58 protein-coding genes and 1 riboswitch (2 of these 59 only partly in view) are annotated in these 57,671 nt (G+C 39.0%); of the genes, 42 read left to right on the top strand and 16 right to left on the bottom strand.

Going from position 1 to position 57,671, the window contains the following annotated elements; genetic code table 11:
• On the bottom strand, window positions 1–1,040 hold the 5' end (the start) of the coding sequence (locus tag PQ478_RS04410) for an ATP-dependent Clp protease ATP-binding subunit (RefSeq protein ID WP_289235940.1). The gene continues 1,138 nt to the left of window position 1, outside the view; 1,040 of the gene's 2,178 nt are visible here — the first part of the coding sequence; the start codon lies at window positions 1,038–1,040; its stop codon lies off the left edge, out of view.
• Between the two features lie 309 nt (window positions 1,041–1,349).
• Here PQ478_RS04410 and PQ478_RS04415 point away from each other — a divergent pair, with 309 nt between their 5' ends.
• The 7 genes from PQ478_RS04415 (at window position 1,350) to PQ478_RS04445 (ending at window position 10,883) form a co-directional block, all read left to right on the top strand.
• Window positions 1,350–4,010: an NlpC/P60 family protein gene (locus PQ478_RS04415; protein WP_289235941.1), complete on the top strand. Its 2,661-nt coding sequence runs from the start codon at window positions 1,350–1,352 to the stop codon at window positions 4,008–4,010.
• A gap of 126 nt (window positions 4,011–4,136) precedes the next feature.
• On the top strand, window positions 4,137–5,183 hold the full coding sequence (locus PQ478_RS04420; RefSeq protein WP_289235942.1) for a DUF2332 domain-containing protein: 1,047 nt from the start codon (window positions 4,137–4,139) through the stop codon (window positions 5,181–5,183).
• Between the two features lie 91 nt (window positions 5,184–5,274).
• Window positions 5,275–5,359, top strand: a riboswitch (cyclic di-GMP riboswitch).
• Window positions 5,360–5,369: 10 nt separating this feature from the next.
• Window positions 5,370–6,689, top strand: coding sequence for a globin-coupled sensor protein (locus PQ478_RS04425; RefSeq protein ID WP_289235943.1), 1,320 nt, complete (start codon window positions 5,370–5,372; stop codon window positions 6,687–6,689).
• A 358-nt stretch (window positions 6,690–7,047) separates the two neighbouring features.
• Entirely contained in the window at window positions 7,048–8,148 is a 1,101-nt protein-coding gene (locus PQ478_RS04430) for a nicotinate phosphoribosyltransferase (protein ID WP_289235944.1), read from the top strand.
• A gap of 230 nt (window positions 8,149–8,378) precedes the next feature.
• Entirely contained in the window at window positions 8,379–8,696 is a 318-nt protein-coding gene (locus PQ478_RS04435; protein WP_012957830.1) for a DUF3870 domain-containing protein, read from the top strand.
• A gap of 89 nt (window positions 8,697–8,785) precedes the next feature.
• Entirely contained in the window at window positions 8,786–9,853 is a 1,068-nt protein-coding gene (locus tag PQ478_RS04440) for a dipeptide epimerase (protein ID WP_289235945.1), read from the top strand.
• Between the two features lie 25 nt (window positions 9,854–9,878).
• Window positions 9,879–10,883: a C40 family peptidase gene (locus PQ478_RS04445; RefSeq protein ID WP_289235946.1), complete on the top strand. Its 1,005-nt coding sequence runs from the start codon at window positions 9,879–9,881 to the stop codon at window positions 10,881–10,883.
• 115 nt (window positions 10,884–10,998) lie between these two features.
• Here PQ478_RS04445 and PQ478_RS04450 read toward each other — a convergent pair whose 3' ends face one another.
• A complete protein-coding gene (locus tag PQ478_RS04450; protein WP_012957833.1) occupies window positions 10,999–12,138 on the bottom strand; it encodes a S8 family peptidase in 1,140 nt (379 codons plus the stop codon).
• Window positions 12,139–12,368: 230 nt separating this feature from the next.
• Between PQ478_RS04450 and PQ478_RS04455 the strand changes: the two genes are divergently transcribed.
• Window positions 12,369–12,890 carry a GrpB family protein gene (locus PQ478_RS04455; RefSeq protein ID WP_075683871.1) on the top strand — a complete coding sequence of 174 codons (522 nt, stop codon included), beginning with the start codon at window positions 12,369–12,371 and terminating at the stop codon, window positions 12,888–12,890.
• Window positions 12,891–12,940: 50 nt separating this feature from the next.
• On the opposite strand, the gene PQ478_RS04460 is transcribed toward PQ478_RS04455, so the two are convergent.
• The 3 genes from PQ478_RS04460 to PQ478_RS04470 all read right to left on the bottom strand — a co-directional run bounded on the left by PQ478_RS04460 (window position 12,941) and on the right by PQ478_RS04470 (window position 14,838).
• On the bottom strand, window positions 12,941–13,522 hold the full coding sequence (locus PQ478_RS04460) for a LytS/YhcK type 5TM receptor domain-containing protein (protein ID WP_012957835.1): 582 nt from the start codon (window positions 13,520–13,522) through the stop codon (window positions 12,941–12,943).
• A 224-nt stretch (window positions 13,523–13,746) separates the two neighbouring features.
• Window positions 13,747–14,127 carry an SET domain-containing protein gene (locus PQ478_RS04465; RefSeq protein WP_022626568.1) on the bottom strand — a complete coding sequence of 127 codons (381 nt, stop codon included), beginning with the start codon at window positions 14,125–14,127 and terminating at the stop codon, window positions 13,747–13,749.
• A 138-nt stretch (window positions 14,128–14,265) separates the two neighbouring features.
• Window positions 14,266–14,838, bottom strand: coding sequence for a DUF2087 domain-containing protein (locus PQ478_RS04470; RefSeq protein ID WP_075683872.1), 573 nt, complete (start codon window positions 14,836–14,838; stop codon window positions 14,266–14,268).
• Between the two features lie 153 nt (window positions 14,839–14,991).
• Between PQ478_RS04470 and PQ478_RS04475 the strand changes: the two genes are divergently transcribed.
• From PQ478_RS04475 to PQ478_RS04495, 5 genes are all read left to right on the top strand, one after another.
• Window positions 14,992–15,669 (top strand): hypothetical protein, encoded by a 678-nt coding sequence (locus tag PQ478_RS04475; protein WP_289235947.1) that lies wholly within the window; start codon window positions 14,992–14,994, stop codon window positions 15,667–15,669.
• Window positions 15,670–15,794: 125 nt separating this feature from the next.
• A complete protein-coding gene (locus tag PQ478_RS04480) occupies window positions 15,795–16,007 on the top strand; it encodes a PLD nuclease N-terminal domain-containing protein (protein ID WP_012957840.1) in 213 nt (70 codons plus the stop codon).
• Entirely contained in the window at window positions 16,007–16,915 is a 909-nt protein-coding gene (locus PQ478_RS04485) for an ABC transporter ATP-binding protein (RefSeq protein WP_289235948.1), read from the top strand. The genes PQ478_RS04480 and PQ478_RS04485 overlap by 1 nt, the downstream gene beginning before the upstream one ends.
• Entirely contained in the window at window positions 16,912–17,691 is a 780-nt protein-coding gene (locus tag PQ478_RS04490) for an ABC transporter permease (protein WP_289235949.1), read from the top strand. The genes PQ478_RS04485 and PQ478_RS04490 overlap by 4 nt, the downstream gene beginning before the upstream one ends.
• A gap of 63 nt (window positions 17,692–17,754) precedes the next feature.
• Window positions 17,755–17,871 (top strand): DUF6254 family protein, encoded by a 117-nt coding sequence (locus PQ478_RS04495; protein ID WP_012957843.1) that lies wholly within the window; start codon window positions 17,755–17,757, stop codon window positions 17,869–17,871.
• A 78-nt stretch (window positions 17,872–17,949) separates the two neighbouring features.
• Here the strand turns inward: PQ478_RS04495 and PQ478_RS04500 are convergent, their stop codons facing one another.
• The gene (locus PQ478_RS04500; RefSeq protein WP_289235950.1) at window positions 17,950–19,002 is read right to left on the bottom strand and encodes a glycoside hydrolase domain-containing protein; all 1,053 of its coding nucleotides are present in this window, start codon (window positions 19,000–19,002) and stop codon (window positions 17,950–17,952) included.
• A gap of 159 nt (window positions 19,003–19,161) precedes the next feature.
• On the opposite strand from PQ478_RS04500, the gene PQ478_RS04505 reads away from it, so the two are divergent.
• From PQ478_RS04505 to PQ478_RS04530, 6 genes are all read left to right on the top strand, one after another.
• Window positions 19,162–20,520, top strand: a complete 1,359-nt coding sequence (locus PQ478_RS04505; protein ID WP_289235951.1) for an FAD-binding oxidoreductase — start codon at window positions 19,162–19,164, stop codon at window positions 20,518–20,520.
• A gap of 868 nt (window positions 20,521–21,388) precedes the next feature.
• Window positions 21,389–22,351 (top strand): helix-turn-helix transcriptional regulator, encoded by a 963-nt coding sequence (locus tag PQ478_RS04510; protein WP_289235952.1) that lies wholly within the window; start codon window positions 21,389–21,391, stop codon window positions 22,349–22,351.
• A 146-nt stretch (window positions 22,352–22,497) separates the two neighbouring features.
• Complete coding sequence (locus tag PQ478_RS04515; protein WP_289235953.1) at window positions 22,498–23,004, top strand: RNA polymerase sigma factor; 507 nt, start codon at window positions 22,498–22,500, stop codon at window positions 23,002–23,004.
• Complete coding sequence (locus PQ478_RS04520; protein ID WP_289235954.1) at window positions 22,994–23,983, top strand: anti sigma factor C-terminal domain-containing protein; 990 nt, start codon at window positions 22,994–22,996, stop codon at window positions 23,981–23,983. Before PQ478_RS04515 ends, PQ478_RS04520 begins: the two co-directional genes overlap by 11 nt.
• A 107-nt stretch (window positions 23,984–24,090) precedes the next feature.
• The gene (locus tag PQ478_RS04525) at window positions 24,091–25,410 is read left to right on the top strand and encodes a short-chain fatty acid transporter (RefSeq protein WP_289235955.1); all 1,320 of its coding nucleotides are present in this window, start codon (window positions 24,091–24,093) and stop codon (window positions 25,408–25,410) included.
• A 165-nt stretch (window positions 25,411–25,575) separates the two neighbouring features.
• Window positions 25,576–26,217: a DUF4352 domain-containing protein gene (locus tag PQ478_RS04530; RefSeq protein ID WP_289235956.1), complete on the top strand. Its 642-nt coding sequence runs from the start codon at window positions 25,576–25,578 to the stop codon at window positions 26,215–26,217.
• Window positions 26,218–26,257: 40 nt separating this feature from the next.
• On the opposite strand, the gene PQ478_RS04535 is transcribed toward PQ478_RS04530, so the two are convergent.
• Window positions 26,258–26,848 (bottom strand): TetR/AcrR family transcriptional regulator, encoded by a 591-nt coding sequence (locus tag PQ478_RS04535; protein WP_012957851.1) that lies wholly within the window; start codon window positions 26,846–26,848, stop codon window positions 26,258–26,260.
• A 164-nt stretch (window positions 26,849–27,012) separates the two neighbouring features.
• Between PQ478_RS04535 and PQ478_RS04540 the strand changes: the two genes are divergently transcribed.
• The 6 genes from PQ478_RS04540 (at window position 27,013) to PQ478_RS04565 (ending at window position 32,448) form a co-directional block, all read left to right on the top strand.
• Window positions 27,013–27,912, top strand: a complete 900-nt coding sequence (locus tag PQ478_RS04540) for an ABC transporter ATP-binding protein (RefSeq protein ID WP_289235957.1) — start codon at window positions 27,013–27,015, stop codon at window positions 27,910–27,912.
• A 1-nt stretch (window position 27,913) separates the two neighbouring features.
• Complete coding sequence (locus tag PQ478_RS04545; protein ID WP_289235958.1) at window positions 27,914–29,518, top strand: ABC transporter permease; 1,605 nt, start codon at window positions 27,914–27,916, stop codon at window positions 29,516–29,518.
• A gap of 161 nt (window positions 29,519–29,679) precedes the next feature.
• Window positions 29,680–30,228, top strand: a complete 549-nt coding sequence (locus tag PQ478_RS04550) for a sigma-70 family RNA polymerase sigma factor (protein ID WP_289235959.1) — start codon at window positions 29,680–29,682, stop codon at window positions 30,226–30,228.
• Window positions 30,229–30,639 (top strand): PadR family transcriptional regulator, encoded by a 411-nt coding sequence (locus PQ478_RS04555; RefSeq protein ID WP_289235960.1) that lies wholly within the window; start codon window positions 30,229–30,231, stop codon window positions 30,637–30,639.
• Window positions 30,636–31,937: an FtsW/RodA/SpoVE family cell cycle protein gene (locus PQ478_RS04560; RefSeq protein ID WP_289235961.1), complete on the top strand. Its 1,302-nt coding sequence runs from the start codon at window positions 30,636–30,638 to the stop codon at window positions 31,935–31,937. Before PQ478_RS04555 ends, PQ478_RS04560 begins: the two co-directional genes overlap by 4 nt.
• Before the next feature lie 82 nt (window positions 31,938–32,019).
• On the top strand, window positions 32,020–32,448 hold the full coding sequence (locus PQ478_RS04565) for a hypothetical protein (protein WP_289235962.1): 429 nt from the start codon (window positions 32,020–32,022) through the stop codon (window positions 32,446–32,448).
• Window positions 32,449–32,493: 45 nt separating this feature from the next.
• On the opposite strand, the gene PQ478_RS04570 is transcribed toward PQ478_RS04565, so the two are convergent.
• Window positions 32,494–33,288, bottom strand: coding sequence for a carbon-nitrogen family hydrolase (locus PQ478_RS04570; protein WP_289235963.1), 795 nt, complete (start codon window positions 33,286–33,288; stop codon window positions 32,494–32,496).
• Window positions 33,289–33,469: 181 nt separating this feature from the next.
• Here PQ478_RS04570 and PQ478_RS04575 point away from each other — a divergent pair, with 181 nt between their 5' ends.
• From PQ478_RS04575 to PQ478_RS04610, 8 genes are all read left to right on the top strand, one after another.
• Complete coding sequence (locus tag PQ478_RS04575; RefSeq protein WP_289235964.1) at window positions 33,470–33,697, top strand: hypothetical protein; 228 nt, start codon at window positions 33,470–33,472, stop codon at window positions 33,695–33,697.
• On the top strand, window positions 33,694–34,830 hold the full coding sequence (locus tag PQ478_RS04580) for a GerAB/ArcD/ProY family transporter (RefSeq protein WP_289235965.1): 1,137 nt from the start codon (window positions 33,694–33,696) through the stop codon (window positions 34,828–34,830). Before PQ478_RS04575 ends, PQ478_RS04580 begins: the two co-directional genes overlap by 4 nt.
• The gene (locus PQ478_RS04585; RefSeq protein WP_289235966.1) at window positions 34,827–35,990 is read left to right on the top strand and encodes a Ger(x)C family spore germination protein; all 1,164 of its coding nucleotides are present in this window, start codon (window positions 34,827–34,829) and stop codon (window positions 35,988–35,990) included. The genes PQ478_RS04580 and PQ478_RS04585 overlap by 4 nt, the downstream gene beginning before the upstream one ends.
• 22 nt (window positions 35,991–36,012) lie before the next feature.
• The gene (locus tag PQ478_RS04590; RefSeq protein ID WP_289235967.1) at window positions 36,013–37,536 is read left to right on the top strand and encodes a spore germination protein; all 1,524 of its coding nucleotides are present in this window, start codon (window positions 36,013–36,015) and stop codon (window positions 37,534–37,536) included.
• 184 nt (window positions 37,537–37,720) lie between these two features.
• Entirely contained in the window at window positions 37,721–38,209 is a 489-nt protein-coding gene (locus PQ478_RS04595) for a hypothetical protein (protein ID WP_289235968.1), read from the top strand.
• 80 nt (window positions 38,210–38,289) lie between these two features.
• Complete coding sequence (locus tag PQ478_RS04600; protein WP_289235969.1) at window positions 38,290–38,661, top strand: hypothetical protein; 372 nt, start codon at window positions 38,290–38,292, stop codon at window positions 38,659–38,661.
• Window positions 38,662–38,969: 308 nt separating this feature from the next.
• Window positions 38,970–39,581, top strand: coding sequence for a DUF421 domain-containing protein (locus tag PQ478_RS04605; protein ID WP_289235970.1), 612 nt, complete (start codon window positions 38,970–38,972; stop codon window positions 39,579–39,581).
• A gap of 9 nt (window positions 39,582–39,590) precedes the next feature.
• Window positions 39,591–40,877, top strand: a complete 1,287-nt coding sequence (locus PQ478_RS04610) for a voltage-gated chloride channel family protein (protein ID WP_289235971.1) — start codon at window positions 39,591–39,593, stop codon at window positions 40,875–40,877.
• A 118-nt stretch (window positions 40,878–40,995) separates the two neighbouring features.
• On the opposite strand, the gene PQ478_RS04615 is transcribed toward PQ478_RS04610, so the two are convergent.
• Window positions 40,996–42,732, bottom strand: coding sequence for an ABC transporter ATP-binding protein (locus tag PQ478_RS04615; RefSeq protein ID WP_289235972.1), 1,737 nt, complete (start codon window positions 42,730–42,732; stop codon window positions 40,996–40,998).
• A gap of 210 nt (window positions 42,733–42,942) precedes the next feature.
• Here PQ478_RS04615 and PQ478_RS04620 point away from each other — a divergent pair, with 210 nt between their 5' ends.
• The 5 genes from PQ478_RS04620 to PQ478_RS04640 all read left to right on the top strand — a co-directional run bounded on the left by PQ478_RS04620 (window position 42,943) and on the right by PQ478_RS04640 (window position 47,202).
• Entirely contained in the window at window positions 42,943–44,934 is a 1,992-nt protein-coding gene (locus tag PQ478_RS04620) for a S9 family peptidase (protein ID WP_289235973.1), read from the top strand.
• Window positions 44,935–44,994: 60 nt separating this feature from the next.
• Window positions 44,995–45,927, top strand: a complete 933-nt coding sequence (locus PQ478_RS04625) for an aminoglycoside phosphotransferase family protein (protein WP_289235974.1) — start codon at window positions 44,995–44,997, stop codon at window positions 45,925–45,927.
• A gap of 81 nt (window positions 45,928–46,008) precedes the next feature.
• Window positions 46,009–46,338, top strand: a complete 330-nt coding sequence (locus PQ478_RS04630) for a hypothetical protein (RefSeq protein ID WP_289235975.1) — start codon at window positions 46,009–46,011, stop codon at window positions 46,336–46,338.
• A 119-nt stretch (window positions 46,339–46,457) separates the two neighbouring features.
• The gene (locus PQ478_RS04635) at window positions 46,458–46,835 is read left to right on the top strand and encodes a hypothetical protein (RefSeq protein ID WP_012957869.1); all 378 of its coding nucleotides are present in this window, start codon (window positions 46,458–46,460) and stop codon (window positions 46,833–46,835) included.
• A gap of 145 nt (window positions 46,836–46,980) precedes the next feature.
• On the top strand, window positions 46,981–47,202 hold the full coding sequence (locus PQ478_RS04640) for a hypothetical protein (RefSeq protein WP_075683899.1): 222 nt from the start codon (window positions 46,981–46,983) through the stop codon (window positions 47,200–47,202).
• 98 nt (window positions 47,203–47,300) lie between these two features.
• On the opposite strand, the gene PQ478_RS04645 is transcribed toward PQ478_RS04640, so the two are convergent.
• The 5 genes from PQ478_RS04645 to PQ478_RS04665 form a co-directional block, all read right to left on the bottom strand.
• Window positions 47,301–48,368, bottom strand: coding sequence for a M14 family zinc carboxypeptidase (locus tag PQ478_RS04645; protein WP_289235976.1), 1,068 nt, complete (start codon window positions 48,366–48,368; stop codon window positions 47,301–47,303).
• A gap of 232 nt (window positions 48,369–48,600) precedes the next feature.
• Window positions 48,601–49,704 carry an amidohydrolase gene (locus PQ478_RS04650; RefSeq protein WP_289235977.1) on the bottom strand — a complete coding sequence of 368 codons (1,104 nt, stop codon included), beginning with the start codon at window positions 49,702–49,704 and terminating at the stop codon, window positions 48,601–48,603.
• The gene (locus PQ478_RS04655; protein WP_289235978.1) at window positions 49,705–51,099 is read right to left on the bottom strand and encodes a YfcC family protein; all 1,395 of its coding nucleotides are present in this window, start codon (window positions 51,097–51,099) and stop codon (window positions 49,705–49,707) included.
• On the bottom strand, window positions 51,099–52,211 hold the full coding sequence (locus PQ478_RS04660) for a mandelate racemase/muconate lactonizing enzyme family protein (protein ID WP_289235979.1): 1,113 nt from the start codon (window positions 52,209–52,211) through the stop codon (window positions 51,099–51,101). Before PQ478_RS04660 ends, PQ478_RS04655 begins: the two co-directional genes overlap by 1 nt.
• Before the next feature lie 120 nt (window positions 52,212–52,331).
• Entirely contained in the window at window positions 52,332–53,669 is a 1,338-nt protein-coding gene (locus tag PQ478_RS04665; RefSeq protein WP_289235980.1) for a hypothetical protein, read from the bottom strand.
• A 174-nt stretch (window positions 53,670–53,843) separates the two neighbouring features.
• Between PQ478_RS04665 and PQ478_RS04670 the strand changes: the two genes are divergently transcribed.
• The 4 genes from PQ478_RS04670 (at window position 53,844) to PQ478_RS04685 (ending at window position 57,249) form a co-directional block, all read left to right on the top strand.
• On the top strand, window positions 53,844–54,203 hold the full coding sequence (locus PQ478_RS04670) for a hypothetical protein (RefSeq protein ID WP_075683904.1): 360 nt from the start codon (window positions 53,844–53,846) through the stop codon (window positions 54,201–54,203).
• Between the two features lie 81 nt (window positions 54,204–54,284).
• The gene (gene yunB / locus PQ478_RS04675; RefSeq protein ID WP_289235981.1) at window positions 54,285–55,034 is read left to right on the top strand and encodes a sporulation protein YunB; all 750 of its coding nucleotides are present in this window, start codon (window positions 54,285–54,287) and stop codon (window positions 55,032–55,034) included.
• Between the two features lie 140 nt (window positions 55,035–55,174).
• Window positions 55,175–55,735, top strand: coding sequence for a tyrosine-type recombinase/integrase (locus PQ478_RS04680; protein WP_012957876.1), 561 nt, complete (start codon window positions 55,175–55,177; stop codon window positions 55,733–55,735).
• Window positions 55,736–55,764: 29 nt separating this feature from the next.
• A complete protein-coding gene (locus PQ478_RS04685) occupies window positions 55,765–57,249 on the top strand; it encodes a potassium/proton antiporter (RefSeq protein WP_012957877.1) in 1,485 nt (494 codons plus the stop codon).
• Between the two features lie 60 nt (window positions 57,250–57,309).
• On the opposite strand, the gene PQ478_RS04690 is transcribed toward PQ478_RS04685, so the two are convergent.
• On the bottom strand, window positions 57,310–57,522 hold the full coding sequence (locus PQ478_RS04690; protein ID WP_012957878.1) for a hypothetical protein: 213 nt from the start codon (window positions 57,520–57,522) through the stop codon (window positions 57,310–57,312).
• A gap of 61 nt (window positions 57,523–57,583) precedes the next feature.
• On the bottom strand, window positions 57,584–57,671 hold the end of the coding sequence (locus tag PQ478_RS04695) for a CBO0543 family protein (RefSeq protein WP_289235982.1). 371 nt of this gene lie beyond the right edge of the window; only the last 88 of its 459 coding nucleotides appear in the window; its start codon lies beyond the right edge, outside the window; the stop codon is at window positions 57,584–57,586.

Below are 57,671 nucleotides of genomic sequence, written 5' to 3' on the forward strand. Positions count from 1 at the left end.
GATTCAATCTCGTCGTGGCTTGCTGCACCTGCTTGCAAGTTTAACTTCGAGCCAGCTTCATCTAATAAGTCAATCGCTTTGTCAGGTAAAAAGCGGTCTTGAATATAGCGGTGTGATAAGTTCACACAAGCTTTGATCGCATCTTCTGTGTAGCTTACTTGATGGTAATCTTCATACTTACTTTGAATACCTTTTAAAATGTTGATGGCATCTTCTATGGACGGCTCATTGACCATCACAGGCTGGAATCGACGTTCAAGGGCCGCATCTTTTTCGATTTCACGGTATTCTTTTAGCGTTGTTGCACCAACAACTTGGAGCTCGCCACGCGCTAGGGCTGGCTTTAAAATATTGCCTGCATCCATAGAACCCTCTGCAGAACCAGCACCTACTAATAAATGAATTTCATCGATAAACAGCATCACATTTTTACGTTCTTTAAGCTCAGCGATAAGCTGATTCATCCGCTCTTCAAATTGGCCGCGGATTCCTGTATTGGCAACAAGTGATGCTACATCTAATAGGATGACTTCCTTATTTAAAAGTTTTGAAGGAACATTACCTTCAACAATTTTTAATGCTAAACCTTCTACAATAGCTGTTTTACCAACGCCAGGCTCCCCAATAAGCACGGGGTTGTTTTTATTGCGTCGGTTTAAAATCTCAATCACACGCTCGATCTCTGTATCACGCCCAATCACGGGATCAATTAATCCAGCCTTGGCAGCCTGCGTCACGTTTTTCCCATATTGATCGAGGAAACCGCCTCCTCCTTTGTGCCCACCATTCATAGATTCGGCATGAGATGGATATGGTTTCGGATCATGAGCGGCTGCATTCATATGGTTGTTTGTTAATTGCTTAAATAGGTCATCGAACGGCATATGAGAAAATCCATGCCCAAAACCTGATGGAATTCCATTTGCAGCACGCATTTCTTGATAGCATGTCTGGCATAACTTAAATTGTTTTTTCTCCTGATTGAATTGCATACTAACATTCACTGTTGCTTGTCGTTGTTCGCAGTTTTGACATTTCATTAACATAACCTCCTCGATTATCATTCATTTTTTTATTCCATCGGCTGTTTATCTTGTTGAAAGGTTCATCTTGATTTTAAAGATCAAAGTTCGACTTTGACTTTCTTTGACCTTAGTTGACTTTATTATACTTTGACCTTTTTTGACTTTCAAGTGTTTTGCCTAATTTTTTTAAATTATTACCTTGCCTATATAAGTAAGCTTCACTTCGCTTTCCTTTATTAGTAGATTAATGTTTGAAATGAATCAGAAAGGACTAAAGACAATAAGAAAAACCATTTAGTAGACTTAGTAAAAGGAGGGATTCTTTTGAAAGAAAAATGTATTTATATCACTATCTTTTTAATGTTAGTGGTCTTTTTTTCATCCAGCACTCTAGCACAAACAACTGGAGAGCCTGCAGCTGATCTTGCCTTAGAAATGGTTGGTCCGAATAATCAAGGATTTATTACCTCTGAATTTGTTCAATACATATATGCAGAGGCAAGAGGAATAGATTTACCTCGGTTAGCAAGGGAGCAGCGCCAAGTAGGAGAGGAAGTTGCCCGTGAAAGCCTGCAAGCAGGAGACATTCTTTTCTTTCAAGGAAGCTCATTAATGTCAGGAATTTATGTAGGGGACGGCCGCTTTGTAGTGGTAACAAGTGGAGGAATCACAGAGATAAATCTTGATGCCAGTACTTATTGGTCAGGAATTTATGTCGGAGCTAACCGCTATTTAGAGGGTGCTGTTCCCGTGGAGGACCCTGCAGCTAGTCTTGCCTTAGAAATGATTGGACCAAATGAACAAGGGTTTTTAACTTCCGAATTTGTTCAACATGTATATGCACAGAGTAAAGGCATAGATTTGCCACGTCTTGCAAGAGACCAACTCTTAATAGGGGCTGAAGTGGAAAAAGATAAACTAGAAGCAGGTGATGTTGTCTTTTTTCAAGGAAGTTCATTAATGTCAGGGATCTATATCCAAAATGGTCAATTTGTTATTGTTACTAGTTCTGGAATTACGCAGGCTAATTTATATTCTAGTAGTTATTGGTCAGGAATTTATGTTGGAGCCAATCGCTATACCGAGGGAAGCAGTATCGAAGATTTTTCAGCAAACTTAGCACTAGAAATGGTGGGTGAAAACCATCAAGGTTTCATTACCTCCGAATTCGTTCAATACATCTATAAAGAAACTAAAGGGTTAGAACTTCCTCGGGCAGCTAGTGATCAGTGGCTGCTAGGAGAGGAAGTAGCTTTAGAAGACTTGCTGCCGGGGGATGTTGTCTTTTTCCAAGGTGCATTTTTAATGTCAGGAATCTATATAGATAATGGTCGTTTTGTCATTATAACTAGTGAGGGAATAACAGAACGGAATATGAACACGAGCGAGTACTGGTCCAATGCGTTCGTTGGAGCTAAGCACTATACGGATGAAAATCTTACTCCGCCTCCTACGTCAAATGAAATTGTCGAAAAAGCCCGTTCATTAATCGGGGCTCCTTATAACAGAAGAGGGGATAATCCTGTAGATGGTTTTAATACAGGTTCTTTTGCTTATTATGTGTACCGGGAAGTAACCGGAAGCTGGCTCTCAAAACTATCTTACGCGCAATTTGAAGCTGGTCTTGAAGTTGAACGCGATGAGCTTCAAGAAGGGGATCTTGTGTTCTTTCAGAATAATGACGAGTGGCTGACCGGAATTTATTCAGGAGATGACCGGTTTATCATAGCTGCATCAGAAGGAGTGCAGGAACGTCATTTAGACTTCCATACCTATTATTCAGATCGATATGTTGGAGCAGTAAGATATACAGACGCGATTCTCAATAAATCTAACCCAAATACGTATCTAAATCATAAAAATCCAGTCATCCAAGAGACAATGAAATATATGGGAACACCTTATCTTATGACTGGAAGTACACTCGAAGCCTTTGATTGTTCTTTCTTGATTCAAACGTCCTTTAGAGAAGGAAAAGGGATATACCTTCCAAGAATTAGTTATAGACAATGGGAAGTAGGAGAAACCATTCTGCCGGAAGGCACCAATATAGAAGAGATCACACTTGATGATCATATCAAACCTGGGGATGCTCTTTATTTTTCAGGCACATGGCAAGAAGGTATTTCACATGTCGCCATTTATTTAGGAGATAACTATATGATTCATGCAACTGGTGAAGAAGGAATGACAACAATCTCTTATATGAATTCATATTGGCGTGAACATTTCACAGGGGTTAAACGCTTTGATGATCTTTCAGTCCAACTAGATCATCCAGCGGTTTACGAGGCTTATCAAGTACTAGGAAGCCCTTATCAATTAGGTGGAGCTGATCCTGAGCAGGGATTTGATACAGGAGGGCTTACACAATATATTTACAAGCAGGCATATCAATATGATCTTCCACGCTACGGCAGCCAGCAATGGCAAGTTGGAATGGAGATACATCCTGATAATGCTGAACCTGGAGATTTGTTATTCTTTGAAGGGACGACATTGATTCCTGCAATTTATTTAGGGAATAACCAAATGGTTGTGGCTACTCAAGCAAACGGGGTGATGATTGTTGACCTCACTGTAAGCTCCTATTGGCCGCCACGACTTTATGGAGCCAGAACGTATGAAATAGAAGATGTTACTCTTGAAGCCGTTGCTGTCCTAACAGAGAATTATGTGGGAGAAGTGTTTCATGGCTCTTCTGTTGAATTTGTACAAAACATGTACCTAGAAGCTGCCAATAAACAGTTATCAGGAAATATTCATACGCTTCGTTCAGGCGGGGACTCCATTCATATTGAAGAATTAGAGCGAGGCGATGTGATGTTCTTCAGTGAAGAAACCGAAAGTAATACCCCAAGTTTTATTGGCATTTATTTAGGGGATGGTTTTTTTGCAACGTTAAGAGATCAAGTGGTAGAAAAGTATGAGATGAATGATGATATTTACTGGATTAATCGATTATTGGAAGCAAGGAGATATTAATCCTTAAGAATAGGAAGCTGTCAGCTTCCTATTTTTCTTTTTGAACAAGGAAATTCCCTCTTTGGAATCGAATTTTGTATATTGAGGGAGGATATCTTCCTTAGACATACATTCTAGGAGGACAACATGGACATTAATCAGCTTTCAAAACGCTTTATTCTTTTTGCCAATGATGAGTGTGCAGACTCTAGCAAGTTATATGAGACATTATCCAAAGAAACAGCGAAAGACGAAGAGCTTCTCATCATTTGTTCGCATGCGAAAGAGGGTCAGCCCATCCCTAATTTATTTTTTGGGGCGGTTCACTATCTTCTATTAAAAGGAGTAAGGCATGAGCTTTCGGATTATTATCTTAGTTTAGTTGAAGAACCGAAAAAATCTACCCATGCATTTGTTCACTTTAAGTCATTCTGCGAGGAGTATAAAGAAGAGATTATTCACCTTTTACAAACGAAACTCGTACAAACGAATGAAGTGCGGCGCTGTGCATATCTATATCCGAGTTTTTCTTGTATATATGAGAAAACAAACAAACCTTTGGCTTTAATTGAGATCGGTACGAGTGCCGGTCTGCAATTGCTATGTGATCAATATCAGTATTCATATGATGGGTTACATCGATATGGGAACCTTAACTCACCTTTATCTCTAAGCTCTGAAATAATAGGAGAGAATGTTCCATCGTTTAAAAAGGAAGCTTATCCTGTGCATTCTCGCTGCGGGATTGATTTGCATATTAATGATTTAAGAGACCAAGAAGACATATGCTGGCTTAAGGCATTGATTTGGCCAGAACATATGGAGAGAAGAAATGAATTTGAAGCAGCAGCCTCTATCTTAAAAGAAAGTGTAGATGAGTTGAATTTGGTAGAAGGGGACGGAATTGAATTACTGCCTCAAATAGTAGAAGGGCTGCCTCAAAATGTAACCGTTTGCGTGTTTCATACGCATGTTGCCAATCAAATGCCGTTGGAGACAAAAAAGCAGCTGCTTCAAACAATAGATGAGCTAGGAAGAGACCGAAATATCTTTCATTTGTATAATAATATTTCAGATCGATTCTTACATTTAGATTCTTATATTGATGGAAGGAAAACAGAAGAAACTCTAGCAGAAACTGCTGGACACGGCGAGTGGTTTAGTTGGAATGTTCAAGAAACAACACATGTTTGATATACATTGCTGATAGGAAAATGTTCGTGTGTTTGTCATTTATTGATTGCGAAAAAAAGGGTTTTTTTACCTCTTTCTAGTATAATATAGGTAAATTGACGGATACGTTGAAAACTTCTCTGTAAATTGGGCGCTTTGAGAAGTTGGAGTAAGTAGCGCAACCGGCCGATAAAGGGGATACTTTACATGAGCCTGTTTTCGTTAATCAAATTTTTCAAAGAAAGTCAAAACGATTGGATGGAGCAAGTAGGTCAGCTGCAAGTGAAGGTAGATGTGGCTGATTCGACGATTCATGACAAAATGAGAATGGTTCAATTGACAGAGCAAGATCTGCAAGTCATTAAAAGCATACAACCTTTAGTCATATCACATGTTAATGAGCTGGTTCGTGGTTTCTATGATACGATCCTTCTAGTGCAGGTATTAAGAGAAAAAATTGAGCAGCATAGTTCGGTAGATCGACTTGAAAGAACGTTAGAGAAGCATCTAATTGACTTATTTGAAGGGAATATTAATGAACAGTTTGTGGAGAATAGAGTGAAAGTCGCAAAGGTTCATTACAAGATTGGTGTAGAGACTTCTTGGTATATGAGTGCCTTTCAAAACCTTCAACAAGCTATGTTTCTTGTTATTTGCCGGGAGTTTGATCAAGGGTCTAATAAAATTGATGAAATTAAGCAAGTCACAACTGCAGTTAATAAATTATTTAGTTTAGAACAGCAAATTGTACTCGAAGCTTATGAAAATGAAACCGTTGCCAAAATGAAAGAACAATTTGAAGTTGGGAAAACAGAAATCCGTACTAAAATTATGGAGATTAGTGAAGGATTAGTAGCTTTGGCCGAAGAAACTCAAGCTTCAGTAGAGATTTTAAGTTCTCACTTCAATGAAGTAAGCGGAAATTCATTAGCAAGTAATGAGCAATCAATTATTGCTGAGAAAAAGGCAAATGACGGTCAAGGCCAATTAAGTGACATGCTTCATAAAATCCATTCAATTGAAGAGTATACCAATAATATGCAAAAAGCTATTAATCATCTTGGACAAGCAACAAGTGAAATTACTCATGTAATTACGATTGTAAAAGATATTGCTGAACAAACAAATTTACTTGCGTTAAATTCAGCAATTGAAGCTGCCAGAGCAGGAGAGCATGGCCGTGGGTTTGCGGTGGTATCACAAGAAGTGAAAAAGCTTGCAGAACAAACGAAGAATTCAATCAGTCAAATTGATAAATTAATCGCTAATTCAGATCACTACAAACAAGAAGTGGCACAATCATTAAGCCAGGTTATTCAAGCTGTGAAGATGGGGCTTGAGGCATCGGGACAAACCGATGTGGTGTTTGGTCAAATGGTGGAATCGATTCAACAAAGCAGCCATACCGTTATGAAAGTAAAAAACCAAATGGACGAGCTTACTCGTGTCGTAAAAGAGATAGAGAAAGCTAGTATGAACGTAGCATTATCAGCCGAGCAATTAAATGAAGCGGTTGCGACTGCTTGATTGTGCAGCATCTTACTTAGTGTAAGGTGCTTTTTTCAAAATCTTTGGTTAGACTGTTGAATGAGATAACTATGTCTTCCTAAAAAGGGGAATCCGTATGCAAAAAGAAAAGCGCAAGGCATACTGGCAAGTGTTGGCCTGGGGGCTGATTGTGGTCATTTTAGTAGGTGTATGGAGAGCGATGCAATGAGGAAATAAGAACATGATACGTTATGTGAATGATCTATTTTATAAATGGGTTCTTTTTCGGAAATAATAATGGGGCGTATAGGTTTAAAGATTTGGAAAAAGAGTAAATAGTAAGTAGGATAATTACTAGGTATAAATAAAAGCAAGCCAACTAATTGGAGGCCGAATAATGAAAAAAGAAATTGAAATGAAGATGGCTGGCGAGCTTTCACGGTTAACAAATCATACATTTAAATTTGACGAGAGAATTAAAGAGGGCTGGTACTCTGCGGTATACTTCCTTAAAACAAAAGAAATCGCGAAAAGATATAAGCCTGATAAAATAGTCACGATGCAGTTTTTTCAAAAAGAAGAGGCTGTTTTATGCGGAATTGATGAAGCGATTGCTCTTTTGCACACGTTCTCAGAAGATCCTGAAGAACTTGAAATCCATGCCTTGCATGATGGTGATAAAATCAACCCTTTTGAAACAGTTCTCACGATTAGAGGGTCCTATCATAAATTCGGCTTTTTAGAAGGAATTATTGATGGTATTTTAGCGAGACGGACAAGTGTTGCAACGAATGTATACAGGGTTGTTTCAGCCGCTAAGCATAAGCGGGTTATCTTTATGGGTGATCGTGATGACCATTTCAGCAATCAAGCAGGAGACGGCTATGCCGCGTTTATCGGAGGGATGTCTGCACAAGCTACTCATGCCATGAATGAATGGTGGGGAGAAAAGGGTCTTGGTACAATGCCCCATGCTCTTATTCAGCTGTTTAATGGGGATGTAGTAGAAGCATCAATTGCCTATCATGAAACCTATCCTGAAGATGAATTAATTGCGTTGGTTGATTACAATAATGATGTAATTACGGACTCTTTAAAAGTAGCTAGGGAATTTGGTGCTACACTAAAAGGGGTTAGAGTTGATACATCAAGAACGATGATTGATCAATACTTTATTCGTAATCAACATATTTTAGGAAGCTTCGACCCTCGTGGTGTGAATATTCCGCTTGTAAAAGCATTAAGGGAAGCCTTAAATGAGGAAGGCTATCATCATGTACAAATTGTCGTGAGCGGGGGATTCTCAGCTGAGAGAATTCGTGAATTTGAGAAGAATGATGCTCCTGTTGACGTCTATGGTGTCGGAGGCAGTTTACTAAAGCTGTCAGTTGGTTTTACCGGGGATGATGTCTTGCTTGATAATCAGCCTGAAGCAAAAGCGGGCAGAAAGTTTAATCCTAACCCGCGAATGGAAAAAGTTGAAATGCCGCACTCCTAATTCGCAGCATATGTATTCTTACAAAAGAGTGCATGTGCTTTTTTATGTGAGTAAAGAGTTGGACTGTAACAAACAAAAAGGTAACTCTGCCCTATTTGAAAAATATGTAATTTGTCTGCTTGTATTAAGAAGTGATATGATATATCATAATTTTCAGATAATCATTTGCTCTGGTCATCATAAGCTAGCCATCCGATGATCAATCAGTAAGTGGTAAGTAGGTGAAGTACATGTTCGATCAAGATTCTATCTATATTGTTGGTGAAGCAAAATCACCATCTAATAATCCGATAACCGAACAATACAAAGTATTCTTCATTGGTTTTGTGGTTGACCGGCTATCTGGAAAAATCATTGATGCTGAAGCAACGTCTATATTATCGATTACAAGCTCATTTATAAGGCACTTATTTGTCGGAAAAAATATCCGAGAGACAGATCAGATAGTGAAGGCCATTGAGGAGAAGTATTACGGCTCTTCTCAAAAAGCTGTCATTGTTGCCTTTCGTCATGCAAGTCAAAAGTTTAATCAACTACATAACGTGTAAGCTGCTTTGTCCCTTACAGGATAAAATCCAGCTAAGTTCTTTACAGAACTTAGCTGGATTTTTTTAATTGATGTCGAAGGAGTTTTTATATGAACATTCAACAAATAGATGTAACAGTGAAGGTTGTTTCTCTTAAGGAACCCTTCATAACGGCTCTTAGGACAGTGACTGAGGTAGAGGTGATTGAGGTAAAGATTACCCTGGATTCAGGGATTACAGGGGTGGGTTCGGCTGTTCCGACCTATGCCATTACCGGCGAATCAAAAGAGAGTATTATAGCTGCAATTGAACATCCAATTACAGATGCTCTTTTACACACACCTGTTTACTCATTTCAAGAAATGATAAGGCTCGTTCAAAAGAGCTGCATTCAAAATTATAGTGCAAAAGCAGCCGTTGACATGGCACTGCATGACGCTTATTCGAAAAGCTTAGGAATCGATCTGCTCGAATTCTTTGGCGGAGGCTCCATTCCTTTGCAAAATGATATGACAATTAGTCTTAGCTCAAAAGAAGAAATGAATCAGCAAATGCAGCGTCATACTAGAGCTGGTTTTACTCAGATGAAAGTAAAGCTTGGAACATCAGGAAAAGAGGACATTGCGCGGATTTTGTATTTAGCAGAGAACGCAAATGAGAACATTGAGTTTCGAATTGATGCAAATCAAGCTTGGTCACCAAAAGAAGCGATCACACTCATTCACGTTCTTGAAGCAAATCAAGTTCCCGTTCAATTTATAGAACAGCCTGTAGCAGCAGATGATTTAGAAGGGTTAAAGTACGTGAGGGAGCACGTACATCTGCCTATTATGGCAGATGAAAGCTGTAGAACTCTAAAGGATGCTCATCACATTATTAAGATGGGTGCTGCTGATATGTTGAATATAAAGTTGATGAAATGTGGGGGGCTGAATGAAGCAAGAGCCATTGCAGACCTCGCGCAAGCAGTAAGAATGCCTTGTATGGTCGGCAGCATGATGGAATCACATCTATCTGTTGCACCGATCGCCGCTTTGGCCAGCGCACATCCGAATATTACCATGGTGGACTTAGATGCACCACTTTGGTTAGAAGATGAGGAAGCAAAAAGCAATCTCTTCTATGAAGGCGGGGTTGTTTCTTGGCGCAAGTCAACAGAGGCAAGGCTTTCAATATAAATTCAAAACAGGAGGAGAATGTCTAATGAAAAAATGGTTGCTTATGCTGTTGATGGTAAGTATGGCTGGAATGATCCTAACACCGGCCGGCCTAGCAAAAGAGGTAGGAAAAGGAGATATTGCCTTTGTTGATGTATCTGTGTTGACGGTGTGGGCTGAGCCGAATTTGGACCGGCCGATTGATGCACCTGCTGTATCGAATCCAGTTGATCACTGGAAGTGGACTACTGACATGACCTATGAGGAAAAGCTATGGCTAGTCGGAAAGCTAGAAACACAAGCTCTATACGGAATGAAAGTTAATGTGTTAGAAGAAGCGGGTGACTGGGTTAAGATTTCAGTAGAAGGCCAGCCTACGCCTCGTGAAGAATCAGGTTATCCAGGCTGGGTTCCTAAAGTTCAGTTAACAAATAATGAACGACTAGAAGACTTATCTAACCGTCCGTTTGCGACAGTCACTGTGCCGACTGCTTCTTTATACGAAGATCGTGCTTTATCAAAAGAATTTATGGAAGTGAGTTTCAATACAAGATTGCCGGTTATGGCCGAGCAGGGAGATAAAGTGCTTGTTGCGACACCAGCTGATGGAAACAAGTGGTTCGACCTAGCAGATATTGAAATATATGAATCAGAGCAAGATATACCAAAACCAACAGCTGATGATTTACTAGCTACTGGTGAATTGTTTTTAGATTTACCATACTTATGGGCTGGTGTATCAGGCTTTGGATTTGATTGTTCAGGATTTACACACACGATTTATAAGGCTCATGGAATAACGATCCCTCGTGATTCAAGCATACAAGCTCAGCATGGTACATTTGTTGAAAGAGAAGATTTGCAAAAAGGAGACCTTGTATTCTTTGCCCGTAACAATGGCACAGGAGCCGTTCACCATGTCGGAATGTATATTGGTGAAGGGAAAATGATTCACTCACCCAATACAGCCAGCACCGTAGAAATTGTGGTGATTGATGAATCGAGTTATGCATCAAGCTATCACAGCGGACGTCGTTATTTAGACAATTAACAATAGCAGGAGGCTGGTCCATGTGTGAATGGACCAGCCTTATTTGTTAAATAGAGGTACACGCGGTTTACTAGCAAAAACAAAAAAAGCGTGGACACTTCCACGCTTTTAACAATTATTGTTGAATAGCAGCCATTGACTGCACCAAACCATTTCCGAACTGATTTGAGCCGCCTAGTGGAAGGGCAGTATCATTTAAGAGATTACGAAGCTCAACATTAGATAAATGGGGCTTCGCTTGCCATACCTGTGCAGCGACACCAGCTACATGTGGAGAGGCCATAGATGTTCCATTAAATGAAGCATAGTTATTATTAGGAGTTGTACTTAAGATACCGGCACCAGGAGCTGAAATCTCAACAGCTGGTCCTGTACTAGAGAACGTTGCACGTTGATTGTTTTGGTCTGTTGCAGCAACAGCGATGACAGATTCATATTTAGCAGGGTAGCCAACTGTGTCGTTATTACCGCCGCGATTGCCGCTATTCCCTGCAGCAGCGACAACTAGTAATCCTTCGGCGTAGGCAAGGTCACTGAACTCTTTTAAAATAGCAGAGCTTTGAGAACCACCTAGACTCATATTAATAATATCCATTCCATTATTAATGGACCACTCAATTCCTTCTGCAATCCCTGCATAGGAGCCGCTTCCAGCATTATTTAGTACTTTGACAGCATAAAGATCTGCTTCACTTGCTACTCCAACGACACCAATGTCGTTATTAACGGCAGCTACGGTACCTGCAACATGTGTTCCATGTCCGTCACCATCAAAAAATGGATCGCGGTTTGCTGAATCTGTAAATACAGAGTGACCACCTTGTACATTCGCTGTAAGATCTGGATGGCTGCGGTCAATTCCTGTATCAAGAATAGCTACTTTTACACCATTGCCAGTGTATCCAGCATTTTGTGCGTCAGTTCCTTGAACACGAGGAATACCCCAAGGTACGTTTTGTGCAAGCTTCGTTACCTCTGCATTTTCCTCAACAAATTTAATATGGGGGTGGTTTTTTAGACCGCGAGCTTTATTTTCAGGTAGTTCTACTTGAACGACCGGGAGCAGATTAAATTCATGGATAATATCTTCTTCCTCCACTCCAAACGCCTTCAACAATCCTTTTTGAGACGGGCCGTCAAATGAAACTAAATACTCTTTCGTTTCGTTTTGAGCAAAATTATTTTGAGCGAAAGCTGCTTGTCCTGGTAATAGCATTGTGAACACTAATAGAAGCGCCAATAAAAGATGTCTCATTTTCATCTTCCTCCAATTATTTATTTAGTTGTAAGTATCTATCTAATATGAGTCTAAATAGATAGATAATTCTAACTATTATAATATTAATGATAGAGTGCAATAGATCAGGAAGCAATCAATAATTATATAAACATACTTATACAAGTAGTGTCAGAAGGGATTTTCCTATTATTGGCTAATACATGTAAGAGGAGTGTATTAGGAACAAAGAGAGGGAGTCACCTATTATGAAACAAATCGTCCATTTTAAAAGGGAAGAGGTCTTTCGGGAGCGTGCAGCTTTAGTGGTAGCTAAGCATACGGAAAGGATCAAAAACGGCCTGCAAAATGCTTGTGTGATTCATGTTGGCAGCACAGCAATTGAAGGGTCTTTAACAAAAGGAGATGTTGACCTTCAAGTTCGTATTCCAATAGAGGAGTTTGACCATGCAAAAAGCTTCTTGTTAAAGCACTACACCATTAATACCGGGAGCACGCAAACGTCATTCTTTTGTGCGTTTGAAGACGAGGAAGACCTTCTGCCTTTAGGATTACAGTTAACAGCTGCAGGTTCAGAGTTAGATCATTTCTGGAAAGTAAAAGCATACTTTGTCGCATATCCGTGTGAGGTCATTCAATATAATGAGTTGAAGTTAATGTTTGAAGGAAAAGATATGGAAACTTACAGACATGCAAAGTCTCTTTATATGAGAAGAATTTTAACATCTAAAGAATACAGAGAATTTGAAAAGAGGTTAGGAGAGAGATAGATATAGGGGGCGGCTTGAAGCACTCATGAATCCAGCATGGGTGCTTCATTTTATCTCGTCTTCTGATGGAACTTAAGTAAGAATATAAGCAAAGCCATTAGGAAGACCATGGTTAAGGTTTGCATTGTGATCATTAGTTTTGCTGCATCGTAAAACTCGTTTGTAAGAGAGGTGAAAAAGAAGCTTAACGAAGATACATAAAAGAACACATGAAAAAGAGCTAAGCCAGAAGCCATAACGATTTTCTTTAAATCGTTAGATGCCAGAAAGCTCGTATGTAGAAAAGGGATCGTAACCACAACAAGGCTTGAAATAAAAAAGGAAGGGACCCATCCTGGCCCGCCAATGATTAACCGGTATATATTAAGTACAGCGTAAATAGGAATGGCAACCGGAAACCCGCCGAATAAAGAACCGATAATAAATGGTATATACCTAAGGTCAAATATAAAACCATGGCTGATATGGATAGGGAACGACATACACAACACCATGACGATACTAGATAAGAGAGCTAGTATGATGACATTTCCATCCGTTGTCTTTTTGTATTCGATGATCATTAAATAAAAAAGCATTCCAAGCAGCAAAAAGAAGACGTTACCTAACAACGTTTCAATTAAATCAAACATGAGGATCGTCCTTTCAGTTCTTTCTAAAATCTTACCATAACACCTATGGAAAAAGATACTCTAGGGTATATCACTGTATGATGTATGATAACGCTTATACTTTTTCGAGCATTCCAAGACATGACATACGTATCTCAACATTTTACCCTGTTTGCCTAGTACACCTCTATTAAGAAAGAAAAAAATATGAAGCCAGATTAAGCTTCATATTTTTAGGTCCTTGCTTATTTATCTTTCATGAACCATAGCGGCGTCTCATCGTCTACTTCTCCGTTATAATTCACGAAGATTTCCTCGCCAGCTTTAATATCGCGATAGGCATAATAACTGAAAATATGCTTATCAAAATTAATATCATAGGTTGCATTTGGAGTAAAAGAATGATTAAAAAGCATTCCATAGCCCAGCACAATCGCGGTATGATTTTTGCCATATTCATATACATAATCAGCTAAGACCGTTTCTTGGATTAAAATGTGCTCGATATTCGGATAAGGTACGACAGGAGCCTCGTGAAACATGGTTCCTTTTGGGATATCTTCTGTTGCAAAGACCCCTCTATTAAATTCTCCTCCACTGACAGGGGAGGTTTTGACTGTAATCATTTGCGTCACCTTCGCGTTCTTAGAAGTAGTTATATTTATCTTCCTAGCTTGACAGTTGTTCGTGTGAAAAGCAACTGTAAAATGCTTACTCTAATCTAGTCATTCTCAATTGAGCTGATAAGGATTATAACACGTCTGCTAGATGAGCCACATTTCCTCAGGATTCAGTTGATACATCCCATTTTCACGGTGCATAAAATGACACATAATAAATTCACGTCTAATTGTTGCAAAGTCCTCGTGGTATTGTTTAATAAATTCATTTAATTCTTTTTCACTGTAGATGACTCCAACGTTTAATTTGCTAGCTAGGTATTCTAAAATGATAAGCTTTTTCTTGCGTTGGGCCGGAATAGTTTTTAATTTACCATCGTCTGTGAAGAAGTTTTGAATAACTTTGTATTTCTCTTGGTCTTCTACTTTAAATGGGTCCATCTCTACTTCACCCCCTACTTTAATAATCGCTGCTGCCATTATTTCAAGTTTCTTCTCATCTAAATGATAGTAAATCGTATTTTTTTCTCTGCGTTGGTAAACAAGATTTATGTCTCTTAATTTAGCGAGATGGTGAGAAATAGTGGGAGGAGTTAAGCCTAACTTTCCAGCAATGGCTTGCCCATGAAGCGGGCCGTTCTTTAATAAAGCAATGATTTGAATACGGGTTTTATCCCCTAGTGTTTTATGGAAGTTAACTAAACGATTTAATTGCATCTTCATATCCCCTTAGATAATCATCTAATTAGATTATAATCTAATTGCTAAGAAATGACAATAGTTATACTAAGAACTTTTCGGGCGGGTTAGACAATTTAGTAAAAAATCGTTATCCTAATGGAACGAAAAGTGATAAAGGTGTGTGTAAATGTGGATGTGAAAGAGGAAACAATTATGAAGAGTGACGACATTTTAAAGACAACCCATGTGTGGTATGCAAGTTATGGTTCAAATATGAATCCAGAGCGATTTTATTGTTATATTCAAGGTGGGAAGCCTGAAGGGTCAACAAAAACGGAAAAAGGCTGTCGAGATCACACCCTGCCTGTTGAGGTTCGGACGTTATCTTTCCCATATGAAGCCTATTTTGCTCACTATGCCGACCGCTGGGGAGGAGCCCCTGTTTTTATCGATCCAAATAAAGGGGATAAGCACTCCTTTTTTGTTTGCTACTTAGTAACAATGGAACAATATTTAGATGTGATGGCTCAAGAAAATGGTCTCTTAGAGGTAGAAAGTGAGTTGTCACGTCTCGTTAATGACCAGACCGCTTTATTAAAAGGGTTATATGGAAAGATGATGAACGTAGGGACAATGGATGGCTTCCCTATTTTTACATTTACGAATCCGAAACGGCCCGAAGTAGAGTCAGAGTTTCCCCCAGCTATCCCTTACTTAAAGACGATTTTAAAAGGGTTGATGAACCAATGCGGGTTATTAGAAGAAGAAGCAGCTGATTACTTACTAAGCCTTGAAGGGGTTAGTCCAGCTTATACTCGCTCAGAGTTGATAGAGCTTGCAGCTGATGCACAGGAGAAAATAAAGTGATAAAAAAATCGAAACGGGGTACGTCCCTGTTTCGATTTTTTTCTATTAAGGAAACTCTTGTATGAGAATCAGCGTATACTTAGGAAGGTAATAAAAAGTATTTATTGTGTGAGAGGAGTAAGCCTATGAATGAGATCCTTACAGAGCTTGACCAGCTTAACTTAGCTGTCATTGCACCTTTTCTAGTTATTCAATTCATTTTAATGCTTGTAGCTTTATTTGATTGGTTTCGAATCGAGAAAACGAATGGCCCTAAATGGTTGTGGCTAATTATTATTGTATTCGTTAATTTAATCGGTCCAATATTGTATTTTGTAATCGGCAGGAGGCAAGATTAATGTCCTTTTTTCAGGTTGAACAGCTAACTAAAGTATATGGTGATAATAAAGTAGTTGATTCCGTTTCTTTTTCACTTGAAGAGGGGCGTTGTGTAGCATTGCTTGGTCCGAATGGTGCTGGAAAAACCACCACTTTAAAAATGCTGACTCATTTGTTGAAGCCTACTAGCGGCACTATTTGCATGTCAGGTTTTAGTTCGGATTCAGATTTACGAGAGCAGATTGGCTATCTTCCTCAATACCCTGTTTTTCATAACTGGATGAGTGGAAGAGAATTTCTAGAATACGTTGGGAAATTAGCGCATTTGCCTAAAGCTGAGGTGAAGGCGCGTACAAGCGAGCTGCTTGAAGTAATGGGTTTAAGTGATGCGGCAAACCGCAAAATTGGAAAGTACTCTGGTGGAATGAAACAGCGGTTAGGGATCGCACAAGCCATTATACACAAACCAAAGCTGCTTTTATTAGATGAGCCGGTTTCAGCCCTTGATCCTTTTGGAAGGCGTGAGGTGCTTGAGTTAATTCGTCAGCTTAAGAAAGATACAACGATCCTTTTTTCCACTCATGTACTAAATGATGCAGAAGAAGTGAGTGATGATGTCATAATCATTCATAATGGTGAAATAAAGGTGGCAGACAAATTGGGCAATCTTCAAGAAAAGCATCAGAAGCCGATTATCTCAATCCAAACAAAAGGGCCGATTCAGACCTACATTCAACATTGGGAGAAATGGGAGGATGTACTTGAGGTTGATTATGAAGAAGACTCTGCAAAGGTCCGTCTCAATGACATTGAGAAGACGAAGAGAGCAATGCTTCAAGATATTGTAGAACAAAATATCCCCCTTACCCGCTTTGAAGTAGAAAAATCATCACTTGAGGATTTATTTGTTAAGGTGGTGAGAGGATGAGGCAATGGGTTGTTTTATTTCAAAAAGAAGTACTAGAAATGACACGTAATTATAAATTAATTTGGGTGCCAATTGTGTTTATCCTTTTAGGCATGACAGATCCTCTTACTACTTATTATATGCCTCAAATCCTTGAGATGTCAGGCGGTCTGCCTGAGGGAGCTGTGTTTGAAATGCCTACACCCGCAGCACAAGAGGTATTAATGATGGTCATTTCTCAACTAAATATGCTAGGAGTATTAATTATTGTCTTGGCATCAATGGGAATTATCTCCGAAGAACGAAGAAGCGGCTTGGCGGGTATGATTTTAGTGAAGCCAGTATCATATGCGTCCTATGTGACAGCAAAGTGGGCGGGCCTTAGTATTGTTGGCCTTTTATCGGTTTTTTTAGGGTATTTGGCAGGCTGGTATTATGTTGTAGTGTTATTTGAAGCCGTATCCTTTGCAGTCTTTTTACAAAGCTACCTGTTATTAGCCTTATGGTTCTTGTTTATATTTACATTAATTATTCTTTTCAACGCCGCGCTTAAGGTGCCTGGATTAGTAGCATTTGTTACTATTACAACCATTATCATTCTTTCAATAATGACTAGCACTTTCGAGAGTTGGATGGAATGGAGTCCCGCACAGCTTACAAGTCATCTGGGTTCTATTCTGGTTGAGGAGATGGTTCCTCAAGGTCTATGGCTGACTGTTAGTGTGACGGTCGTACTGATTATTGTATTTTTGTTAGGGTCTATTAAGATCCTTCAAAACAAAGAGTTATCGGAATAGTATCTTTATGATTATGACAAAATACACCTGTACCATTAATTTAAAAAATAAGGTGGGAATCCTATGTCACAATCAAAATCACAAGAAGAACGTCAATGGAGACAGCGTAAAGAATCACAGCATCCACATGGAAAGATTAAGTCCTTAAAAGATCTTTCTAATGAAACAAAGAAACAATAAAAGAACAGCTGCTGTGTCATCACAGCGGCTATTCTTTTTATACTCTCTTTTGTACTCTCTTTCGAACTATTTACCGGCTTACCACAAAACATCTAATACATTTCCATCAAACCAGTTGGTGTCAATATTGCAAGTTTCTGCATCAATCCCGTATTGCCACCCTCCGATTAGTCCTCCTTCAGGGAAATCTGGATTATAGGCAGGTGCGTTCGCTTCTGTCGTAATTCCTTCATTAGGGGATGCTGTCCAAATGTACATCTCATCGTAAATAGTACTATCTTGTTCAGCCGCTGCAACGTATGCAGTATATAGTTCTTCACTTGGGCTGAAAATACCATAGATACCAGAGTTGTATTCAGATTCCATCATCGTTTCATGCCAGCCTAAAATGAATTGATCATCAATCGGATAGATCGGTTCGACATTTGCAAACAAAGCAACACCTTCAGGAATTCCAAATTCTCGTGCTAGCTCTATGGCAGCAGATGCTTCACTTTGACCTTTGTCAAATCCAACGGGTTCATTAAATTGATTCCAAATGACAAGAATTTGAATGTCATTTGATTGGAGCAATTCAACTTCTTCCTGAGTTAATCCAGACGATACGCCATCTTTGTCCCCTAGATAACGACCCCATACTTCGGGATTACCGAAATTATCCCGTACACAGGCTAACAGTTCATCATCTGTTAAGCTTGCTGAATCCACTCCCCATACGATATCAGGCGTTTCGCTGTCCCCATTTCCATTGCTGTCTCCATTAGCATTGCCATTATTACTGCCATTCCCCCCGCTAGTGCCATTCCCATTTGAACCTTTGCCATCTTTATCTACTTGATTAGAGATGGCATTTTTAACGGTAACATCTACACTAACGGATATATTATTGAGTACATTGTTATCAATTTCATTGGTTTCTCCGTTATTTACCTGGTTATCAATGGAGTTCTCGACAATTGCATTCTCAGAATCAATGTTATTTTGGATATTATTATTAATCGCAGCATCTCCATCAAACACGACCGAACCAGGTGCAGGAGTTTTACTTTGGCTGATAATTGAGACGGTTAAAACAAATAAAATGGAAAGAGTAGCAACCATAAAAAGCATAAGATTTGTCTTCGTATTCATTAATTCACCGCCTTATTTTACTCGAACTATTGTATGAAAGGCAGGCAAATAAGGTGAAGGAATGACCTTGAATCTTACTGCTTGAAATCTAAAAATACGATAGAATAGAGGTGGAGTTATGATAATTCGGAAAATTTTGTTTCTGGAGGGTGTTTACAAATGGACCATGTGAAAGAACTGAGTAAGCTTTTAACAGAAGAACAAGTGACCACAAATCAAACGATGCGTGAGCAGCATAGCCGTGATGAGAGCTATCACATCCCATCTTTGCCTGATATGGTCATCTTTCCAAAAAGGACAGAAGATGTTCAAAAGGTCATAAACTATGCAAATACATACGAAATTCCAGTAGTGCCTTTTGGGCTAGGCTCAAGTTTAGAGGGAAATGCGATTCCTTATAAAGGAGGAATTTCTCTAGATATGTCTCTTATGAATCAAGTGCTTGAAGTAAGACCAAACGATTTCTTAATTAAAGTGCAGCCAGGGATTACTCGACTTCAGTTAAATAAAGAGCTGAAGAAGTACGGATTATTTTTTACAGTAGATCCTGGTGCTGACGCAACGCTTGGTGGAATGGCTGCTACAAATGCAAGCGGAACTACATCTGTTAGATACGGGATTATGCGAGATCAGGTACGTGATTTGGAAGTTGTGTTAGCGAGTGGTGAACTTATTCATACGGGAGGTCTCTCAGCTAAGTCTTCTTCAGGATTGCATTTAAATGGATTAATGGTGGGATCTGAAGGGACACTTGGTGTTATTACGGAGTTAACATTAAAAGTACACGGCATACCAGAATGCATCATGGCAGCGAGAGCTACTTTTCCTGATCCAGGGCGAGCTGTGGAGGCAGTGACAAGTATATTAGCTGCTAATATTCCGGTTGCCCGCATGGAATTTGTGGACGAGCATTCCATTCAGCAAGTGAATATTGCCAATGAAAGAAACTACGAACTGAAGCCGACACTATTTTTAGAGTTTCATGGTAATGAAGCAGGTCTCAAGCAAGATGTAGAGTTTATGAAAGAAATAGTCAGTGACTTAGGTTGTATGGATATTCATTTTGAAATGGATACAAAATCACGCGCTGAACTTTGGGAAGCACGACACAATCTAGCTTATTCATTTATCCACGGGCATCCAGGCAAGAAGCTGATGGTGACAGATGTCAGTCTTCCTATAACTGAGCTTGCAGGAGCCATTCTTCATGCAAGAGCATCCATTGAAAAGACAGGACTTGTGGGCGCAGTGGTAGGCCATGTAGGGGATGGTAATTATCATGCGCTTGTTATGGTTGATTTAGCAGATGAGGCAGAAGTAGAAAAGGCGAAGGAGCTAAATGAACTGATCGTTCTTTATGCACTAGAACGGGGAGGCACATGTACAGGTGAACACGGTGTCGGCGTCGGAAAAGTGAAGTATCAGCAAAAGGAACACGGTACGGCTTATGAAGTGATGAAATCAATAAAGCACACCCTGGATCCTAAAGGAATTATGAATCCGGGAAAAATTTTCTGAAGTGAACAAGCTAGTTGCTGCCTCATAAATGAAATGAGGCAGCTTTTTGTTTTAAATGCAAGTGACGCAATTCTCCTCTGAAAAGTAATAATCCTGCTTAGTATCTACGCATATCGCAGCTGAATGAGAACAATAACCGTAAAGGGACGCAATTCTGCCGGCAAATGACACATTTATCTAATCAACCCACACAATCATTTCACTAATCGACGCATAAATGACCTAAAAGAATACAATTCCACTTTCTCTACTCATATGTCTTTCTATACAAAAATGAAAAAAAGTGAATTAATTAGAATGATGTCGATATAAAGAGAAAGAAGCTGAATGATAAGGGAAAACCGTCTGGAATAACTTATCTGAATATTTACAAAAGTTAAATAATTAGTTATAGTAAGGACAAGCAACACCAAGCAATACTTAGTAACACCTAAGCAACACCCCAACACAACTTCTTAGGAAAGGGGATAGGATATGTAAGATAAGGCAGGAGCATGGCTACACCAATTTGGAACTCTTTGAAGGGACTGATTCCAATGACGTAGCGAAAGCGAAATGTATCGATGATATGAGATGCATGGGGACCTTAGAAGAAATAAATACATGGTAATGGTATTAGAAAGGAATTAACAAGTAATGTTAGAAGAATCGATAGTGTAGCGGCCTTTTATCCGGTTGAGTAATGGGATAAAGGGCCGCTTTGTGTTTGTATATACCTTATTAATTGTTTTAGGTTCTAATTCTTTTGCAGTAATGCCCTTTTTAGCATCTTTTTTCATAAGAATATATCTTCCATTCTACTTCCATCCCTTGTACAATGAAGGCGGAATCCAAATCTTTATGTTTATGTACTAGAAAGGAAGATTAGATGTCTGAACGTTTAATTCGATTACTTCGGATTATCATCCTTATTCAATCAAGTCCGGGGATTACGGCAAAGGAATTAGCGGAGCGCTGTGAAACGACTGCTCGTACGATTTATCGGGATCTAGAGCTCTTAAGCGCAGCGAATGTTCCAATTACCAATGAAGGGTACGGAAAAGGGTATGAATACCTCGGGAACTTTTCGGTATATCCTCTAGATTGGACAGAGAAAGAAGCAATGGCCTTTGGTATGCTTCCAAAGATAATTGATCAAATGACTCATCTATTTCCGCCTGATTTCTATTCGGCTTATGAGAAAGCAATGGCTACTCACCAAAAAGAAAAGAAAGAGTTGCAAGACGTTCTTCAAAAGATGGTTTCTATTATTCAAATGGGAACACCTGCCTTTCAAGAAGAACAAAATAACTATTTATCTCCCGTTATTGACTCTATCCTGCACTCGAAAACGATCGAAGTTGTCTACCATACACAAAGCCGGGATGTAACGACGTCAAGAGAACTTGATCCCTATTATTTAATCCCTCGAGATCACCGTTTTTACTTAATTGCTTACTGTCATAAAAAGAAAAGAGTTCTTACTTTTCGAATGAGTCGTTTCCTTAAAGTAACGCAGACCAGTCAAACCTTTGATAAAAAAGAGTTTAATTTAAAGCAATATTTTAAGAATACATGGTCAATTATTCAGGGGAAAGACAACATTAAGTTTAAAGTGCTGTTTAGTAAAGAGGTTGCACGTTATATTAAAGAAGAAGAGTTATTCGTCAATCCGAAACTGACAGAAAATAAAGATGGAAGCTTATTATTTGAAGTGACATTAAATCATGATCGGGAGTTTTTGCAGTGGTTAATGCAGTACGGGGTGGATGCTGAGATCTTAGAACCTGTGCATTACCGCGATAAGATGCAGGAAATGTTAAAGGGATGGCTGGAAAAATATAAACGATAAGAGCAGGCAGCAACGAGGGTTGCTGCCTGCTTTATGCTGAAAAATGATCATGCATAACTTTCTTGGAAATTTTTGTTCACTTTTTTGTTTGAAACGCGTCTTTACTATGAACAGATGATAAGAGCTTCTTAGATGGGAGGGCGGGAATGAATGATGCACAAGTAGGGGAGCTGCTACAAGAGCCGCTAAACATGATTCGATCATATCTGCTCAAAATGGGTGCGGTAAAAGAAGATGCAGAAGATATTATTCAAGAAACAGCTTATCAATTTCTTCTTTATATGGACTCAGTAACGATTGAAAATGTCGAAGGTTGGCTTTTTCGAGTAGCGGTTAATCGTTATTATGATCTCTCGAGAAAGCAGACAAGACGGCGAAATATACTTCTTACCTTTAACGTTGAAAAACTGATTGAAGAAACAACGCCGGAATCAACCTTTCTGCGGCTTGAAGAAGGTACTGTTGTAAGAGCAGTGCTCGGGAAGTTGAAAGAAAAATACAGTGAACTCCTTTTATTGAAATACAGCACGGGTCTGTCTATCCAAGAGATAGCTATGGTGATGAGTATGAAAGAGGGAACGGTAAAAACGAATCTATACCGGGCGAGACAACAATTTATTAAGGAATACAGGAGGTTAGAAGATGACCGATAAAAAGCTTTTTACAAGTGGAAATGAAGGTCTTGGCCAGCTTGTTAAAAAGGCGAGACGAAAATCACTGATTAAATCACTGATAATATCTATCATCGCTAGTATGGTTGTTTTATTTTCGTTGTATTGGTTGGGAAGCCATGTCCTACAGAGGGCAATCGATCAATCTGGTGATAAGGCATTATGGAGCATGGTTAGTGGGGCAAATGTAGAAGGGACAGGGGCCTCCTATACGTTTTCCTTATTCAGTGCGATTGAGACAAGGGATATGGAAAAATATATCGATGGCGTTTCCTTAAACTGGGGAGCAGAAGAAACTGAGTACACCATGTTTGGAACGAAAAAGCCGCTGTCATCTGTGACATCAACCAGTACAACTCATGAAGAAGGAGAAAGACCCATTTCATATTTTCAAGGAGAGAGAGTTATCGAGTTCTTTCACCCGGAAGTCAACTATAAAGAGGTATACGATGATCGTCCACTGCTTGAAAATATCCCGGAATATATGGTAGCAGAAATGGCTTTTTCGTTTGATCAAGCATACCCTTTAGAAGAAGTGATTGACGTCTTTGGTGATCAATTAGAATGGTATTGGATAGATACGTATACAGACGAGGAAATTACCGATTTTAATGAAATGAATAGTGTACGCGAGGAAGAGGGAGTGGTATTTGATCATCTTCACACACTGATGGGCAGCTGGGTATGTGGTTATCCTTATGCAGGTTTATCGGCAGAAGATTCTGCTCAGTCCTTCATCCATACGATCGAATACCTTCAAGAAGAAACAAATGAATTCGAATATGAAATCAACCAGATGATCAATGGAATTACCAATGATGGTGAAAAAGAATTTGTCCCTGAAAATATTGAGATCATTGGTGTTGTAGTCACTGGCAGAGCAGATGAATTAAGTCAGTTTAATGAGGTGGATTTCATTCGTGGAGCGACGCTTGGTGCAACCGCAAAGAAATTTGATTAAAGAAGGCGAATGCCTTCTTTTTTTATGGTCTCCTCCTAATGACTCATCATAAATAGTTACATGGCTAAATACAATGAGTAGCAAGACAAACAAAAGGGGGGATATGTATGCTTACACGAGTGGCTGATCGTTTTTCTCGTGGGATTCAGAGATATTTACCTGATGCTTTTGTTATTGCTGTTCTTATGACGATTATTGTTATAGCCGTTGCGATTTTCTTTAATCCTAGTGAGCCTGTTCAAGTGGTGGCAGCGTGGGGAGATGGATTTTGGACTTATTTAGCTTTTACAATGCAAATGGTGCTTTTATTATTAACGGGGATGGTGTTAGCGTCTGTTCCATTTATTAAAAAGGGATTAAGAGCGATAGCTCAATTCGCAAACACTCCAACTAAAGCGTATTTAGTCACCTTCCTTGTTGCAGCAGCGGCCTATTATATTAACTGGGGTTTAGCTGTAGTTGTAGGTGCAATTATTGCAAGAGAAATTGGAAAAAGGAATAAGCGAGCACATTTTCCGCTGCTTATTGCGGCAGCTTATGCTCCAACAGTGCTCTATACAGCTGGATTTTCAAGTTCGATTGGTTTAACGATTGCTACAGAAGGACATTTTTTAGAAGAAACGATGGGTGTGATCCCTACATCAGCTACTATTTTTCATCCTTCAACCATCATTATTTTCTTAGTGCTAGCCATTTCAATCCCTCTTTTCATTATTCTGATGGCTCCTAAAAGAGATATAAGCTCTTATGAACCACCATCGGAATCAAACCAAATGACTTTTGACGTTCCTAAAAAAGAGTCACTTACTCCTGCACAAAAGTTAGAGTATACACCTGTATTAGGAATGCTTATCGGGGCAATAGGGGTTGTATATACAGTGGGGGTCTTTCTATCAGGACGTGACCTTGATTTGAATCTTATCAATTTATTTTTCCTATCAATGGGCCTTTTCTTTCATCGTTCTCTCGGCCAATTTGCACAGGCATTCAAGCAGTCAGTAGGATCAATTTCACCCATCGTCCTTCAATTTCCTTTCTATGCTGGGATTATTGCTGTACTTGGAGGCTCGGGTTTAGGAGATGCGATTATTAATGGGATGACTTCTGTTGCCACAGCAGAGACATTTAATGTGTTCACTTACTGGGCTGCAGGATTTATTAACATTCTAGCTCCTTCAGGAGGAGGCCAATGGGCACTGCAAGGACCCCTTCAAATTCCTGCTGCTATTGAGCTTGGTGTAGATCCAGCTATGACAGCGATGGCTGTTGGATGGGGAGATGCATGGACAAATCTCATTCAGCCATTCTGGGCGCTGCCTATTTTAAGTGTCGTTGGGCTTCATATTAGGCATATTATGGGCTATTGTATTTTATTAAGTGTGTGGGTAGGAATTATTACAAGTGTATTGATTTACTTCTTGTATTAAAGATTAGAAGTGGGACCAAGTTTGGTCTCGCTTCTTTTTTTATAGGAAATAAATCTTACTTTTTATTGATGAAACATTTTGTCGCTGACATAATTGTGTCATTTCTCCTTGGTATTCTCTAGGTATAACAAATTAATTAAAACAAACCAATCGGAGGGATTACACATGAAAAAAACAGCGTTAATTGTGTCAGCCGTAACTGCGGCAATGTTAATCACAGGATGCGGCGAGGAAGCTGCCATTGAAAAAGTAGAAGAGTCAACTGAGGTATCAGCGGAGGCAGCTTCAAATGGAGGAACAGAAGGGGAAGATATTGATATTGAGGAAGAGCCTTCTGAAGCAAGTGAGGTTGGAACGAGAAGCGCACCATTACAAATAGGTGAACGTGTGACATTAGACTATAATGATCTATTTTACGGCGATGTCAGTCTTAAGATTGAATTATTAGAAGTAATTAGCGGAGATGAGGCAGCGGAGCTTGTCAGTCTAGGAAATCCCTTTAATGATGAGCCAGGTGAAGATCAAGAATATGTACTTGCTAAATTTAATGTTAAAGCTAATCAAGTAGAAAAAGAACCATTTGATCTAAATCATGCACAGTTTGATGCTGTTAGTGAATCGGGAAACACGTATGATGAATTTATATCTGTAGCAGGACTCGAGCCAGACCTAGGAAATGAGCTGTATACCGGCGCAGAGCGTACTGGGTATACCTATTTCTTAGTCGATAAAGATGATCAGAATCCCCTTGCTGCGTTTAAGAGACGTACAGAGGCTGAACTGTGGTTTGAATTAAAGTCTGAGTAAACAAAAAGAGCCGACTCCTCAATTGGTGGAGCCGGCTTCTTTAGTCTTCATCACGCTTCCCTAATATGCCGTAGAAGAAGATATTTGTAATGTCTTCAGTAAGAGGCAGGATATTTTTATAAACATCTTCACGCTGCACATAGTCCTTCAACATCTGAATGTAGAAGATAATCGCTTGGTCTGAGAGATTAGGATCTACATAGCCTTGCTCTTTTCCCTCTTTAAAAAGGTGTTCAAAATAAGGCAGTGCTTTTTCTGTATAGATCTTCTCAATATAATTCTCTTCTTTTGTATACTCCTTCATTAAGTATTGATAAAATTCTTCATTTATTTGTTTTGCGACTTCTTTTTTATTGAAAATAAGCTTCTTGATTTTCTCTGGGAAAGGGATATCTGAGAAAACAGTCTGCTCAAATTGAGCTGAAGCTTGGTCGACATAATAGATAAAGACTTCATGTATAAGTTTATGTTTACTCTCAAAATAATTGTAGATCGTTACTTGTGATACATTTGCTTTTTTTGCGATTTCAGAAATGGAGACCTTTTGAATACCGTACTCCATAAATAACTCTAGAGCAGCTCCTAAAATTTGTTGTTTCTTTTGTTCGCGTCTGCGCTCAAATCCGTCCATAATGTTCACCTCTATAACATAGTTTAATAAAAAATTTGTAATAAAACAAATGAAATAGTTCATAAACTCTTGTCAAGGATTCCCTTTTTGTATATTATGAACTAAAGAGGTTAATAAATTTCAAAACTTGAATAAGGTGTTATAAACATTGAGGGGGAACATACATGACCATTTTAGAAACGAGGAACTTAACGAAGCGATTCGGGAAGTTCACGGCATTAAATGGGGTAAATGTAGAAGTAAATAAAGGGGAAGTCTTTGGATTTATTGGACCGAATGGCGCAGGGAAATCGACAACCATTCGAATTCTTCTTGGACTATTAAAGGCGTCAGAAGGTTCTGCTGCCATTTTTGGTAAGGATGCTTGGAAGGATGCAGTGGAGATACACAAAAGGCTGGCTTATGTCCCTGGTGATGTCAATCTATGGCCGAATCTGACTGGCGGAGAAGTCATTGATTTATTTATGAAGCTGCGCGGAGGTGTTAATAGAGCCCGTCGCGATCAATTAATTGAAACATTTAAATTAGATCCTGCTAAAAAATGCCGTACGTATTCAAAAGGGAATCGTCAAAAGGTTGCACTTGTCGCAGCTTTTGCATCTGAGGCGGATTTATATATCCTTGATGAACCGACATCAGGGCTAGATCCGCTGATGGAAAAAGTGTTTCAGAACTGTGTAATGGAAGCCAAGGAAGCCGGTAAAAGTGTACTGCTCTCAAGTCATATCTTATCTGAGGTCGAAAGGTTATGTGACCGCGTTGGTATCATACGCGAAGGAGAGATTATTGAAACTGGTACGCTTGATGAGCTTAGACATTTAACACGTACTCAAATGTTTGTCGAAACAAAAACACCCATTACAAATCTCGAAAACATTCCTGGAATTTATGATATTGAACTAAAAGATAGGGGAGTCAGCTTTCAAGTCGATGCCAAGACATTAGATCAAGTAATGAAAGAAATCAGCGAATATGGTCTAGTTAAGTTGGAGAGTTCGCCGCCTACTCTAGAAGATTTATTCATGAGTCATTACGAGGGTTCGTCTGCTCATGGAGGGCAATAAGATGGGTAGACATGCATTTATAAATACAGGCAAGATGACTCGGTTTATCTTAAGGCGAGACCGGGTGCGCCTCCCTATATGGATTCTGTCTATCGTCTTTATCACTATTTTGACAGCGACATCCTTTACTGATCTTTATCAAAATGAAGAGGAAAGACAAGCGATTGCTGAAACAATGAGAAATCCAGCGATGACTGCAATGGTCGGACCTGGTTATGGGCTTGACAATTATACTGAAGGCGCGATGATGTCTCATCAAATGTTATTATTTACGGCCATTGTTGCTGCGATTATGAGTATTCTCTTAGTCACCAGGCATACAAGGGCAGATGAAGAAGACGGAAGGATTGAACTCATTCGTTCATTGCCTGTAGGACAGCTAACGAACCTAAGCTCCGTGATGACGGTGATGGTGGCAGCCAATATTCTGTTAGCTCTTTTAACGGGATTTGGTTTAGCAGCTCTTCAGATTGAAAGCATGGACCTTTCTGCATCCTTGCTTTACGGGTCTGCAATCGGTTCAGCGGGGATCTTTTTTGCTGCTATTACAGCGCTTTTCGCCCAGCTCTCAGAAAATTCAAGAGGTACAATAGGCTACTCGTTTACCATTCTTGGCTTATCTTATTTGATTCGTGCAGTAGGAGATGTTAGTAATGAAACACTTTCACTCTTCTCACCTCTTGGCTGGATTTTAAGTACAGAAGTCTATGTGAATAATTACTGGTGGCCAATTATTTTGACTTTAGGAGCCTCAGTCATTGTCTATGTTCTAGCTATGTATTTGATGACAAAAAGAGATTTAGAGTCGGGGCTTTTACCATCTAAACCTGGGAAGACCTATGCAAGTAAGCTTTTACTTAGTCCTTTTGGATTGGCTGTAAAACTACAGCGAACAGCGATCATTGCCTGGGCAATCGGAATGTTTATCCTCGGGGTCTCATACGGCTCGATCTTTGGCGATTTAGAGTCGTTTTTCACAAGCAATGAAATGCTGGTAGAAATGTTATCTCCCGTTGAGGGAGTCTCGTTAACAGAGCAATTCTCTACGATGCTGATGGCTGTTATGTCAATGATTTCTACGGTCCCAGTTTTATTATTCGTACTGAAACTAAAAGGGGAAGAGAAAAAAGGACGAAGCGAGCATTTGCTGACTCGTGTTGTATCAAGAAATCAATTGCTAGGTAGCTATGTCATTCTTGCATTCTTATTTAGTTTTATTATGCTGTTTCTTGCCATGCTTGGTCTATGGAGTACAGCCAACACAGTGGTAGAAGAAGCGATCCCATTTTCGTCAATGTTCTTTGCTGCGATGGTCTATCTGCCGGCCATCTGGGTAATGATTGCTCTAGCAGTGTTCGCACTTGGCTGGATACCAAAAGCTACAGGCTTATCATGGCTATATCTCGGATACTCTTTTTTAGTTGTGTATTTAGGCGGATTGCTGCAATTTCCTGAATGGATGGCTAAGATTTCACCATTTGGTTATATACCCGAATATCCGGTTGAAGAGATAAATGGATGGACACTTGCTATCTTAACTCTTATTGCTGCAGGACTAATCATGCTTGGATTTATTGGGTATCGAAAGCGAGATATCGAGGGGTAATAATAAGGCCGGCTGCATTTGCAGCTGGCCTAAGTTTTTCCTCTAGTGTAAAACAGGTAAATAACAATAGTTTTGCAGTAATGTTATTTGTTGAAATATATTTTAAAAAGAAAAAACCAAAAATAGTTAGCTATCGTCTAATGATTGAAAGGAGGGAAGGGATGCATACGTATTATGAGAAGACAGAGGAAAAAGAGATGGATAAAGAAGCCTTGCTTACAGAGCTGATGAGTGAATATGGAAATGGTGTTTTGAAGCTCATTTTCTCATATGTTCATCAGCAAGATATAGCAGAAGATTTAGCCCAAGAAGTCTTTGTGAAAGTGTATCAAAAAATTGATCAATTCGAACAGCGTGCCAGCTTGAAAACATGGTTATACCGTATAGCGATTAACAGTAGTAAAGATTATTTAAAGAGCTGGCATACCAAAAATGTACAAACATCCAAAGAGGGTAACATGATAGAACATATGGTTGACTTAAGAACACCGGAAAGTAATTTAATAGAGCGGACAGAAGAAGAGGAATTAGTAACAAAGGTTTTAAGTCTTCCTCTTATGTATAAAGAAGTCATCTATCTTTACTATTATGAAGAGTATTCCATCCAGGAAATTAGTGAACTGCTGCAGATAAATAAAAACACGGTAAAAACAAGATTATTTCAAGCAAGAAAGAAATTGAAACAAAGCTTTGTTGGAGGTGTGAACTAAGTGGAAGATCAATTTAAACACTTTAAAAAAGCTATGGACGAAACTCACTTTAAAGGGTTGGCATTTGATTTTAAGAACCAAGAGAAGGTAAAAGCTCGAATTAAACAAACTATGAACGAAGAACAAACAAAATTATACTTACTGCAGACTTTACAGCATGAAGCGAAAACAGGCTTTGAGGTTTTGCAGCATATAGAGCAGATGGGAATAACACATTTCGAATCACAGGAGGGAATGTTATATCAACTTCTTCACCAACTTGAGAGGGAACAAATCATCCAAGGTAATTGGAGCAGTGAAGAAGAAAAATACTACCAACTAACAAAACAGGGACTGAAGCAATTGAAGAAACTTCAGCAAGAAAGATTTAGTCATCACTCCCATCGTTTAAAGAAGGAGGGCTGGGTATGAATGCGCAGTTCCAAACTTTTTTAAATGCAGTTAAGCAGCAAATGAAATCCAAGGAAGGTCAAAAGCTGGTTGAAAAAGAATTACTTTCTCATTTAAATCATAGTAAGCAAACAGTTATGAAAAGGGGGCATCATGAGGAAGAAGCTGAGAAGATGGCCGTTGAACAGATGGGAAATGCTGTTCTGCTTGGACAAAAGATGAATAAGCTTCATCGTGAAAGAGTAGATTGGTGGCTTGTTTCAATTGTAGGAAGCTTATTACTGCTAAGTTTTGCGCCTTTTCTTTTTTTCGACTACCAAATGAATATCTATGCCCAGTTTATATCAGTAAGTGTATCTCTCCTGATTATTTTCACTTTGATGTTCATTGATTATCGTAAAGTGCTTCACTACTGGAAATGGTTTGGATTAACGGCTGGATTTTATATGGCTGCCTTAAATGTTGAGGGGCTCACTTCAATGGTGAATGGAAGGGTATTTCTCTCCCTCTTAGGAATGAATATCTCTCATTACTTCCTGCTTTTTCTTTTATTTATAACTGTTGTAGGGTTAATGAGTGAGAAAAAATTGACAGACCGTAAACGTATTATATGGAGCTTATTATTACTGATTGTATTTGTAAGATGCTTTATGTTAATACCTGAGACAATGCTTGCCGTCCTATACATCATATTATTTTCAACAATTGTCTTATTCTCAAATCAAAATTATAAGGTAATGTCATGGATTTTATGGGTACTTTCTGGGTGCATATTCTTGTTTGCTTATTTGTTTGTTGCCTTTTTACCCTTTTCCCATAGACTTCAAAATTTCATTTCCTTTTTAAATCCAGAAGCTGATCCGAGTGGTTACGGTTATATTTACATAATGATGAAAGAAGTATTAAGTAAGGCCGGCTTGTTTGGACCTCAATCAGAATTAACGCATAACTTATTTCTTGGACACACAGAATTAATATTAGTGGCTCTAACTTATCACGGTGGGTGGATATTAACTTCTCTAATACTCGTTATTTTTGCTGCTTTGTCTGTGAGATTACTCCTCTCATTTAAGAAAATGCAAACAGAAAAGGAGCGCCTCTTGATGGTTGGCGGGGGAGTCCTGCTATTGTTTCCATTTATGCTTAATACACTAATGACTTTCGGTTATGCACCATTTATAGGTGCGAACCTCCCCTTCATTAGCTATGGAGGTAGTGAGAAACTATACTACTCGTTTATTATTGGACTTATGCTGAGTGTATACCGTAGAAAAGATGTGATAATAAATACTGAGGTAGAAATAGATAAAAAAGTTTAGATCGATCAAAAAGGGTCGATCTTTTTTGTGGAATAAAATGTTAAAATGAAATGAAGCTATAAACATACCTTGAGGTGCGACAATGAAAAAAGTGAATTGGGTGTTGGTTTCATTACTTGCAATGATCTTCGGAACATGGTTTATCATTTCGGTTTTACAGCCGCCTATGTGGGTCGGTCATTCTGCTGATAAAAGTTGGACCACAACATATGAAGTGGAACATAGTTTGAAAGAAACGTGGAAAGGTATGGTTTTTTGGAATGGGGAGCATGAGGTGATTATTACTGAAGTGGAGCTATCAAGGAACGGAAATGCGATTCACGGCTGGGAAAAGAATGAACACATAAGCAGCAAAGGCGAGTATATGTATCTATCATTAGGAGAGGCAGAGAATAATCGAGAAGACGAATTACGTTTAACCATTCATTGGCGTGATGAATCAGGTAATTACGAAGAACAAATAGAGCTTTCACCAAAGACAAGGTATTTAATAGTGCCGAGGCTTAATTAATACAAAGTAAAGCCTCGCCTAGAACATTCTGGGCGAGGCCATCTTCTAATGTGGCAAATAATACTGCGGTGTCCTGCTCTTAAATACAGGTACATTCTCACGCACTTCTTTAACCTTCTCTAAATTAAGAGATGCAACGATGGTTTCTTCTTTGTTTTGTGAAGCGATATGAATAAAGTCTCCCCATGGGTCTACTATCATAGAGTGTCCACAAAACTCAACGCCATCATATTCGCCGACTCGGTTAGAAGAGATGATGTACATTTGATTTTCAATTGCTCTAGCTTGCTGCAGTACTTTCCAGTGATTGCTTCTAGCCTCAGGCCACTCTGCTAAAACAAATACAGCTTGTGCACCTTGAAGAGCTAATCCTCGCATGAGCTCAGGGAAACGAAGGTCATAACAAATAATTAACCCCATTTTTTGCCCGTCCAGTTCAAAAATTCCCGCGCTGCTTTTGCCGCCTTCTAAATAAAGGTGTTCATTAAGCATAGGGACAAGGTGCATCTTGTCATATTGATAAATAAGCTCACCTGCTCTGTTAATCACAACAGCACGATTGTAGATTTTTGCATCCTCTTTTGTGGCAAAAGAACCGCCTACAATATTAATTTGAAACTTTACTGCCAGTTCTTTTAATAAGTGAATAGTCGTCTCTGACTCATCTTCTGCTAAATCCTCCAGGTCATTTAATGTGTAGGCGGTGGTCCACATTTCAGGAAGGACCACCGTATCTGGTCTATCCTCATTACAAACAGATTCCACCCAATTGGCTACTTTCTTTCGGTTTTGTTCAGGCTTTCCCGGTATGATATCCATTTGATAGACTGCTATCTTCAATGAAATCCCTGCTTTCTGTGTATGAGATGCTTCTATATAAATTGATGTTGTTAGTTTTAAGATAAAGTAAATGGAAGATTCGGTCAAATATATTAGAAAAATCTGTCTCTGATAACTTACTCAATACATAAAAATGGCTGAAGCAATAAATAATAATTGTTAACTTATTTAATTCAGGGGTGTGAAAGAATTGAAAGAGTTTGCTGATCGAATAATAGGATTTTCACCAGAAGGAGCAGTTATTTGGTCAGCAATTGGCGCCACTATTTTAGCTGCTCTATTTCAATGGGGCACAACGAGGTATAAAAAGAAAGTTGAACTTCCATGGATGAGAGAAGAAAATCAAAAGAATAAAGAGCAGATGATCAACAATTTTAAAAAATCAACTAGAGAAGAGATTGAAAAATGAAACATACTATTTCCTATTCTATCTCACCAGGAGAGATGTGTTTGACGCTTGTTTCAATGATTATAGGGGTTGGTATTCTTACGTTACCAAGAGTTTTAGCAACAGAATTAGGTTTGGCAGACGGTTGGATCTCCATTCTTTTAGCTAGTGGGATCATTATGAGTTTGGTGGCTTTATATGTGAAACTGCAGCAGCAGTTTCCAGGCGAGACACTTCTGCAATATATAGCAGGTGGTAAAGTGGGTAAGTGGTTTGCTCCCGTTCTTGCCTTACTATTTCTAGTCTATTTTTTATGTTTAATGGGGTATGAGGTGCGAATACTAACCTCCCTGATGAGGATGTACATTTTAGACCAAACACCCTCAGAAGTTATTGCTGCCCTCATGTTGTTCATTACGACCTATGCTGTTTCAAAAGGGGTCCAAGGAATCGTTCATTTAAGTCTCATGTTTTTACCTATTGTTGTATTTGTGCTCTTAGGGCTAATTTCATTTACTTCTATCAACTCTGATATGACGAATCTGCTTCCAGTTATGCCGGAAGGAATATTTCCTATTCTGCTTACTATGAAGGTAACGTTATTTTCATTTTTAGGTCTTGAAATCTTATTTTTCCTGATGGGCTACATGAAGAAAAGTGATTTAAAAGTGTTCCCTTTAATGGCAGGGATTATGTTAATTATGTTTCTTTATTTATTAGTAACGATAATTTCATATGCTAATTTCAGTGTTGACACAACTACGCAAATCACTTTTCCAACAGTTGAACTAGCAAAGCAGATAGAAATACCAGGTGGATTTTTTGAGAGGCTGGAATCCTTATTAATTACGGTTTGGATCATGACCATTTTTAACACGATCTCTATTTCACAATTGATTTTTATTCAGTTACTAGAAAAGCACTTTGTAAAGAAAGAAGCGTTCACAACCTATTTACCTGCCATAAGTATTTTCTTTATTTTCATTGTAGCTTTTATCCCTCACTCCATAACTGAAACGTTTCAGTTTGGAGAATGGATTGGCTGGCTGGGTTTAGCTTTATATCTCGTAAGTTTAGGGTGTGGATACCTTTTTTTCTTTAGCAGAAGACGGAAGACCGGCAAGGTTGGAAAGGGTGTGAGCTATGAATCATGAGGATAATAAGGTGGTTAACGTGTTTATTCTTTCTCTTGTTAAGCTTAACCGGATGCTGGGATCGGGCTGAACTTGAAGAAGTGGGATTTGTTATTGGGGTTGCATTTGATCCAAGCAGAGATAATCCTAAGGTCTTTGATTCGACGTTTCATATTGCCATTCCATCTGCTTTTGGCAATGGGCATGTTGAGGGCGGAACTAGTGGGGTTCAACCCTTTTTTAATATTACATCCAGTGGTTCAACCAATTTTAAGATGATTCGTAACATTAATTCTCGAAGAAGCAGATCCCTTAATTTCGAACATTTAAAAGTAATAGTGATTAATGAAGAGCTTGCTAGACAAGATTTCATTACAGGTGTACTTGATCTTTATACAAGAGACCATGAGATGAGAAGAAAAACGCATGTATTAATTTCTAATGGAGCGGCGAAGGATGTTTACATCGATAAATTACCACTAGAAGATATGCCGGGAATCTCAATGGATATGATAGATGAAAATAATCAAAATGTGCTAGGGATGATCGATACTAGAGAAATTGGAATGATCTCTGAGAAAGTGGCTGCCAACAGCAGCTATCTAATACCCGGAGTATATAAGCCGCAAAGAGGAGACTTAAGGCTTTCAGGTGCAGCCATTATTAATGGATCAACCAATAAAATGATGGGTTGGTTAGATGAAGGAGATGTCAGAGGCTATAACTGGGTAATTGGTGAAGCGATGAATGGCATCTTAGAGGCAGAGGGGAAAAACGGTGACCCCTTTGTTTTTGAAATATTATCACAGGAAACAAAACTTAATTATAAAAGGGAAAATGGTAAAAATGTATTTGATGTTCATATTAAGGCAGAGGGAACTTTTGCGGAAAGTTGGATGTCAGGGCTGCAAATAGATGATCCTAAAGCTTTAATGGAAATTGAAAACATCTTAGAAGCAGAAATAAAAAAGCAATCTCAACAAATTGTTACGAAAATGCAAGAAGAATACTACTGTGACATTTTTTCTTTTCAGAAACTCCTCAAAAGAAAGAATTATCACTATTGGAAAGAAACAAAAGATCGGTGGGAAGGTGAAAATGGTTTGTTTAAAGATGCTGTTATTACGATACATTCAGACGTTTTGATCAGTCACTATATGACTCAGGAGAAAGTAAGCTAACTTCATTGAACTAGGTGATTATGTGTATAGGAAGTTATTAAAGAAAAAAAGAGATACGATTCAACCGTTAAAAACGAATGCTATTGATTCTTCAGATTTAGTTGATTTAACTAAATTAGTGAAAGATTATATTGGAGAAAGCAGTGATATCGTTCAGCACGATATGGTCATTGCAGGCCTAATTAAAGCGACACTCTTTTATGTGAGCGGGTTAAGCGACAGGGATTTGCTTGACAATAGTGTTATTAAGCCAATTATGCAAATTTCTCAACGTGAAGTTGCTAATTTAAGTCATGAAGAACTTATAAAGAAATTATCACAAGAGGTGATAAACCTTTCTTCTGTACAGTCAATTAAATCGCTTGAACAATCAGTCCATCTTCTTATGACTGGAGATTCATTGCTTATAGTAGATGGTGTGGATAAGGTAATTATTTTAGGCACAAAAGGGTATGAAAAAAGAGGAATAGAAGAGCCCAAGAGTGAAGTGGTTATCCGAGGGCCAAGAGATGGATTTATTGAGGATATACAAACGAATATTGTTTTATTGAGAAGACGTATTGCCGATCCTAACTTTATAATACAGACAGGAGAAATCGGACAAAGAGCCAAGATTAAATATTCTATTGGATATATTAAAGGTCTTGTCACTGAGGAGTTAGTCAATGAGGTAAGGTATCGTATCAGCTGCATAAAGACTGACGAAGTATTAGAAACAGGTACATTAGAGCAGCTAATTGAGGATAATGTATTATCTCCTTTTCCTCAGTTAATGCATACTGAAAGGCCTGATAAAACGACAGCTGCTTTAATGAATGGAAAAGTGATCATATTGATTGATGGAACTCCGTACTCACTGATCACGCCAACTACATTTGAGCAGTTATTGAAGTCACCTGAAGATTATTATGATCGCTGGCACATTGGAACGCTGATTCGACTCATCCGCTATTTGGCGGCCTTCTTTGCTCTATTTTTGCCTTCTTTATATATTGCTATGGTGACGTATCATCATGGAATGATTCCTACAACACTTGCTCTCTCCATTGCTGGTACGCGTGAAGGAGTGCCTTTTCCTGCATTTTTAGAAGCTTTTCTAATGGAAATAACAATTGAATTATTGCGTGAAGCTGGAATTCGTCTGCCTCGTGCGATAGGTCAAACAATTGGGATTGTTGGAGGGCTCGTCATTGGAGATGCAGCGGTTAGGGCGGGGTTTGTAAGTCCTGTTATGGTAATTGTTGTTGCCATTACTGCAGTAGCATCGTTTGCTATTCCTTCTTATAGTTTTAGTATAGCTCTTAGAATGCTCCGTTTCTCATTTATGATTGCAGCATCTATGTTTGGATTATATGGCATTGTCATCTCCTATATCACAATAAATGTTCACTTGGTCGGCTTGCGAAGTTTCGGTTCTTATTATACGTCTCCTTTTGCACCGTTTCGTTATAAGGATTGGTTAGACCTCGTGTTTAGAGCTCCCTTGTCTCAACAACGTACGAGAACGAATGAACCAGGAACGCTTGATGATATTAAACAAAACTAAAGATAAAGAGTCCAACCTCCGTTGGGCTTTTTTTTATATATAAATATTGCTATTTCTATTACTACACGTCTTGTTATTAATTTTATAAGAAATTCCTGGAAAACTTCGAACAACCTCGTGCCAAAGAACCAAATAAATAGGCATGAATACAATAAAAGATCATTAGTTCAAGTGGGTGATGCCTATGTTTCGCAAACATAATCGTAAATACAATCGTTCGTTTAAAAAGAACGTTTTAGATGATAATGGACAGATCAGTGAAGAAAGCAAAGTTGAATTAATGCAAAGATTAAATGAGGCAGAGAAAGAGAGGCACCCAGGACTTACTGCTGCTGAAAATAAAGTGTTAGCTGGAACCTGGATTCAAGCAGTAGGGACACTGTTTGAGGCCCAAGGGGTTACAGAAGAATATTTAATCACAGTAGCAGAAGAAGGGGAAGAGGGATTAGAGGCAGAAAGGCAGGCTGTTTTTGGGATATGGCTGCAGGCGATTGGGTCCTTTTTAGGAGCAATCGGGGCTTGGCAGCAGCTCTCATCTGATGAAGAAATTCAGCGTGAAGGATTGAAATTAGGCATTATCGGCAGCTGGTTTGAAGCGTTCGGTGCCGCAACAGAAGCGGTTGCAGAAACACAAGGATTGATTGAAGGTGAGAAAGAAGAAGTTTTGCCTTAGAACCATTTCAAACGAGAATGGTTCTTTTTAGGGAATACCTGTCTTTAGATGGACATACCCTCTAGAAAGGGGGAGATGTTTTGAAGAAAAGAATTATAGCTGTTGGGGCAGGGGCTATTTTGACGACAGCCATCATCGTATCAACAATATTTAGTGACCCGCCTGTCGAGGATGTTGTATTAGAACACACTGAATTCGATAGTCAGCTGGCTCATCAAGAAATGGTTTCCATATCTGAAGCTGTTATGAATGCTTTAGCTGATTATGAGATTATTGGGGATGTTCAAATCAACTACCAAGAATCGATTTCCATTACGACTTCAGAAGATCAATCAATTGCTGAAGAAATGCAAAATGAGATACTCCAAGCGTTGAATTCAGAAGAGTTATCTTCCGTTACTCGTGTTGACGCTTATGACATTTTAATAAGAAGTGAAGTGTACGAAAAGTAAAAAACGAGGGCTGCAACGAAGCAGCTCTCGTTTTTATAGTTTATAGAGAGCATCGTCTGGCATTCACCATTTGCTTGATACTAATTTTATATATCGTATGAGCAGAAAGGGAAGAAGGAAACAAGTATTTATTAGACGAGGATTAAACTAAAAAAAACCGTTTTGATGTATATCCTCAAGTCTGACTTAGAAGGGAATAATCTTTTACACTCTGAGTGATACTACAGTAATTAGATAAGGGCGCAAGTAAGTGTATAAGGCAAAAAATAAGTGAATGAGTAAAGAAAAAGTAGGAAGGAGTATTTGAATTGGATTTACACTTCATATGGAAAGCGGTAGTTATTGTTTTTGGTGGAGTCCTTATTTTGCGAATGGCTGGCAGAAAGTCAATTTCCCAGCTGACGGTTGCCCAGACCGTCATGATGATTGCTGTTGGTTCATTAATTATTCAGCCAGTAAGTGATAGAAATATTTGGATTACATTAGTGATTACATTAATACTTGTCCTCACACTAATTATGATTGAATATATCGTACTGAAATTCGATATTCTAGAAAATTTTTTTTACAGCAAATCGATAATGGTCGTGGAAAATGGGGAAATTATTGAAAAAAATTTATTAAAACTACGTTTAACAGTAGATATGCTTGAAGTCAGATTAAGGCAGCAAAGTATTCAAAGAATTAGTGATTTGCAATGGGCCACTATAGAATCAAATGGTCAACTGGGATACCAGCTAAAAGTTGAAAAACAATATGCTACGAAAGAAGATATTCAAATGCTTGTCTCGTTGATTCAAGCGAACTTACCTCACTCACCAGAACAAATGCCAAAGGACGATGCACAGGATAGCAATAATCTATTTAAAGAAGTTAAATATAATAAGCATGGAGAAGAACCGCCGGATTATTTGAAATGAGGGGATAAAATGGGTGTGAAAAGCATAGATAAAACTTTTATTTTAACCTTCTCAAAATGGGTAATGTGGGGAGCTCTTATCGGTGCGGCAGTAGGTTCTACAACGGCTTTTCTTTTAACAACAAATGATTTTCTTGGGAATACACGTGAAAATCATTCATGGCTAATCTATTTTTTACCTCTAGCTGGCATACTGTTAGGTTACATATATATGAAGTACGGAAAGAAAGACGGAAATGACTCTGCTAAAGGAAATAATCTAATTATAGAAGCTGTTCATGGGAATGCAAAAGTAGTACGCAGAATAGGACCTATTGTCTACTTAGGTACGTTTCTAACAGTCTTACTTGGCGGGTCCACAGGAAGAGAAGGCGCAGCTATTCAAATGGGTGGAAGTATAGCTGAAACAGTAAATCATTACTTCAAAGTGAACCTAATAGACACGAACATTCTACTGTTGAGCGGAATTAGTGCAGGATTTGGCGCAGCTTTTGGAACTCCCATAACAGGAGCTGTTTTTGGAATGGAGATGACTGCCTTAGGGAAAATGAGGTTTGACGCTTTGATTCCTTGCCTTGTATCTAGTTTTGTTGGCCATTATATAACCGAGTCAGCTTGGGGAGTCGAGCATGAATCTTTCATAATTCAATCAGTACCAGAGACCTCACTTAAGATGTTCGGTATGGTTATTCTTTTATCCATTACTTTCAGTCTTTTAAGTGTATTTTATTGTCAACTAAGGCACGGTATTCAAAGCTTCTCTGAAAAAATTTTTAAGAAAAACCATATGAGTAGAGCCTTTTTTGGGGGAAGCTTTATTGTTGCATTAACATTGATCTTAGGGACTGAGGAGTATAATGGACGTAGTTTAGATATGCTTGAACAATCTTTTGAAGAAAATGTTCCCCCTTTCGCCTTTCTTGCTAAGCTAGTATTTACAGCAATTACCCTTGGCAGCGGCTTTGTAGGCGGGGAAGCCATACCTCTATTTTTTATGGGGGCAACTTTAGGAAATAGCTTATCCGGATTCATTGATTTACCGTTATCCTTTCTTGCTGGGCTTGGCCTGATTGCTACCTTTGCAGGCGGGGCTAACACACCGATTGCAGCATTCCTTTTAAGTATTGAGATGTTTGGCGGCGAAGGAATTGAATTCTTCTTTATTGCTTGTTTAATAAGTTATATATTTTCTGGGCACCATGGACTTTGGCCATCTCAACCTATATATGAACCTAAAAGTCGGTTATATAACCTTGCTTACGGAGGAACTATTGAAACAACTGAGAAGAATAAATAGTTTTGCTATTCGCTTACCCGGTCAAAAAAAAGCAGGACCATTGTATACTGTCCCCAATTATTAGTTGTTTCTAATAATTAGGGACAGTCCATTTCCTTGCTTTCCTGGATATTTAATTTTAAGTTAGCTGCTGTTCAGCAAACTCCCGGTATAAATCATGAGTGGAAACTAATTCTTGGTGAGTACCAATCCCTGTTATTTTTCCTTTTTCAATAAAGATGATTTTATCCGCATGAACGATGGTCGATAATCTGTGAGCAATGACAAAGGTTGTTCGTCCTTCCATTAAACGAGTCAGAGCTTCTTGTACGATTCCTTCAGATTGACTGTCAAGGCTTGCTGTTGCCTCATCCATCATTAGTATTTTAGGATCACGCAAAAAAGCGCGGGCAATCGCAATACGCTGCCGTTGTCCGCCGGAGAGCTTCACACCTCTTTCTCCTACTTCTGTTTCAAGCTGCTCTGGAAACTCTTTTATGAATTGATCGGCATAAGCCATTTTCGCAACTTCCCATAGACGGTCATCAGAAATCTCTTCTTTATTATCTAATCCGTAGCATAAATTCTCACGTATCGTTCCTGCCATCATTGGACTGTCTTGAGAGACATAGCCGATTTGACTTCTCCAGGATGCCATCGACAATTTTGATATAGGTGTTTCACCAACAAAGATCTCACCAGACAAAGGCTCATAAAACCTCTCGATTATCGCAAACATGGTTGTTTTACCACCGCCGCTAGGACCCGCAAATGCAACCATTTCATCTGGTGACACATCAAATGACACGTCATTAATAACAGGTTCATCTGAGCTGTAGCCGAAAGTGAGATCACGGACATACAGCGGTTGGTTTGTAATGTCCATCGTTATTCCTTCTTGTCCTTCTTCTAGCGGGATCTCTAAAATATCAATAATCCGTTCAGTTGCTCCTTTCGCTTTTTGAAGCTGAGTAAAGAACATCGTAAAGGAGGTGATAGGGAAGATAATTTGAAATAAGTAAAGTAAGAAAGCTACAAGAGACCCAGTAGTCATTGTTCCTTCTGCTACACGAACTCCGCCATAACCAATAATGATCACAATGACTACCATTATCACTAAATAAATCAATGGGCCAATCATAGCAAAAATACGAGCTTCTCTTAGCCCAAATCCCAATAATTTATTGATGCCTGTTACTCCCTTTTCTTCTTCAACGACCTCAGCATTAGAAGATTTCATCAAGCGGATTTCGCTTAAGGTTTGCTGAACACTTCCAGTAAAGGCAGCAGTTTCATCCTGAAGGCCTCGTGAAATCTTAGCCATTTTTCTGCCGAGCGGAATAAGAATGAGAGCTGTAAGTGGAACAGAGATGAACATAAGCAAGGTCATTTTCCAATCCATAATAAATAAGATAATAACTGCCCCGATGATGGTGATAATACCTGATATAAAATTAGGGAAATGCTGTGAGATCAAGTCTTTTACGATCCCAGTATCATTTACGACACGGCTTACTGATTCACCGCTCGTTTTCTTATCAAAGTAGTTAACAGGCAGGCGTAGTAATTTAAACCACATCTTTTCACGCAAGGCAGCTACAATTTTTTGCCCGACATAGGCAAGTAAATACATAGAAAATCCATCCGTTACAGCTTGCAAGATAAATACAACCCCAATTAAAACGATCAGCCACACACTTAAGGATTCAACTGAAAAGCCGTCTACAAGTTCTCTTGTTAACAAGGGAATCGAAAGACCGACGAGTGTTGTAATCAAGCTGCCCACAAGGCCAAGAGTTAGTGCTAGTTTAGGGATCTTTGTTGAAAGGATAAGAGAAATAAAAGGCTTGATGCTTGTTTGTTCATTTGGCTTCATTTGTTCACTTCCTCATTTTGCAATATGCGTAGGTATTGGTTAGTTAAATTTACCATAAATACATGCGATTATCCTGTTTATAGATGAAAAGAAGTTCATTTCAGAAAAATGAAAAAATGGATAGCGTTCTCTCTCTAATTTCGTTTATACTAATGAAAAGTATTTCTGTAATCGAAATATATCGAAAGTAATTAATCGAGGTGAATAAACATGAAGCGCGGAATGAGAGCAGAAGATTTATACAAATTAAAATCAGTAAAAAACCCACAACTCTCCCCGGATGGGAAAAATGTTGTATTTGTACAAACAGTAATCAATGAAGACAAACACGACTATGAATCACATTTGTTTATCAGTGACATAGATGGTAAACAAGTACGTCAATGGACATTTGGAGATGGATCAGATAATACACCTGCATGGTCTCCAGATGGACGTTTTATTGCCTTTACATCTACTCGTAGCGGGAAATCTCAAATTTACCTTATCAGTGCTGAGGGAGGAGAAGCAAGACAGATTACGTCTTGTCTAAATGGAGCTAAGTATCCAATGTGGTCACCCGACAGCTCCAAAATTCTTTTTGAAGGTTCATTAGCACCAAATGAGAAGCTCACAGATAAGAAGAGGGACAAGAAAGAAAAAAATGGCGACAAGCTGCCTGAGCCGATGGTGGTTGAAAGAATCCGCTATAAGTCCGATGCGACCGGGTTTCTTGATGATAAAAATCAGCACTTGGGAATCGTGACGGTTGAGACTGGAGAGGTCCTGCAGCTGACTGATGGTGATCGTGATCATGCTGCTGGCGCTTGGTCAGCAGACGGTCAGAGTATTGTGTTTTCTGCAGACTTAGGAGAGGATCCTGATTTTAGCCATATATCTGATGTATACATCATGTCCCTTGCTGACAAACAGCTCACAAAGATTACGCCAAGTACTGGTTTCTTCGGAAATCCAAATTATTCACCAGACGGCAAATACATAACATTGATTGGACATGAAAAAGAATACAAGAGTGCGACATTATCTCGTGTATGGCTTTATGAATTGGAGTCACAATCACTGCAATGTCTGACCGCAGACTTGGATATTCATGTTGGAGATATTGCAATAGGCGATTTTCACTCTGCTATCGTAGACCAAGGGGCGGTTTGGACGAATGACAGTAAAGGATTTTATTTTCTTGTAACCGATCAAGGGAGGACAGCTGTATATTATGGCACGATTGAAGGTGAAATGTATCCGGCAATGAATGATAATGAGCATGTGTACGGAATGACCATCAATCCTGATACTCACGAGGCTGTTGCAGCAATAAGTAACCCGACACATCCCGGTGATCTTTTCAAAGTGAACTTATCAACAGGTGAGAGAACACAGCTTACGTATGTAAACGACGATTTCTTTAAGGATATAGAACTTTCTTCAGCTGAACCAATCACGTTTGATGCACCGGATGGCTGGGAGGTTCATGGCTGGGTAATGAAGCCATTTGGTTTTGAAGAAGGGAAGAAATATCCGACGATTATTGAAGTTCATGGCGGACCTCACGCAATGTATGCCAATACGTATTTTCATGAGTTTCAAATGCTCGCATCAGCAGGCTATGTCGTCGTATTTACCAATCCGCGCGGCAGCCATGGCTACGGTCAAGCCTTTGTAGATGCTGTTCGAGGGGACTATGGCGGGAAAGATTATCAAGACGTAATAGCTGCGACTGATTATGCTGTGGAATATCTAGAATATGTCGATGCAGACAACCTAGGAATTACTGGCGGGAGCTATGGCGGATTTATGACGAACTGGGCAGTCAGTCATACTAATCGTTATAAAGCAGCTGTCACACAGCGTTCCATTTCCAATTGGCTGAGCTTTTATGGGGTGAGTGATATCGGCTACTATTTTTCAGAGTGGGAAGTAGGCGGAGATTTGATTGAAGAAACTGAAAAGCTTTGGAAACACTCTCCTATAGCCCATGTTAGCAAAGTGGAAACACCGCTTCTCATCCTTCACGGAGAAAAAGATTACCGCTGTCCAATTGAACAAGCTGAGCAATTATTTGTGGCACTTAAGAAACAAAAGAAAGAAACAAAATTTGTTCGTTTCCCAGAAGCCAATCACGAACTTTCAAGAAGCGGTAATCCAAAGCTTCGGATCGAAAGGTTGAATCATATTAAAGGTTGGTTTGAAGAGTATTTAGATTAAATGAGTCACAGCCACTTTACTTGAGTAGAGTGGCTGTTTGCCTAATAAGGAGGTTTAACCATGGATCTGCAAAGCTTTTTTGTACAATCGGTCACTCATTATTTTAAAGACGCTGGAGTGAAGTGGCTTAAAAACCTACCGTTTTTAATTAAAGAAATTGAAACAAAATTCAATGTAAAAATGGGGCAGCCGTATGAGCTGTCTATTAATTATGTTGCACCTGCAAGGACTTTTGAAGGAGAAGAGGTTGTTGTTAAAATTTGTTTGCCTGGTTTAGGCTTTGAAAGCGAACTGGCTGCTCTCGAGAATCTAAAGGGAGGTGGAATTGTTCAGGTACTTGGGTCTGATGCCAAGCTCGGTGTAATGATTCTTCAGAAAGTAAGCCCTGGTGATACGTTAGCTTCTTGTGAGAGCGAAAAAGAAGCATGCCTGATAGCAGCCAATGTGTACAAAGAATTAAAAGGCTCGATAGTAAAAGAAGAGAATAATCTCTCTCTTTCCACAGCGAAAAATAGAGAGGAGAGCCTTCAAAAGATGATTGAAGAACATCCTGAAGGATTTGGTCCTCTTTCTAGAGATATGCTTGATGAAGCGTTAAAGGTCTTTACCTATCTAAATGACTCCACAAAGAAAAGGTATGTTTTGCATGGAGATTTTCATCACTACAATATTCTCAAAGGTGAAAAAGGATGGAAAGCAATCGATCCTAAGGGGCTTGTTGGCGAAAGAGAGTACGATCTTATTCAGTTTATGTTAAATGTATTACCGGAAGCAGGGATCGAGGAAGTCCTTATGCAGCGTATCACCCTATTTACAGAGCAGCTCAATTTGGATAGAAGAAGGCTGCTTCTCTACGGCTATGCTCACTCCGTTTTAGCAACTGCATGGACAGTTGATGAAGAGGGAGGATACAACAAGCACTTCTTTCAAACGATTGAATCATTTAAAAATATGTATCTGGCTGAAGCTGGCGAATGGCTCAGTAAAAAATAAAGAAGGTATTGGACGCGTAACATCAGCCAGTTCTCTTCCATAATCTAGTAAGGTTAATGAGGAAAATAAGGAGGGGGCTTTATGGGTAATTATTTTGATGAAATACAACACTTGAAGCACTCAGAATATGGCGGTCCACAACCCGTCATAACAGTTACCCGAGTCGCTCTAAATGAAACAGAAGATGTGTCAATGGCTGATCAGTGGGTGGAATATATTCAGCCGCTCGTCACATTCGCTCTTGAAGAAGTAAAAGAAGGAATTAATATGACTCATCTATTTCAAGAATATATTTTAGCCGGCGTTCTTGTCGGCCAAGGCTTTTCACCTGAGGAGGCGATTGCTCAGGTAGAGGAGTGGGAGAAGACGGGAGAATCACAGCTATTACAAGAGAGCAAGCAAATGGACTAAGGTGAAACTAACTAAGAAACAGCCCCTGAATGAAACTTCAAGGGCTGTTACTATTTATCATAAACTTGCGAAGGTTGTATAAACTAAGAAAGTGAACGTAACATTTGGGAGGTCTACACATGAAGATGAGTCAATTAGTTGAGCGAATTACCACGTTTTCAAAAAGCATGAGTAAAGAAGTACTTAAACAGTTCTCGCATGAAAAAACGCATAAAATTGCTGTTCATCATTTAGCAGAGGCTATTCTAACGAATAAACAAACGGTCAAAAAAACAGAAGAATGGTTAGGACTTATCTTTAATGAATATCGCCTGACAGTAGGCCTGATTGATTTTAAATTAGAAACAAAAGGAACGAACAACGAAAAAATCATAAAATTGACGGCAGTTGAAAATGGGAATGATTTATTCTGCTATGAAGCATATGAACCGATTCAATCTGAACAAGACCAGCATGCCGTTCCCCAATATGTATTTGACTATTTAACGAAAGCTTAATCAAGAGACAAGGCGCTATTCATGTGGCCTTGTTTTTTTATGTCTATTATCAAATTTACAATATATTGAAACCGGAAGGGTCGAAATGCCGTAAATAGATGATGTGTAGAAAGACACGTGATAGATAAAAGAGAGGGGAAATAAGGTGAGATCTGAAGCTGTTGAAACGAAAAAGCTGCTGTATATCTTTGGAGTGATTGTGTTTGGGGGCATGCTCCTTAATTCAATCATTGATGCAGGCATTTACTTAGAGTACTATTCTTTAGAAAAATTATGGGAGTATCGTTTATTCATCGCAGGTGGTGCTGTGGTGTATTATGTTACTGTTTTCTTATTTCATTACCTAACTGTTCAATTAGATGAATAACATGAGTATTCTCAGGGGCTGCATTTTATAGCGTGAGAAATGCAAGCAAGATTAGAGGTAATGAATGTTTAAGCCTACTCATTACCTCTAGATTCTCATTATTCTCCGAATTCTTCACTAAGGAAAGGTTCGACAGTGTATTGGGTAGGAAGGTCTTCCCAGAACGTTTCATCTGCATCATAAATGGATCCATCAGCAACAGCTTTAATCGTTGCCTCCATGGTGTCTACTGATTGCCTGATTAAATATCCATTGCTTTTTTGACCGAGTATCGAACTGATATTTGGTGAGTCAGACATCCCTCTCATTTCAAATAGTAATGTAGGAACCTTATAATGAGTAGCTAAATGATTTCTGGCGTTAGACGTTAACCCGTCACCTGTTCCATACCTTGCTAGTCTTCCATAGCCTTTTTTCTCAATTGCTTCATATACAACCGCTCCTAGTTTCTTAGAGTTTAGAAGTACTTCATCTGAGACGGTACTTGTCGGGTAAAGCAATGATCCTGATACCAAATCACCTTCCCCAATTGCTCTGTTTGCAACCTGTTGATGCATATCAATTGCAAAATCTATTTTATGTTTTCTAAGAACTTCTTCATGCAGTGCTCTTGTCTCAGGCTGTGATAAGGAATTATGTGTACGATTTAAATTAATGCCGTTAGCATTATTGCGGGTTTGTTGCCCGCCTCCAAGTAAATGCGAGGTATCCCAATTTACATCTCCTTGGGCCCCATCGGGATTCAAACGAGGGATAAAAATAATATTGATTTGTTTGAGAAGGCTTTGAACCTCTAAGCTGTTAGAAGCAAGTTTGTTTAAAAGATAGAAGATTCCTTCGGTGACAAGTGGTTCGTTGGCGTGCTGCTGGGATAGAAATAAGATGGTTGGATTGTCAGGATTGACTCCAAGCTTAACCATATCAATATCTCTCCCTTTTACGGATTGTCCGATGGTTTCGACGGTAATATGGGCTGCCCTTTTATCAATCCCATTTAAAAATGACTTCATTTCTTCATAATTTTTTAGCCTTTCTATTTTAATTGCTTGTACTTCATTCATGGAGGGACCAGAACCAGCTGCTTGAACGTTGGTGGCTGTATGTGGTGCAATAACCAAGCTGCATGCAAGTGTTAGGGATAAAACCATAGTTGTAAGCTTCTTCATTAACATCGCGCCCTTCTAAAGAGATTTGCCAGTCCATATATCACTACTTCGAGATGGTTTATTTTATACAAGGGCATAGTTACCGATTTTAAACCGAAGTGAAATGTTAGTTAAAATGACTGGGCCTTAGTTCCCTGATAAAGGGCAAGGAGTTACGATTCTTTTCTTTCTCTTGCATTGGATAGACTGCAAAACAACCCCAGCCACTGGCTGGGGTTGTTTTGCTATAGTTTTACGATTCAAGAGCCAATAAACACGATTGCAACAAGATATTGACGCCATTTTCAATCGCTTGTGTGTTAAATCTCATATTAGGATGGTGTAAGCCAGGTAAGACATCAGCGCCTAATGCAAGCATTGTGGCTTTAATTTGAGGCCGCATTAACGTGAAATAATGGAAGTCATCTGAACCGGATGTGATGATTCTAGGCTGAAGCAGGTCAGGCCCCAGTATTTCTTTAATCGCTTGTTCAACCTTTGCTTCAGCCTCAGTGCTAATAATGGCTGCGGGTATGTGGTCCTTGATTTTATAGGTGATTTCAACCTCATATAACGCTGACACATAAGTGATGATAGATGCTAGTTTTTCTTTTATTTCATTCATTACCTCGTTTGTTTGAGCACGCAAATCAAACCCAAATGTGGCGCTGCCAGGAATAATATTTAAATGATCACCACCTGCATGAAATTGGGTTATTTTTACGGATGTTGGAACTTGTGGTTTGGTATGAAGATGCTTGAGGTGCTGCATGATTGAACTACCTACCTCGATAGCGTTTATACCTTCGTTTGGACGCGCACCGTGATGATCATCACCTTTGATCTTACCTTTTACAAACGCGCAAGAACCATGCTGAATGCCTGGAGCGCATTTTGGATAGGGAATTTCATTTTTAGGACGTACATGAACTCCAAATAAATACACAAGCTCATCAACAATGCCCATTTCAACGACCTTAACTGCCCCGTTCCCAACTTCTTCAGCGGGCTGAAAAATAGCTCTCACTGATCCATTAAGCTTTTTTTCTATTTCTTTTAAGCGATGCATTACACCGGTCACAATCGTCATATGAGCATCATGACCGCATGAATGATTTGCTTGGAGGATACCGTTTACTTCTTGAAGCAGACCATCCATATCGGCACGCAGACCAACTTTCGGCTTTCCAGTACCAACATCCACATAAAATCCTGGAATAGATTCAAATGCTACCGGATGAAAGCCAGCTTGTTTAAAATGGTTCATTAAATAATTTGTGGTACCATGCTCATCCCAGCTTACTTCAGGGTGTTGGTGGAGATACTCCCACATTTCTACTAACTCTTTTTTCTTCAATTAGCTCACTCCTATCATCACAGCGGCTACAAGTGCTGCCATGGCAACGATAGACCATAAAAGAATAAGCTTCCAGATAAACTTTGCCCACCGTTCATACGGTATTCCGGCTACAGCAAGATATCCCATTAGTGAGGCAGAAGTTGGGATGATAGAGTTACTGATTGCATCGCCGTATTGATAAGCGAGCACGGCGACTTGGCGTTCAAGTCCTAAAAGATCAGCTAGAGGGACCATAATTGGCATTGTAGCTGCTGCCTGTCCGCTTCCTGAAGGGACAAAGAAATTAATAAACGTTTGAACGAAAAACATGCCGATCACATTTAACGAAGCTGGCAGATGTTGAATGAAAGTGGCTAGAGAGTAGATTACAGTATCTATTATCATACCGTCCTGCATCACAACAAGAATCGTTCGTGCAAAGCCTACAATTAAAGCCCCGAATACGACAAGTCTCATGCCGTCAACAAAGGAGGAGAAGGTCTTATTAATACCAAGCCCGCCAACAAGCCCGCAAAGCAGCCCAATAATAATAAATGAAGCAGCAAGCTCAGTTAAAAACCAATCCCAATTAAAGACACCGTACATATTAATCAATACACCCGTTAAGAGAGCGAGCAGAACAAGAGCATGACGGTTGTTGAAATCAGCGATTTGACTACGTGCTTGTTCAGCATCCGCATCTACCGTATGTTCAAGATCATACATAACGGATGACCTCGGATCGTTTTTCACCTTTTTGGCATAACGTAATACGTACCATACCGCAAGAACGAGTATTAAAATATAAACAATTGAGCGAAAAGCAATTCCTGAAAAAAGCGGTACTTCAGCGATCCCTTGAGCAACTCCTACAGTAAACGGGTTGAGCATGCCTCCTATAAATCCACTAGCGGCCCCGAGTGTAATCATAGCGGTTCCGACAATAGAATCGTAGCCAAGAGATCTAGCAATGGCAATCCCGATTGGTACAAAAATAATACTTTCTTCAGACATACCCGTAGTAAACCCAAGAACCGAGAAGGTGAACATAACCATTGGTATAATTAACATATCTTTATTTTCTAATTTGTGAACCAGTCTGTTAATACCAGAATCAATGGCACCGGTAGACCTGATGACCCCAAAAGCTCCGCCGATTAAGAAGATATAGAAAATAATCGTCGCTCCGTCTTGCATACCTTGAGGAATAGATTTAAATAATTCAAAAAAAGTGATCGGATTCTGCTCAACTGACTGGTAACTGTTGTCCACTACAACGGTTCTTCCGTCCACTTCTTGACGCTCATATTCGCCTGCTGGGATGATATATGTAGCAATAGCTGCTAACACAATGACAGCAAAAATAATCGCATATGTGTGGGGTGTTACCCATTTCCTTTTATCGTTTCCCATTACAGCATCATCTCCTCAGACCGAGTCGTCAATTCTTTAATTACATCATCATCTACGTTAATTCCTAGACCAGGTTTACTTGTTATATTGGCATAAGGGAGAGAGTAGGTCAGGTCCCCAACATCTTTTGTGAATTTCGTTGGCCCTGAGATTTCGGTGGAAACGATATTCATTTTTGCTAGAGCGACATGAAAGCCTGCTGCTGAAGCGATGGATGATTCAACCATCGAGCCAATCTGACAATGAATCCCGAAAAGTTCTGCTTGGGTGGCTAGTTGATAGGCAGGATAAATTCCGCCGCTTTTCATTAATTTAATATTAATATAGTCCACAGATTGATGTTCAACCAATGTTCGTAAGTGCTGGGCATTAATTAAGCTCTCATCTGCCATTAAAGGAGTGAAAGATGATTCTTGCAATCTTTGAAACATAGATAAATCCATTTGGGCAATAGGCTGCTCAACCCACGTTACATTATAGGGTTCAAGCTTTTTAATCATTTGTTTTGCCTTCTGAAAGGACCCCCAGCCTTGATTAACATCCACACGAATGAGTAGGTCCTCACCGATTGCATCTCTTACGGCTTTCACACGAGCAACGTCTTTTTCTGAGTCAATTCCAAGTTTCATTTTGATTTCTTTATAGCCGTTGTTACGAGCTTGGATCGCTTTCTTTGCCAGGACATCAGGTTCAAGAATACTAAATACTTCTGGAATCATAGGCTGATCCTTTTTTCTGCCGCCAAGTAATGAATAGACTGGAAGGTTGCTAGCTTTCCCTAAGATGTCATAACAGGCAATATCAACAGCAGCTTTAGCTGCACCATTTCCTACAAGGGCAGCATTCATAAGATCATGGATCTCCATAATATTACACGGGTCCTTACCAATAATAGCGGGGATCAGCTGATACTTTAAGGCATCAAATACACTATGGACTGATTCCCCAGTTACATGCTCATCAGGCACGCTTTCTCCGTAGCCAATGATTCCTTGGTCAGTGTACATTTTGATAATAATCGCGGGCATCTTATCATAGCTCGCATAGGAAATAATAAATGGTTCATTTAGTGGGAGCTCAATCATATGCACATCCACTTTGAATATCCTCATAATTATTACTAACCTCCTTATTTTTGTCGTTTTGATGTCGTTAATTATAAAGTAATAGAATTCGAGTGAGGTGTCAAACTTTTCTGTTAATAATTTCGATCATAAAAAACGAAGGTATGATTATACCTCCGTTGCTGTTCTAATTTGTTTTTCAATTTCTTCTTTTAAAATATACACTTTTCGTGGTCGGCCTGATTGGCTGTTTTGTTCTAGTCCTCTTATTTCAATAATGTGAGATTCATAAAGACGTTTAATAAAACGTTCGGATGTACGTGTTGATACTTTTGAATAGGAGGCATAATCATTTACAGTAAAAGGCTGATATTGATGCACTCTTATAAAATGAAAAAATCGATTGAATGTATTTAGGGTTATATTGGTTTTCTTCATCAAGCCATGAAGCCATTTATCGGTGACTCTGACTGGTTTTTCTTTTACAACCCCTCTTATAGGGCCTTTCAATTTTTTATCTTCAGTCAACAAGTAGCCGTTGCTTTCTGTGGGAGAGGTCTCTTGTTTCGCTATTTGCATGGCTTGTTTTGCATGCTCTTCTGCTTCATATAAATGACGGCCGTATCCAATGCCAATCTGAAACGGAGTTGTGAGTTTGTCTTCAAGGAATTTAATCCAAGAAGAGTCATTCACCATTAACAGATGTTCCTTAACCATACCTACGGTTGAATAGAAAGTTGCTGTCTCATGTCTGGTTAATGATGAAGTTTGATGCTTCGTAGTAAGTGTTTCAAAGAAAGAAGATAGTACCGATTGCATATGAGAAGTAATCTTACTATCTGGGAAAGAGAGCGAAATTACAGCAGGCATCCCGTCTTTGAGGCGGGAGAATTGAACTTGTTTAGCAGCATCCTTCAAGGTAGTTTTTAAGGTTTGTTCTGTGTCAATCATATAAATGACAGGTACGGCCGCTTCTTTTAACAAGTCATGAACATAATGAAGGCTCGTGATGGCCATTTTGGTTTTGCCTGATTTGAATAAGTGAATATGAAAATCGGCTATCTGCAAAAAGGATAATTCTAGGTCTTCTTCATCTGAATAGATCCATTTATAGTCGTACACCTGGTCATCATTGAAGGAAAGCTCAATCTCCTCTGCTACGCTATGTAATACATTTCGATCTGGCAGGTCAATAGATAACTGTTCAACCTTACAGGAGTACTTTAGGACGCAGTGAAGTAAAGAAGCTGCCACCATATATTCATGGAAGGGCGCGATCACAACTTGTTTGTCTGTACGAATGAACTTATCTCTAAAATGAAAAGGAACAATTCCTGAAAAACAGATAACGTCTGTTTCTTCTATGGCCTTTCTATGCAGAAGCTTGATCTCATCAGGCGTTTGATAGGGATAAATGTTTAATGAAATCTCAGGTAAGGTTTCACTGATTTCTCGTGCTTTAATGGAGGAGTGCTCAGAACCAATAAATCCTATTTTTACAGTCAATTGATCACCATCTTTCCTGCTGATAAAAGATTATTTACTGTTATTGTAACGAACAAATGATAGAAGAGCTAGAACGTCTATTTGTTATAATGATATGGTATGATTTGGATGTGGTAGTATCGATTTATGTCTAGAAATTGCAGAAAAAGGTTAAAGGACAGGAGGTGGAATTAGGTGAGGAGATTGTATGACAAATATGTCCTTCAGATGTGGCTATTAACAAAAAGAGATGTGAAGGAATGTAACGAGCTAGCAGAGCAAACGTCATCTAAGACTGGTAAAATGTATTTCCGCGGACTTAAGATGCAAAGCATGATGTTTTTACTTGTTTATTTTTTCCCTCTCGTATGGTTGATGTTTGCATGGATCGTAGGATTCCCGCTGCTTATCTTAGAGGAAGGATTTGTTATGGCTTTGGTACTTTTAAGTGTTTCAACGATTATGATGTTATTGTTTGTAACGATTGTTAGAGCCGGTCGTATTCATTTGTACAGCAAAGTGAAACAGAATGTAATCGACAAGTACATAGATTAATGGTACAAGGTCCTTATTGTTATAAATGTGTTCAGTGCCTCTTTAATCTTGCATAGGAATGGATTAAAGGGGGAGTTTTTTATGCGAACATTTAAATATAAACCCCGAAAAAAGAGAGGGCCTTTACCTTTTAGGTATGTTTTTATTTTATCTATAATCCTATTTGTCGCCCTAACGATCTGGGGGTTATGGATCATTGAAAAAGGAATTAAACCAACGCTCTTACAAATTGCTACTACTGAAACAAGAGTCATTGCGACACAAGCGATAAATGATGCTGTGTCAAAGAAAATTGTATCGGAACTTGATCAAGCAGAGTTATTTATAATTGAAACAGATGCCGATAATAAGGTAACTTCTATGCAGTTTAATACTCAAGTTTATAATAGGGTCTTATCAGAAGCAACGAACAGAGTACAGCGACATTTGAAAGCGATTGAACATGGTGAACCATTTGATATTTATAGTGGGAGTGAGGGGGAGGTCCATACGTCAGATGGGGGTGTAGTGTATGATATTCCTCTTGGGCAAGCAACAAATAATGCACTACTAGCTCAAATGGGTCCAAGGATTCCTGTTCGCTTCTCGGTCATTGGTGATGTGAAAACTGATTTCCATAGAGAAGTGATAAATACGGGCATTAATAACACCACACTGATTTTTGGGATAGATATAACGGTGGATGTTAAAATTGTCATTCCATTTGCAACAGATACACAAGCCATTCACACCGTCATTCCAATCGGTGTCCGAACGATTCAAGGAGAGGTTCCGGAGTATTATTCAGAATCTGGAGGGATGATTGTACCCGCTGTTTCTGCGGGCGAGTAAGCTAAAATCAAGAAATAAAGTGTTGCGGCGAAAGATTCCTCTTAATAGTAGGAATCTTTTTTTATTTCAAGTGTAAATGCATGCAATGTTACATAACATCTGATAAAATGAATATTAAGTAACATCGTATGAGGTGAGTTATGGAATACGTAGAACCGATTAAAGAGCTCAAAATGATTGAAGAAATCAAAAAAATCTTAAAACAAAAGTCTAAGAGAGATTACTTACTATTTGTATTTGGTATTAATACCGGCATCTCAATCAGTTATCTCTTAAAAATGAAAGTGGAGGAATTATTTACTGAAGGGACAGTGTCGGAATATTACTATTTAAAGGAAAAAGGTGACTGTGAGAACAAGCTGTTTTATATAAATTCAAATGTATTAGATGCATTGCTTATTCATATTCATGATGCGGGTTTAACAGAGGAAGATTATTTATTTAAGTCACGCAAGAATAATCAGCCCATTACAAGGCAGCAGGCGTATCGAATCATTAATTCAGTTGCTAGAGAAGCTGGAATGACGGAGAAAATTGGTACTCACACCTTAAGAAAAACCTTTGGGTATCATGCATACAGAAAAGGTGTGGCCATCTCACTCCTTCAGAATATCTTCAATCATTCTACTCGAGCTGAAACGCTGCGCTACATTGGAATTGATAAAGATAATGTGAAAGTAAGAATAGATGTTAATTTATAAATAAGGCAATACCAGGGGGACGGACATGCATGTTAAGTTCTATCAATATTGATTATTTTATTTTGTTAATGGCACTACTGCTCATTATCGGGGTGTTGACGACTAAATTCTCCACTCGTCTTGGTGTCCCTGCCCTAGTATTATTCCTACTTGTAGGGATGACCATGGGTAGTGATGGGCTTGGCTTTATCCCATTTAATAACCCTTATCTTGCTCAGCTCATTGGAATCATAGCACTTGTTGTAATCTTGTTTGAGGGCGGTTTGCAAACAAAATGGTCAGCTGTTAAGGCTGTGGCAAAGCCTTCTTTATCACTAGCTACCATAGGTGTTTTATTAACAACGATTGTAGTGGCCGTTGCTGCGAAATTTATTTTTGGAGTTAGTTGGTTAGAAGGATTTTTATTTGGAGCGATTGTCGGCTCCACGGATGCCGCTGCTATTTTTGCTGTGTTGAAAGGCCAAAATATTAAGAACAATCTAAGTGCCACACTAGAAGCAGAGTCTGGGACAAACGATCCAATGGCTGTTTTTCTTACCTTATCCTTTATTCAACTACTTACAATAAGTGAATCCTCCTATATTATGCTGATTGGCTCATTCTTCTGGCAAATGGGGGCTGGTCTAGCATTAGGATATGGCTTAGGACTTCTTGCAAGTTATGCCATCAATAAAATTAATCTGGACTCAAGTGGTTTGTATCCTATCTTTGCTTTAGCATTTGCTTTATTGACTTACAGCTTGAATGATTTGATTGGCGCTAGCGGCTTATTAGCTGTATATGTAGCTGCTTTAGTTATAGGAAATCGTGATTTAACCTATAAGCATTCAATTTTCAGGTTTAATGAAGGCTTTGCGTGGATGATGCAAATTTTAATGTTTGTTATTTTAGGGCTGTTAGTCTTCCCAGCACAACTTTTATCATTTGATATTATCGTAAAAGGATTCTTACTTGCTTTAATATTAATCTTTGTAGCTCGTCCTATTGCCGTGTTTCTATCCACTCCTCGAATGGGGTTTAACACACGAGAAAAAATATTCTTATCGTGGGCAGGCTTAAAAGGGGCAGTCCCTATTGTATTAGCCACCTTCCCGATGACAATGGGTGTGGAAAACAGCCAGTTGTTCTTCAATGTTGTCTTTTTCGTTGTGTTAACTTCAGCACTTATCCAAGGATCAACCATTTCATACTTTGCTGAAAAGCTTGGATTAAATGGACCTGAAAAGGTAGAGCCGCCACATACGTTAGAGCTCGTCTCGATTGGGAAAGCTAATGCAGAAATCATAGAATTTGCAGTGAATGAAAATATGAAAGTGACTGGCCAAGCGTTGAAAGATCTTGAATTACCTAATGATGTATTAATTAGTGCAGTGATACGAAATGGTGATCTCGTTACCCCTCATGGAGAAACTGTGATTAAGCCTGGTGATATTCTCTATATTCTTGTTGCCAAACAAACGATCAAAGCATTAAAACGTTTAATGAATGAAAAAAAAGAAGAACAAAGCTTATAGTCAAAAAATAATAGTTGAAAAAGCGTTTCTGCAAAAGGCAGGAACGCTTTTTATGTGGAGTTAATTCAATTGGCAAGGAGGAAAAGCATGGACATCTTGGATAGTGACAAAATCGTACTGTTTAAGAGCAAATTGAGAGTGGTAAAGGTATTCTAGTACGAGGAGTTTCTGATCTGAGGTTCCGCATAATATACCGGATGTTCCTGTTCCATTCATAAAAGAGACCCCGATTGGCTGGTTCGTCAGGTAGGGAACCTTTTGCAGCCATTGCATGAAGATCACTCCTTTTTATACACATCCTATGTGCACAAAAGTAAGGAGTGCCTATGAATTTTCACAAGAACCACTGAGAGTATTTGTGAATCAAATAATAAGGGATGAAATAGGAAATAAACGTTTTATTTAAATTCCAGTCGTTACCA

Source organism: Alkalihalophilus pseudofirmus (assembly GCF_029094545.1).
In the GTDB taxonomy this organism is placed as follows: Bacteria; Bacillota; Bacilli; order Bacillales; family Bacillaceae_D; genus Alkalihalophilus; species Alkalihalophilus pseudofirmus.

What these genes read in the sequence shown, in the direction of transcription:
- PQ478_RS04420 (WP_289235942.1), top strand. Translation starts at nt 4,137, where the DNA reads ATGGACATTAATCAGCTTTCAAAACGCTTTATTCTTTTTGCCAATGAT.
- PQ478_RS04425 (WP_289235943.1), top strand. Translation starts at nt 5,370, where the DNA reads ATGAGCCTGTTTTCGTTAATCAAATTTTTCAAAGAAAGTCAAAACGAT.
- PQ478_RS04430 (WP_289235944.1), top strand. Translation starts at nt 7,048, where the DNA reads ATGAAAAAAGAAATTGAAATGAAGATGGCTGGCGAGCTTTCACGGTTA.
- PQ478_RS04435 (WP_012957830.1), top strand. Translation starts at nt 8,379, where the DNA reads ATGTTCGATCAAGATTCTATCTATATTGTTGGTGAAGCAAAATCACCA.
- PQ478_RS04440 (WP_289235945.1), top strand. Translation starts at nt 8,786, where the DNA reads ATGAACATTCAACAAATAGATGTAACAGTGAAGGTTGTTTCTCTTAAG.
- PQ478_RS04445 (WP_289235946.1), top strand. Translation starts at nt 9,879, where the DNA reads ATGAAAAAATGGTTGCTTATGCTGTTGATGGTAAGTATGGCTGGAATG.
- PQ478_RS04450 (WP_012957833.1), bottom strand. Translation starts at nt 12,138, where the DNA reads ATGAGACATCTTTTATTGGCGCTTCTATTAGTGTTCACAATGCTATTA.
- PQ478_RS04455 (WP_075683871.1), top strand. Translation starts at nt 12,369, where the DNA reads ATGAAACAAATCGTCCATTTTAAAAGGGAAGAGGTCTTTCGGGAGCGT.
- PQ478_RS04460 (WP_012957835.1), bottom strand. Translation starts at nt 13,522, where the DNA reads ATGTTTGATTTAATTGAAACGTTGTTAGGTAACGTCTTCTTTTTGCTG.
- PQ478_RS04465 (WP_022626568.1), bottom strand. Translation starts at nt 14,127, where the DNA reads ATGATTACAGTCAAAACCTCCCCTGTCAGTGGAGGAGAATTTAATAGA.
- PQ478_RS04470 (WP_075683872.1), bottom strand. Translation starts at nt 14,838, where the DNA reads ATGCAATTAAATCGTTTAGTTAACTTCCATAAAACACTAGGGGATAAA.
- PQ478_RS04480 (WP_012957840.1), top strand. Translation starts at nt 15,795, where the DNA reads ATGAATGAGATCCTTACAGAGCTTGACCAGCTTAACTTAGCTGTCATT.
- PQ478_RS04485 (WP_289235948.1), top strand. Translation starts at nt 16,007, where the DNA reads ATGTCCTTTTTTCAGGTTGAACAGCTAACTAAAGTATATGGTGATAAT.
- PQ478_RS04490 (WP_289235949.1), top strand. Translation starts at nt 16,912, where the DNA reads ATGAGGCAATGGGTTGTTTTATTTCAAAAAGAAGTACTAGAAATGACA.
- PQ478_RS04495 (WP_012957843.1), top strand. Translation starts at nt 17,755, where the DNA reads ATGTCACAATCAAAATCACAAGAAGAACGTCAATGGAGACAGCGTAAA.
- PQ478_RS04500 (WP_289235950.1), bottom strand. Translation starts at nt 19,002, where the DNA reads ATGAATACGAAGACAAATCTTATGCTTTTTATGGTTGCTACTCTTTCC.
- PQ478_RS04505 (WP_289235951.1), top strand. Translation starts at nt 19,162, where the DNA reads ATGGACCATGTGAAAGAACTGAGTAAGCTTTTAACAGAAGAACAAGTG.
- PQ478_RS04510 (WP_289235952.1), top strand. Translation starts at nt 21,389, where the DNA reads ATGTCTGAACGTTTAATTCGATTACTTCGGATTATCATCCTTATTCAA.
- PQ478_RS04515 (WP_289235953.1), top strand. Translation starts at nt 22,498, where the DNA reads ATGAATGATGCACAAGTAGGGGAGCTGCTACAAGAGCCGCTAAACATG.
- PQ478_RS04520 (WP_289235954.1), top strand. Translation starts at nt 22,994, where the DNA reads ATGACCGATAAAAAGCTTTTTACAAGTGGAAATGAAGGTCTTGGCCAG.
- PQ478_RS04525 (WP_289235955.1), top strand. Translation starts at nt 24,091, where the DNA reads ATGCTTACACGAGTGGCTGATCGTTTTTCTCGTGGGATTCAGAGATAT.
- PQ478_RS04530 (WP_289235956.1), top strand. Translation starts at nt 25,576, where the DNA reads ATGAAAAAAACAGCGTTAATTGTGTCAGCCGTAACTGCGGCAATGTTA.
- PQ478_RS04535 (WP_012957851.1), bottom strand. Translation starts at nt 26,848, where the DNA reads ATGGACGGATTTGAGCGCAGACGCGAACAAAAGAAACAACAAATTTTA.
- PQ478_RS04540 (WP_289235957.1), top strand. Translation starts at nt 27,013, where the DNA reads ATGACCATTTTAGAAACGAGGAACTTAACGAAGCGATTCGGGAAGTTC.
- PQ478_RS04545 (WP_289235958.1), top strand. Translation starts at nt 27,914, where the DNA reads ATGGGTAGACATGCATTTATAAATACAGGCAAGATGACTCGGTTTATC.
- PQ478_RS04550 (WP_289235959.1), top strand. Translation starts at nt 29,680, where the DNA reads ATGCATACGTATTATGAGAAGACAGAGGAAAAAGAGATGGATAAAGAA.
- PQ478_RS04560 (WP_289235961.1), top strand. Translation starts at nt 30,636, where the DNA reads ATGAATGCGCAGTTCCAAACTTTTTTAAATGCAGTTAAGCAGCAAATG.
- PQ478_RS04565 (WP_289235962.1), top strand. Translation starts at nt 32,020, where the DNA reads ATGAAAAAAGTGAATTGGGTGTTGGTTTCATTACTTGCAATGATCTTC.
- PQ478_RS04580 (WP_289235965.1), top strand. Translation starts at nt 33,694, where the DNA reads ATGAAACATACTATTTCCTATTCTATCTCACCAGGAGAGATGTGTTTG.
- PQ478_RS04585 (WP_289235966.1), top strand. Translation starts at nt 34,827, where the DNA reads ATGAGGATAATAAGGTGGTTAACGTGTTTATTCTTTCTCTTGTTAAGC.
- PQ478_RS04595 (WP_289235968.1), top strand. Translation starts at nt 37,721, where the DNA reads ATGTTTCGCAAACATAATCGTAAATACAATCGTTCGTTTAAAAAGAAC.
- PQ478_RS04610 (WP_289235971.1), top strand. Translation starts at nt 39,591, where the DNA reads ATGGGTGTGAAAAGCATAGATAAAACTTTTATTTTAACCTTCTCAAAA.
- PQ478_RS04615 (WP_289235972.1), bottom strand. Translation starts at nt 42,732, where the DNA reads ATGAAGCCAAATGAACAAACAAGCATCAAGCCTTTTATTTCTCTTATC.
- PQ478_RS04620 (WP_289235973.1), top strand. Translation starts at nt 42,943, where the DNA reads ATGAAGCGCGGAATGAGAGCAGAAGATTTATACAAATTAAAATCAGTA.
- PQ478_RS04625 (WP_289235974.1), top strand. Translation starts at nt 44,995, where the DNA reads ATGGATCTGCAAAGCTTTTTTGTACAATCGGTCACTCATTATTTTAAA.
- PQ478_RS04630 (WP_289235975.1), top strand. Translation starts at nt 46,009, where the DNA reads ATGGGTAATTATTTTGATGAAATACAACACTTGAAGCACTCAGAATAT.
- PQ478_RS04635 (WP_012957869.1), top strand. Translation starts at nt 46,458, where the DNA reads ATGAAGATGAGTCAATTAGTTGAGCGAATTACCACGTTTTCAAAAAGC.
- PQ478_RS04645 (WP_289235976.1), bottom strand. Translation starts at nt 48,368, where the DNA reads ATGAAGAAGCTTACAACTATGGTTTTATCCCTAACACTTGCATGCAGC.
- PQ478_RS04655 (WP_289235978.1), bottom strand. Translation starts at nt 51,099, where the DNA reads ATGGGAAACGATAAAAGGAAATGGGTAACACCCCACACATATGCGATT.
- PQ478_RS04660 (WP_289235979.1), bottom strand. Translation starts at nt 52,211, where the DNA reads ATGAGGATATTCAAAGTGGATGTGCATATGATTGAGCTCCCACTAAAT.
- yunB (WP_289235981.1), top strand. Translation starts at nt 54,285, where the DNA reads ATGCGAACATTTAAATATAAACCCCGAAAAAAGAGAGGGCCTTTACCT.
- PQ478_RS04680 (WP_012957876.1), top strand. Translation starts at nt 55,175, where the DNA reads ATGGAATACGTAGAACCGATTAAAGAGCTCAAAATGATTGAAGAAATC.
- PQ478_RS04685 (WP_012957877.1), top strand. Translation starts at nt 55,765, where the DNA reads ATGTTAAGTTCTATCAATATTGATTATTTTATTTTGTTAATGGCACTA.
- PQ478_RS04690 (WP_012957878.1), bottom strand. Translation starts at nt 57,522, where the DNA reads ATGCAATGGCTGCAAAAGGTTCCCTACCTGACGAACCAGCCAATCGGG.